The following is a 57,671-nucleotide window of genomic DNA, read 5'->3' on the forward strand; positions in this document are numbered from 1 at the left end:
GATCAACTGCCAATTGCCCAGCAATACGCCGAACGGGCCGCAAAGGTACGTACTGCCTACCAGGCGCAGTTCAGTCTCGGAGATCGCACGCTGCTGGACCTGCTCGACAGCGAAAACGAGACGTTTACGGCTCAGCGCAACCTTACGGATATCCGGTTCACCGAGCTTTTTTCCCAGTACCGCATCATGGCTGCTACAGGTGAGCTGCTTCGCAGCCAATCCATGGCCGCGCCCATGGCCGGCGTATCGCGCAACGATGTGAAGTCCCAGGTACACCTGCCCGGCCTGGACTGAGCGGAACCGCCTATCGGTCATACGCATCACGCCCAGTTACCGGCTGGTCTACTTTCGGGTAGACCAGCCTAAGAGGTTTACCGATGAGCATGCTCTCCCAGAGCGACGCTGAAACATCTGCATTGCACGCGACGCCTTCGGACGCCTCAGGGAAGGGCGTATCGCAGTCGAGCCTGGATGATGCCGTGCGCGATCCGCGCGCCGGTCATGACGACCCCCTGCTCGACTGTCTCCTCATCCTGTGTTCGCTTCACAATAAGCCCGCCAGTCGGGCGAGCCTGACCGCAGGCCTGCCATTACCGGAACATCGCCTGAGCGTAGAGTTACTACCGCGCGCTGCGGCCCGCGCAGGGCTTCAGGCAAGGATGCTCAAGCGCACCCTGGACAATCTTCCTTCGATTGCGCTTCCCGCCATGTTGCTGCTGCGGGACGGGCGCGCTGCGGTGTTGTTGGGCTGGACGGAAGAGGGCAAGGCGCGCCTGCTGCTCAGTGAAACCGAGGGGGGCGAAGTGCTCGCTGAGCGCGACGCATTGATCGAGGATTACTCGGGCTACACGCTATTCGCCCAACCGCGACACCGGTTCGATACGCATCACGGCTCGCTGATCCCCCGTACGAAGGCCTGGTTCAAGGACACCGTCCTGCTCTCCAAGCGCATGTACATGGATGCGATTGGCGCAACACTGCTGATCAACATCATTGCATTGGCGACACCGCTGTTCACCATGAACGTGTACGACCGCGTCGTGCCGAACCAGGCCGAGGCCACATTGTGGGTGCTGGTCATCGGTATCAGCGGCGCGTTCATCTTCGATCTTATTCTCAAGACGTTGCGCGGCATCTGCCTCGACATGGCGGGCAAAAAGACCGACCTCATCGTCTCGGCGACCCTGTTCGAACGGATCACGGGTATGTCGATGAAGGCGCGGCCCGCCAGAATTGGCAGCTTCGCGCAGAACATCCATGAGTTTCAGTCGCTTCGCGACTTTATGGCGTCGCTCACGCTTACTTCACTCATCGACCTACCGTTCACGATCATCATCCTGCTGGTGATTGGCATCATCGGTGGCAACCTCGTATGGGTGCCGATCCTCGCCTTCCCGATCGCACTGGCGATCGCCTGGGCCATGCAGAAGCCGTTGTCCGAGAACGTCGAGCGGACCATGAAGCTCGCGAGTGAGCGTCAGGCGAGCCTTGTGGAGACGCTGGGCGGGCTGGATGCGGTGAAGGTCAACAATGCCCAAAGTGAGCGTCAGTATCAGTGGGAGCAGACCATCGGCACGCTGAGTCGCCTCGAGATGCGTTCCAAGGCACTGGCGTCCTTGGCGACCAACATCACCTCGCTTATCCAGCAGGTCACGGGCGTGATCATCATCACGTTCGGGGTATATCAGATTATCGACGGCAACCTCAGCATGGGCGGCCTGATCGCCTGCTACATGCTCAATAGCCGGGCTTTGTCGCCACTGGGACAGTTGGCCGGATTGATCGCGCGTTATCAGCAGGCACGGCTGACCATGGCGACAACCGACACCATGATGAATCTGCCTCAGGAACGGCAGGAGAACGAGCGCCCGCTGAACCGAGAGCGCCTCGAAGGCGCCCTTGAATTCCGCGATGTGCAGTTTGCTTATCCGAACCAGCAGCACCTTACGTTGCATGGCATCAACATCAAGGTCCGCCCGGGCGAAAAGATCGGGATCATTGGCCGCAGCGGTTCGGGCAAGAGTTCGCTGGAAAAGCTCATCGTGGGGCTCTATGAGCCAACCGAGGGCGCGCTTCTCGTCGACGGCGTGGACATGCGTCAGCTGGACGTTTCGGATCTTCGCCACAACATCGGCTATGTTCCGCAGGACATCCACCTGTTTAGCGGCACGTTGCGCGCGAACCTCGTCAGTGGTGCGCGCTATGTCGAGGATGATGTGATGCTGCGTGCGGCTGAACTCGCCGGCGTGCATGACTTCGCCCGGTTGCATCCGGATGGCTATGACCTGCAGGTCGGGGAGCGCGGGCTCCAGCTGTCGGGTGGGCAGCGCCAGGCCGTCGCCATCGCGCGTGCCCTGCTGCTTGATCCGCCGATCCTGGTGCTCGACGAGCCGACCAGCGCGATGGACAACGCCAGCGAGGAGCGCCTCAAGCAACTGCTCGCCCCTGCAATAGCCCGCAAGACGGTGCTTCTGGTTACGCACCGCGCGTCGATGCTGTCGCTGGTGGATCGGTTGATCATCGTGGATCAGGGGCAAATCGTTGCGGACGGTCCGAAGGACACGGTCATGGATGCGTTGAAGCGAGGGCAGATCAGTGTTTCGCGCTGATAAGGGAGGGCTACCCTCCATGCGTAATTTCTTCGGCAAGCATGACGAGTCCGAGACGCCGCTACCCGAGCTCAACAAGGCGCTCATCGAGGATACGCCCCGTCTGGCGCGGCTGACGATCTGGGCGCTGCTCGCGTTCATTCTGTTCGCGCTGGTCTGGATGGCATTGGCTCAGGTCGATGAGGTGACACGGGGGACCGGCAAGGCTGTACCGTCGTCACGGTTGCAGAAGATTCAAAACCTCGAAGGCGGCATCGTCTCGGAGCTCCTGGTGCGTGAAGGTGAGGTAGTCAATGCCGGGCAGCCCCTGCTGCGCCTGGACGACACCCGCTTCGCCTCCAATGTCGGCGAGACCGAGGCGGACCGGCTTTCACTGCTCGCCAGCGTCGAACGTCTGAGAGCGCAAACGGAGAATCGTCCGATCGCTATTCCTGCTGAAGTGCTCGAAAAAGCGCCAGGCATCGCTGCGAATGAGACGGCGTTGTACAACAGCCGTCGCCAACAGCTGGAGCAGGAAGTGTCCGGTCTACAGCAGCAGCTGACCCAGCGGCAGCAGGAGCTGCGTGAATTCCAGTCTAAGCAGGGGCAGCAGCAGAACAGCCTGAACCTCCTGCAACAGGAAATCCGACTGTCGGAGCCCTTGATCGCCCAGGGTGCGATCTCTCAGGTCGAGGTGCTGCGCCTGAAGCGCTCCGAAGTCGAGACAAGGGGCCAGCTACAGCAGGCCACGCTTGCCATTCCGCGTGCCCAGGCGGCGATCCAGGAAGTGCAGCAGAAGATTGAGGAAACGCGTAGCCGCTACCAGAGCGAGGCGCTCACAGAACTGAACAAGGTCAGCACCGACCTCAATCGTGTTCAGGCGACCGGGCGCGCCTTGGAAGACCGTGTCAGCCGTACGTTGGTAACGTCACCGGTTCGAGGCGTAATCCAGCAGTTGCTTGTGAACACGGTAGGCGGGGTCGTCCAGCCCGGCAGCGACATCGTGCAGATCGTGCCGCTCGATGACACCTTGCTGGTTGAGGTGCAGATTAGGCCGCAGGACATTGGCTTCCTCCATCCGGGTCAGGAAGCGGTTGTGAAGTTCACGGCCTATGATTACACGGTCTACGGCGGCTTGAAGGCGCAGCTCGAAAGCATCAGCGCCGATACGATCACCGATGAGAAGGGCAACAGCTTCTATATCGCTCGGCTCCGGACGGACAGGAATCACCTGGGGACGGATGAGAAGCCGCTTTTGATCATTCCGGGGATGGTCGCGTCGGTCGATATCATCACGGGCCGCAAGAGCATCCTGAGCTATCTGCTCAAGCCGATATTGAGAGCCAGGGGCGAGGCGTTCCGGGAGCGCTGAGCCCTACACGGCCAGGTGTAGAGGCGACAGGCGCGCAGCGATATCCGCGCGTGGCACCGGTGGTGGGAAGGCCACCTTTACGGGGCGTAGTGTTTAGCACGTCTTGAGCCGGCGCGGTGTGGAACGCCGGGTGGCCGGCGTTTCAACGGCAGATCACTTCATGTCGTCGAAGCGGTGATCAGCCTTGAATACCAACGGTTGGGCAAAGCCAGGTATCGTCACCTGCTCGTCCGTCACGGAAAGCCCGCGATCGTCGATCATGTTCTCACCGAAGTTGTAGATGACATCCAGGCGGCCCTTCAGCGCCTGGCCGTCATACGCTTGTGCTGTGGCGCGCGTCTGTTCGCGGCGTCCGCGCCAATGGTCCAGTTTCGCTTCGCCATGGCGCTTGGCAAGCATGCGCTCAACCACGTGCGGAGCGATCACATAGCTGCTGGCATTGTTGCCGCCGAAGCCCTTTGAGTTGATGAAGGCCACATCCAGCGTCTCGGCGTCATAGGCACGGTCCTTGTTGCTGATGCTGAGGTTCGCCTGATGGACATCGTCCGCCACCTTGTCGATGGTCTTGATGCCAGGAACGACCCCGTAGCGGAACGAGCCCAGCGCCGAGATCAACTGGTCGCCGCTCGCGGGTGCCAGGCTATGACCCACGAAGGCCTTCACCGCTGTCACCGGCCAGTCCTGAATGCCGAAGGCAGCGGCGACGCGGCCCAGCAGTTCGGATTCGGTTACACGGTTTGCGGGGGTGCTGGAACCATGCGCGTGTACGAAGCTGCGATCACGTACGGCATCGATTCCGAGCAGACGCGAGGCGCTCGCGACGGCACTGGCCATACTGAGGTAGTTGCCAGGGCCGGGGGCCGAAATCGACTTCTTGAAGCCGTCTGCATTGACGAATACATCCGTCACGGCGCCATGGATGTCGGCACCCAGCTGCAGCGCGAGCTCATCATCCATAAGCACCACGAACTGCGCCGCCTCGGCGAGCGTGAACCCGCAGTTGTCGCCAAAGGGACGGCTGGCGCGGCGGAAATCGACGTTGTCCTGGCGTTCGATCTGGCGCAGCCCGTCTTCGGTCGCCAACGCGCTCATCGCGTTGTAGCCCTCGATGCATTCCAGGGTAATAGGTGCCTCGGCATTGCCTATGATCGCGACGCGCGTGCGACCACTGGCAATCGCATCGATGCCCTTTTGGAGGTTGTAGAGGAACGTCGCGCAGGCGCCGGTTACGCTGCCCGTCGTACCGACACTACCCAGTACATAGGCGTTGATGAAATCTGCCGGCATCGTGTTCAGGCCTAGCGGCAATTGCTTGGCGCTGACACGGTTGCCGCGAAGTCTGGATTGCAGCAGGCCGCCGAAACCGTAGTCGTCGATCTGGCTCATGATGTTGCCGGCAAATACGGCGACCTCATCCGGCGCCACATGGTCGGTGATGGTTTGCCAATCGATGCCGACCGAACGCAGCGCATCGGTAACGCCAACAATGGTCAGCTGCAGCGCACGGGGATGGAAGCGGGAGTTGTACAGCTCGGACGGATCGAAACCGCTCGGCAACTGGCCGGCCGACTTCACAGGCAGCGGGCGATAGCTGTCGACCTTGAATTCACAGGTGTCATGCAACGTCACGCGGACATCGCCGTTCTGGAGGGGTTCGACACTCCAGTTCGCGGGCAGGGGCTCCGGGAGCTGTTTGTGCTGGGTGATGAACGTCAACGGCTGCTCTGGCGTCATGGCCAGATTCTTGTGCCAGTGCGCGGCATCGACATCCAGGTAGGTCTTTTCGATACGACGAACGAGCGTAGATTCGAGAATGCGCTTGCCCAGGCGGCTTTCGATCTCGGCAGGCGTGATCGGCTCGCCCTGGTAGCGGTAACCATCATCATGGCCTTCGACCAGCTTCATCATCACGGCGAGACCGGCGAGGGTTTCCTGGCGGGCGTGGCCGTCGAGCGTCTCGATCACCGTGCGGCGGAAACCGTGGTGGAACGAACTGCGGCCAGCCGCGTTGTAGCCACCGAAACCAACGATAACGGGCAATCGAGACATGTCTTTCGAGAACTCCTCAAACAGTAGGGCGTGCATCAACGGCAACGCCCGGCCCGACCCGCTGACATGGCAGCACAGCAAGGGGCAAGGCCCGAACAGGGATACCCAACCTGACGAGGCAAGACAGTGTCAGGTCACGGTTTTTTACAAGTATGACTGTATGGTCGAAATTAGTCAGGCCCAGTCGAGTGCATACCGTCGATCAAGGAAAGTGATGGCTGGCCGCCATTGCGGGAGCAAAGGTGCCAGCTAGCGGACCCGTGCGGCGGAGTGTGGCTGCGGTGCACGTGGCGGGCACGCATGCCGTCTTGCCCACTTTCGAGCAACCACTAAAGTAGGCCCGTAACGCGGGTGAAACCCCGCTCAGCCTGTACGCATCGCCTACGCCTAGCCTTCTGTCAGGGCCCTGCGCGCCGCCTTCAGGCGTGCGGTGTTCCCGCAGGGGGGCTTCAGTCCACCGCTGGCCATTGGACTTATCGTCATACCGAAGCACGGCATCAAGAAGATTCAAAGAATCGGTGGGCTGAAGCCACGCTACCGCTGGAATTATTCAGGCGCGTGGTGCGTTCTCTTGCACTATCCAATAAAAAAGCCCGACCAAGGGGCCGGGCTTTTCCAAGCGCGATCTGATTACGGCATGCCGAGCCAGTTCGGCAACGCCATCGAGATCCATGGCACGTAGGTAATGAGTACCAGGAACGACAGCAGTAGCATCAGCCAGGGCGTGGCGGCGCGGATGACCTGGGTCACGCTCATGCCGGTCACGGCTGAGGTCACGAACAGGTTCAAGCCTACCGGTGGCGTCAACAGGCCGATCTCCATGTTCACCACCATGATGATGCCCAGGTGGATCGGGTCGATCCCCAGCTGCACGGCGATCGGGAAGAGGATCGGCGCGAGGATCAGGATCACGGCCGACGGCTCCATGAAGGCACCGGCAATCAGCAGCACGATGTTCACGACCAGCAGGAACATCCATGGTTGCAGACCGGCCTCGAGCACCATCGCGGTGATCTGCTGGGGCAGCTGCTCGGTGGTCAGGACGTGGGCGAACAGCATCGCGTTGGCGATGATGAACATCAGCATGATGGACAGCTTGCCCGACTCGATCAGTACCTTCGGGCAATCCCGCAGGCGCATGTCCTTGTAGACGAACAGGGCGATGAAGGCCGAATAGACCGCCGCCACGGCCGCCGCTTCGGTGGGTGTGAACATGCCCGAATAGATGCCGCCGAGGATGATCACCATCAACAGCAGGCCCCAGATCGCCTTGCGCGCGGCGCTGAGCCATTCACGTAGCGAAGCACGCGGCAGTGCAGGCAGGTTCTTCTTCACCGCCACGATGTAGATCGCGACCATCAGGGCCAGGCCCAGCAGCAGGCCAGGCACGACGCCCGCCATGAACAGCTTGCCCACCGATTGCTCGGTGGCCGCGGCGTACACGACCATCACGATCGACGGCGGAATCAGGATGCCCAGGGTGCCGGCGTTACAGACGATACCGGCGCCGAACGCCTGGGGATAACCCGAGCGCACCATGCCGGCGATGGCGATGGAGCCCACGGCCGCAACGGTGGCAGGCGAGGAGCCTGAGAGCGCGGCGAACAGCATGCATGCCATCACCGCACCGATCGCCAGGCCGCCACGGATGTGGCCGACGGTGGCGTTGGCGAAGTCGATCAGGCGGCGGGCCACCCCGCCGGTGGTCATGAACGCACCGGCAACGAGGAAGAACGGAATGGCCAGCAGCGTGTAGTGCTCGGAGGTTTCGAACAGCTTGATCGCGAGCGAGCGGACCGAGTCCTGGCTGAACAGCATGATGGTCAGCGAGCCGGCCAGGCCCAGCGATACGGCAATGGGCACGCCGATCAGCATCAGCGCGAACAGCACCGCAAAGAGGAAGGCGATTGTCATTTTACTTTTTCTCCTCTTCAGCCAGCTTCATGGCCTCGGCCGCTTCGTCGGCCAGGCCCAGGCCAACCTGCTGATCGCGCAGGATGCGGATGAGGATTTCGAAGAACCGGATGAACGCCAGGGCAAAACCCAGTGGGACGATCAGACCGATGTGCCATTGCTTGACGCCAAAGTGACCGAGGTCCTCGGCGCCGATGCCGGCGATGAACAGCGTTTTCATCCAGTCGAAGCTGGCGACGCTGATCAGGCCTGCGTAGGCCAGGCAGCAGAGCACGGCAAGAACGCCGATCATTTTCTGCACATGGCGGGGGGCGAGCTTTACCAGCGCATCGACACCGATGTGGCCGCCGGTACGCACGCCATACGAAATGCCAAAGAAGATCAGCCAGGCGAACAGCGCCTTGGTCATCGCACTGCTCCAGGTCATGGCCTGGGCGTAATCGAGGATGAAGTCCCCGATCGCATAGAAGAAATCGCTGGCGCCTTCGAACCTGTCGCCGAGCGTATAGAAAACCGTGTAGAGGTTGTTCAGGACCACGTATACGAACGTGATCAGCGTCATGGCTGCCAAAAGGAAGGCGATAAAGGCCTCCTCGAAGCAGTCCCAGAAGCGCCGCAAAGCGTTCATGCTAGGCCTCTCCCGTCGAGTTGCATTGATATTGTGGAAGCGGGAACCTGCGCCGCGAGATAGGTGCGGCGCAGGCAGCAGGCGCTCGTCAGGTTGGCTGTAGCCGCGAATGGGCGGTGCCGAAAGGCCTGTCAAGCGCCAGGGGGTAACGCCTTACTGCTTGTTCGAAGCTTCAGCGGCCTTGATCAGGTCGGCGCCGATTTCACCTTCGAACTTCTGCCATACCGGCTTCATCGCTTCGCGCCATTCTTCACGCTGCTCAGCCGTCAGCGTGATGATCTCGGTGGTGCCGGCTTCGGCGATGCGCTTCTTGTCGTTCTCGTTGAGTTCGTTCGCCTGCTTGTTCACCTCGACAGTGACTTCCTCGACGATCTTGCCCAGCTCGGAACGAACGTCTTCTGGCAGGCCGTCCCAGAACTTGGTGTTGGTGATCAGCATGTAGTCGAGCAGGCCGTGGTTGGACTCGGTGACGTACTTCTGTACTTCATGCATCTTCTGCGAGTAGATGTTGGAGTACGGGTTCTCGGCACCGTTGACCACACCGGTCTGCAGGCCCTGGTAAACCTCGGCGAAGCTCATCTTGCGTGGGTTGGCGCGGACGGCCTTGAACTGCTCTTCGAGCACGGCAGACGCTTGTACGCGGAACTTCAGGCCACGTGCATCCTTGGGTTCGCGCAGCGGCTTGTTGGCGGAAAGCTGCTTCATGCCGTTGTGCCAGTAGGCCAGGCCGGTGATGCCCTTGCCCTGCATGGACGTCAGCAATTCCTGGCCCTGAGGGCTGTGCTGGAAGCGGTCGACTGCAGCCATGTCATCGAACAGGAACGGCAGGTCGAAGATCTGCAGTTGCTTGGTGTAGTGCTCGAACTTGGCCAGCGAAGGGGCGATCATCTGGACGTCGCCCAGCAGGAGCGCTTCCATTTCCTTGCCGTCCCCGAAGAGGGAAGAGTTCGGGTAGACCTCAACCTTCACCTTTCCAGGCAGACGCTCTTCGGCCAGCTTTTTGAAAAGCATGGCACCCTGGCCTTTCGGAGTGTGCTCGGCGACGACGTGAGAGAACTTGATGGTGATCGGATCGGCTGCACTGGCCATACCGGCGAGGCCGATGGACAGGGCACAGACGAGCGCTTTTGCAGTGAACTTCAGCATTGAGAGCTTTCCTCTTGTTATTAGTCGATGCGCTATCCTGAGCGCACAGATATCGGCCAACAACAACGAGCCCGCTGTCTGGTGAAACGCCTTGCTGTTTTTGTTGGCTGTGCACACTAGAGCAAAAACGATGCCCTTTTGCTAGCCCCTCTTGAACCGCTCTGGAATCGAGCTTCCGAACGGTTATTTAGGGTTGTTTTGGCGAAAAATCGCCTAGCTCTCACCATCCATGGGCGGGTTTCCGCCGCCCAAGTGCAGGCCATGCTTGCGCAATTTGTCATGAAGTGTCTTTCGTGGGAGGCCAAGGCTCTCCGCCAGGCTGCGCAGCGATGTATGCGGACGACTCAGCTCGGCTGCAATCAATGCTTTTTCAAACGCTTCTACCTGCTCGCTAAGCCCCCCGGCAGTGTCCGACGCGAAGTGCTCGCCGGGCATGTCCAGCCCCAGATCAAGCCCGATGGCAAAGCGCTCGGCGGCATTCTGGAGTTCGCGCACGTTTCCTGGCCAGTCATGCCGAAGCAACAAGGCGCGTTGCGCCGGCGTCAATGCGCGCGACGGCAGCCCATGACGTTGGGCCGCGGCACCTGCGAAGTGCTCGAACAGTACCAGCGCGTCTTCACCCCGCTCGCGTAGCGAGGGGATGCGCAGCGGTGCCACGTTGAGTCGATAATAGAGGTCCGCTCGGAAGCGGCCCTGATCAGCCGCGAGCCTGAGATCTTCCTTGGTGGCGGCAATGACGCGTATGTCGAGCGGAATGAGCTGGTTGGAGCCCATGCGCTCGACGACACGTTCCTGCAGCAGACGCAGCAGCTTGACCTGCACGTCCAGATTCATGCTCTCGATCTCGTCGAGGAAGACGGTACCTCCATTGGCGTATTCGAACTTGCCCACGCGGCGTTTCTGGGCGCCGGTGAAGGCACCGGCTTCATGCCCGAACAATTCGCTTTCCACGACCGATTCAGCCAATGCACCGGTATTGATCGCGACGAAGGGGCCGTTGCGCCGGGAAGAGAGATCATGAAGTGCACGGGCAACCACTTCCTTCCCCGCACCGGTTTCGCCCAGGATCAACACGTCTGCCTGGATAGCAGCGAGGGCGCCGACCTGCTGCCGCAGGCGTTGCATGGGTGCGGACTGTCCGATCAGGCGGCTGTCCAGCTCTCGACGCTCGCTCAGGGCGAGGCGCAGGCTACGGTTCTCGATGACGAGTCGGCGTCGATCCAGTGCGCGCTTCACGCTATCGGTCAACGCCTCGCTTGGGAAGGGTTTCTCGAGAAAGTCATAAGCACCTTCGCGCATCGCCTGCACGGCAAGCGGGACATCGCCGTGGCCGGTGATAAGCAGGACGGGCAGCTCAGGGTCACGCTCGTGCAGCTGCTTGAGCAGAGCCAGCCCGTCAACGCCGGGCATGCGGATATCGCTCACCACCACGCCCGGCCAGTCGCGTTCGATGCGCGGGGCCAATTCCTGTGCATCAGCCAAAGGCATCACGTTCAAACCTGCCAGATCGAGCGTCTGGCTCAAGGCCTGGCGCAAATGGGAATCGTCGTCGATCAGCAGGACCTGTACGGACGGGTCGATCGAGGTGATCTTGCTCAATTCGATGGATCCTCGGGGGCTTGGGGAACGACGCCGGGTGTTGACCGGCACAGGCACAAACGAATCACGGCGCCACCCTCGGGGTGGTTGGCAAAGCTCAATTCACCGCCAAGCGCGCGGGTGAGGGCATCGCAGATCGCAAGACCCAGGCCGAGCCCTTGAGCGCTCGTCTTGGTCGTGAAAAAGGGCTCGAGGGCTCGATCGAGTGCATCTTCGGTAAATCCAGGGCCGTTGTCGCGAATCGTCAGGGTCACCCTGTCTGCGGAGCCTTCGGTGCTTATCCAGAGCTTGCGAGGCGCAGCCTTCTCGGTGAGCGCGTCGAGCGCATTCGCGAGGAGATTGCCGAGCACCTGCCGCAGGCGGGTTTCCCCGGCCTGGACCCACAGCGGCGCATCGGGCAGGTCGCGAATGAGCTCGACATCCAGCGCTCGTCGCCGCTTGGCGAGCAATGCCAGCGCATCCTCAATGGCAGGCTGCAAGGCAACACTTTCCGGCGCGTGTCGGTCACGACGCGCAAACGCACGCAAATGAGAGATGATCGACGCCATTCGACTGGTGATATCACTTATCTGCCGGAGGTTTTCTCGCGCATCCGAGTAGCGCTGATGCTCCAGCAGCACGACCGCATTATCGGCATAGCTGCGAATCGCCCCGAGTGGCTGGTTGAGTTCGTGGCTGATGCTCGCGGACATGGTGCCCAGCGCTGAGAGCTTGCCGGCCTGGACGAGCTCGTCCTGTGCCCTGAACAGCTCCTGCTGCGCGTGCTCGCGTTCGAGTACCTCTTCCTTGAGGCGCGAATTGAGCCGCTCCAGATCCTGGGTTCGCTCCTGAACCCTATGCTCCAGTTCGCGCCGCGCGCGGGCATCCATCGCAATGCGTTCGAGATAATGTCGGCGGCGTTGCATGACGAGGCCGATGAGCAGGATCAGAACCAGCAGAACGGCCGTTCCAATGAACAGGACCGTATTAACCGGCCGCTCGATCAGGGAGCGAGGCGCGCGGATGCTCACGGTCCAGTTCATCTCGTCTAGGTGACGCGCCTGGCTTAGCCAAGCGGTATCGCTCAGGTGCAGCGGCTGCGGATCGAGGGTGGGGTAGGGCTGTACCGAACGGATTTCAGCGTGCTCGGCATCGGTCAATGGGCGAGTGGCGCGAAACCGCCAATCCGCTCGGGACGTCAGAATGACGACGCCGTAGGCGTCCGTGACGACGAGCTGTTCAGGCGTATTGCCCCAAAGGGTTTCGGTATGGTCCAGATCCACCTTCACTACCAGTTCACCCTTCACGAGGCCGTCTTCCTTGACGGGGGCGGCGAAGTAGTAGCCCCGCTTGCCAGATGTCGTCCCAAGACCGAAGAATCGGCCGAGCCGGCCAGCCGCCGCGTCCTGGAAGTAGGGTCGGAAGGAAAAGTTGCGCCCTACGAAGCTGTCGGGCTCGGCCCAGTTCGAAGCGGCCAGCGTTTCGCCATCGAGCGCCATGAGATAGATCGCATCGGCTCCGGTCAGCTCACGTAGGCGCGCCAGGAGCTCGTTGGCCTCGGCCACGTATTCCGGCTTTTCTGCGTGCTCCAGAACGTGACGTAGCGCGGGCAGATCGCCAAGTGTCTGCGGCAGCACCTCATAGCGCTTGAGGATGCCCAGCAGGTTGGCCACGTACAGATCGAGCGTCTGGCTGTTCTGCTGCGCCAGTTCGCCGGTGTAGTAGCGCTCTGCCAGGCGATGAAGCGGAAACAGCAGCAACCCGAGCATGAATGCCAGCAGGAGCAGGTGACGCCAACGAGGGCGTGGGGGAATTTCGGTGGTTTCGGCAGCGGACATGATCGCGAGCAGGCAGAGAAACGGTCGTCATTATGCCTGCTCGCCGAGGGGACCACGATGCCCGTACGACGCCCTTATCCCAGCAAGGCGACAGACTTGATCTGCGCCCAGACGGCCGTGCCGGGCGTGATGCCCAACTGCTCCGCGGAAAACTGGGTGATGCGCGCCAGGATTGCCGTATCGCCGACCCGCAGCCGCACAAGGCGATGGGCATGATTATCCGTAGTCGCTACGGCTTCGACGTGTGCCGGCAGGATATTGAGGATGCTGCTGCTTTCGGGGCGCTTCAGGCTAAGGCTGACGTCCCGAGCCTGGATACGGATGCGCAGCGTTTGCCCGGTGGGCAGTGGAGCGTGGGCGAGGCGAAGCTGTTGGTCATGATCGAAGCCCAGCGTGAGCAGGCCGTAGCGCGCTTCATGCGCTTCGACTCGGCCGCGGATGAGCACACCGGCATCGTCACTCTGGGCCAGCGGCAGATCGGTACGAGCAAGGGTTTCGCCTGTTTCGCCGCTGGCGATTGCACGTCCGTGTTCCATCAGCACGAGGTGATCGGCCAGGCGGACAACCTCGTCCGGCGCATGGCTGACATAGAAGATCGGGATGTCCAATGTGTCATGCAGGCACTCGAGATAGGGCAGGATTTCCGCCTTGCGCTTGTAGTCCAGCGCGGCGAGAGGCTCGTCCATCAATAGGAGTCGCGGGCTGGTCAACAGGGCGCGGGCGATGCCGACTCGCTGGCGTTCGCCGCCTGACAGCCGCGCCGGGTGACGGTCTAGCAGGTCACCGATGCCAAGCAGTGCTATCGCCTGATCTTCGGCGATGCGGCGTCCATTCGCCGGTACGCGCTTCTGGCCGTAGCGCAGGTTTTGCGCCACGGTCAGATGCGGAAAGAGATTCGCGTCTTGGAAGACATATCCGATCGGCCTGCGGTGAGGCGGCAGGAAGATCCCCGACTGGCTGTCGTGCCACGTCTCGCCGTTGACTACCAAACGGCCCTGCGCTTCGGGTTCCAGCCCGGCAATGCAACGCAGCAGTGTTGTCTTGCCGGAGCCGGATGGGCCGAAGAACGCCGTGACGCCTGAGGCGGGCAGTTGGAGTTCTACAGCCAGGTCGAAGCTGTCCCAGCCCAGGTGAAAGTGTGCATCGATCATGTCAGCTCCAGCTCGCGCGCCGCCGCGTCCCGTAGAGCGCGAGCAGGACGATGAACGAGAAAACCACCATGCCGCCCGCCAACCAATGGGCCTGGGCGTAATTCAGCGATTCGACGTGGTCGAAGATCTGCACTGATACCACGCGGGTCTTCTCGGGAATGTTGCCGCCGATCATCAGCACGACGCCAAACTCACCCACGGTGTGAGCGAATCCCAGGATGGATGCAGTGATGAATCCGGGCTTTGCCAGTGGTAGAACGACGGTGAAAAAACAGTCCAGCGGGCTGGCGCGCAACGTGGCTGCCGCTTCCAGCGGGCGAGGGCCGATGGCCTCGAAAGCGTTCTGCAACGGCTGCACTACGAAGGGCAGCGAATAGATCACCGAACCTACGACCAGCCCGGCAAAACTGAACGGCAATCGGCTGATCCCCAGGGTGTCGGTAAGTTGTCCGATCCAGCCATTAGGGCCCATTGCTACCAGCAGGTAAAAGCCGATCACCGTCGGCGGCAGCACCAGCGGCAACGCGACGACCGCGCCAATCGGCCCTTTTAGCCAGGAGCGCGTTTGCGACAGCCACCACGCCAGGGGCGTGCCGACCACCAGCAAGATGGCGGTTGTGACGCTGGCGAGTTCCAGCGTCAGGCGAATCGCGGCCCAATCGGCGCTCGTCAGGATCATCGGGCCGCGTCGAGCGAGTAACCGAAGGACTCGATTACCTTTGCGGCTTCAGGGCTTCTCAGGTACTGCACGAAGGCCTGGGCTGCTTCGTTATCTTTAGCACCCTTGAGAATGACGGCGTCCTGGCGAATCGGATCGTACAGGTCCTCCGGCACCCGCCACGCAGAGCCGCTCTTCAATTGACCATCGGCCGATACCTGGGACAGCGCGACGAAGCCCAATTCGGCATTGCCGCTGGACACGAACTGGTAGGCCTGCGTGATGTTCTGCCCTTCGACGAGCTTGCCTTCGATCATTTCGGTCAGCCCAAGGCGGTCCAGCGTCTGCGTGGCAGCGAGGCCATAGGGCGCGGTCTTCGGGTTGGCGATCGACAAATGCTTAAAGGCGTTTTGCTGGAGTACCTGCCCTTTCTCGTCGATGTAGTCCGACTCTGGCGACCAAAGCACCAGCTTGCCGATCGCGTAGGTGAAACGCGATCCAGGGACGATTTCGTGTTCCTTTTCCAGACGCTCGGGCGTGCTGTCGTCGGCCGCGAGAAAGACCTGAAACGGTGCGCCGTTCTTGATCTGCGCATAGAACTGGCCGGTGGAGCCGAACGAAGCGACCAGGCGGTGCCCCGTCGCCTTCTCGAACCCGGGCGCGAGGGCCTGAACGGGCGCGGTGAAATTCGCAGCCACAGCAACCTGAAGGTCTTGTGCGTGGCTGACGAAGGGAAGGGCGCCCAGCGCCAGCAACCACAAGCGGGCTTTCTTGATCATCGAGTCCTCCCGACTCTGTCGAATGTCATGAAGGGCGTGCCAGCAGTACGCTGGACGCCTTGAAGAAGGCACAGGCGCGAACACCGGGCTGTAGCGAGAGCGCTTCGCTGCTTCCGGCGGTGATGACGGCAGCGATGCTGCGGCCCGAGGGCAGCGCGAGGGTGATTTCGTGGTTGACCGGCCCTTCGTGGACCCGCATCACCTCGCCCCATAGCTGGTTGCGTGCCGACATTCGAAATCCTTCGTCGCGGGTCAGCATCACCGAGGACGCCTTGATCATCGCGAGCACCTCGATGCCATCGTCGAGTTCCAGGTTCTCGACGCTCTCCCGAGTGATCACGGCCGCCAGCACCGTTGACTCATCCAGTCGGATGCGGACTTCGCTCTCGACGCCGTCGCCATTTATGCCTTCGATGCGGCCATGAAACTGGTTGCGTGCGCTGCTGCGCCATTGCAGCCGCTGGATGAGCTGTCTGAAGCCGGCGATGTCCAGCGACGTCGAACCGATCAGCGCCTTGGTCGCGCGGTTCACCGTCGCCTGGTAATCGGCTTCCAGGGCACGATAGAGCGCGACCACCTGGTGACCATGGTCGGTCAGCCGTGTGCCGCCGCCTCCCGAGCCGCCTGTGGCGCGGTCCACAAGGGGGCGATCGGAAAGGTTGTTGATCTGGTCCACCGCATCCCACGCCGCCTTATAGGACAGTGGCACGGCCTTGGCCGCACGGTTGATCGAGCCATGAGCCTCAATTGCCTCCAGCAGGCGAATGCGGGTTTCGGTCAGCTCGGTCCCAAGCGGGTTGAGCAAAGAAAGGCGAGCAGAAAGCGGCGTTGGCATCAGAAATGTACGTTTCAGAACAGCGAGGCAGCGTTATAGCCCAAAAGATATAACGATGAAAAGTGATCATGCTCCTATTCATCGCTTTCCCTGCGACTGTCCTGATCGATGAGTTTGGGAATGAAAAACAAAATGCAGAGTGTGAGCGCGGTGCAGAGGATGGCGGCAAATTCACGGCCGAGCCCTGCGGCAACGCCGATGGCGGCCGTCAGCCAGATGCCGGCAGCAGTGGTCAGGCCCTTCACATCGCGCGCGCTGCCGCCCTTGATGATCGTCCCCGCGCCGAGAAAACCGATGCCGGTCACGATGCCCTGAATGACGCGGCTGATGTCGTCGCCGTCGTAGCCAACCTGCTCGGGCGCGATCACGAACAGCGCGGCGCCGACCGCAACGAGCATGTGAGTGCGTACGCCAGCCGCCTTGCCACTCTGCTCACGCTGGTAGCCCAAGAGGCCGCCAAGCATCGCTGCGACGATCAGCCTGACCGCGACGCGGGTCATGTGCTCGGGGTCATTCAGGTCCGAGAATTCATCGATGACGGTGAGCCAGATGGTTTGCAGTACGTTTTCCATGGTTTTCTTCGCCGTGGCCTTCGCTGTAGACCCAAACGCCGCCGGCAGGATTCGCTATTGCCTCCCGGCGCGTTGCGCCTTCCGTCCTGCGCCCTATCGAGCGCGTCATCTATAAGTGAACGATGAGCGGAGCGTCGGCTCTGAAATAGCAACCCCATCACGCTGCACTACGCGCCCGCTGTCGCCACGACAACCGGGTTCCGGGCGAGGCGCTCGCAGCACGAACAAGGTGATCTCTCGCTATGGCGAAACCTGATCCGGATTACGTCCAATGGCTGGTCGAGCAGTCGATGCTCGAGACGGCGAACCAACGCTCACGGTTGTATGCCGGTCAGGGCCGGCTGTGGCAGCACCCGTACGCTCAGGCGCGGCCGCGTGCTGTCACAGCCGTGGCGTCCGTCTGGTTCACCGCGTACCCGCCGTCCGTGATCGTGCCCGAGGGGCAGTCCGTACTGGAGGCACTCGGGAACGACGACGTCTGGTCTGCGCTTTCGGAGCTTGGGGTGCAAGGCATTCATACGGGCCCGATGAAGCATTCAGGCGGCTTGAGTGGCCGTCGCTATACCCCAACCATCGACGGCAACTTCGACCGTATCGGCCTGACCATTGACGACCGCTTCGGGAGCGAAGAGGCCTTCATTCGGCTGAGTCGCGTCGCGGCGGCGCATAACGCTGTCGTCATCGACGACACCATCCCCTCCCATACCGGCAAGGGGGCGGACTTCCGCCTGGCCGAGATGGCCTACGAGGAATATCCCGGCCTCTACCACATGGTTGAGATCCAGGAGGCGGACTGGGAGCTTTTGCCGGACGTGCCCGAAGGGCGCGATGCAGTGAACCTGCTGCCGGACGTGGTCGATGCACTGCGCGACAAGCACTACATCGTAGGCCAGCTGCAGCGGGTGATCTTCTTCGAGCCTGGGGTAAAGGAAACCGACTGGAGCGCAACGCCGCCGATCACGGGTGTGGACGGCAAGACGCGGCGCTGGGTTTACCTGCATTACTTCAAGGAAGGTCAGCCCTCGCTGAACTGGCTCGATCCGACCTTTGCTGCGCAGCGCATGGTCATCGGCGACGCATTGCATTCAATCGATGTGCTCGGCGCCCGCGGCTTGCGGTTGGACGCCAACGGCTTTCTTGGCGTCGAAAAGCGGCCCCACGGTGGACATGCCTGGTCCGAAAGCCATCCGCTGTCCGTGACCGGTAACCAGTTGCTCGGTGGCATGGTACGCAAGGCCGGTGGTTTCAGCTTCCAGGAGCTGAACCTGACATTGGACGATATTGCCTCGATGTCTCATGGCGGCGCAGACCTCACCTATGACTTCGTCACCCGTCCTGCCTACCAGCACGCGTTGGTCACCGGCGACGTCGAATTCCTGCGCCTGATGCTGCACGAGATGCACAACTTCGGTATCGACCCGGTATCGCTGATCCATGCCATGCAGAACCACGACGAGCTGACGCTCGAACTGGTGCACTTCTGGACGCTGCATGCGAACGACACCTATCACTACAAGGGGCAGAGCCTGCCGGGCAACATCCTCCGCGAACATGTCCGCACGGAAATGTACGAACGGCTGACCGGCGAGCACGCGCCCTACAACCTCAAGTTCGTGACCAATGGGGTCGCCTGCACCACCACGAGCATCATCACAGCCACACTCGGGATTCGGGACCTCGACGCGATCACCGACGAGGACCTCAAGAAAATCCGCCAGATGCACCTACTGCTGGTCATGTACAACGCCATGCAGCCGGGTGTGTTCGCAATCTCCGGCTGGGACCTGGTCGGCGCGCTGCCACTCGCGGCCGAGCAGGTCGAGGAGTTGATGCGCGACGGAGACACCCGGTGGATCAACCGGGGCGGCTATGACCTGGGCGATCTGGACCCGGATGCTGTTTTGTCGGCCGAAGGGATTCCGAAGGCACGTTCGCTCTACGGCAGCCTGGTCGAACAGCTCAGGGAGCCCGGCTCCTTTGCCTGTCAGGTCAAGCGCATCCTGGCCGTACGACGCTCGTATGGCGTGGCGTCGGCCAAGCAGATCATGGTGCCGATGACCGAGCATCCCTCGCTGCTGGTCATGGTGCATGAACTGCCGGCCGGCCGCGGCATCCAGGTAACGGCGCTTAACTTCGGGCCGGAGCCACTCAGTGAGGTTCTGCATTTCCCGGACATCGAACCGGGACCGGTCGTGGACATCATCACAGAGCGTCTGGAGGGTGACCTGTCGCCCGAAGGGGACTTCCGGATCGAGCTCGAAGGCTATGAAGCCCTGGCGCTGCGCGTAGTGTCCAACGTCCCGATCAGTTGATCGGGGCGCCGGCCTCTTCATCGGCGATGACGGCGTCGAGCGCCGCGCGCGTGTCTTCCAGCTGCACCAGCGAGGCCTGGTGCGCGGCGAGCGCATCGCGGTGTTTGATGGCGGTCAGAATCGCCTTGTGGCGCGGCAGCGTGAGCGCCTGAAGGTTCGGGCGGTTGCTCGAGAATCGAATCGACTCGCGTAGCGCGATCGAGAGCATGTTGCTGAGGTAGACGAGCAGGTCGTTGTGCGTCGCTTCGGCCACGCTGCGGTGGAAGTCGAGATCCGGCTGCAGCATCTCCTCGCGCGTGGTCGCCTGTTCCATACGGAGGTAGGCATCTTCGATGGCCGCAATGTCATCGGGATTCGCCGTAGTGGCCGCCAATGAGCATACCGACGGCTCGATGATGCGGCGCACACCAACAAGGGTATTGAAAAACTCGCTATGGGGCGTGCTCTCGACAAGCCAGTAGAGCACGTCCGGATCCAGCAGGTGCCAGTCCTTCCGGGGCCGCACCAGCGTCCCAACCCGCGGCTTTGGAACTGCCAGCCCCTTTGCCACCAGAACACGAATCGCTTCCCGGACGACAGGACGACTGACGCCGTACTGCTCGCAGAGGGTGGCTTCCAGCGGAAGTTTTTCGTCGGGCTTCAACTCGCCAGAGACGATGCGCTTACCCAGCTCCTGGACGATATTGGCGTGACGACTCTTGCGGGGCTTGGGGCGCTTGTAGTCCATGGGGGAGGCTTTTAGAGAGGTGGGGGGATCATAGCATTGAGGCAGGGGATGGATTCAGCCCGTGTGGCGGTCGGCGCGATCGATGAGGACGATAGGCCTATTTCCGGAGAGAAAAGTAGGGCGGGTGAAACCCGCGGATGTCCTGCGCTGTTACCGGCCGCTAGTCAGCCAGGTAGGGTGGATTAGGCAGGTAGGGTGGATTAGCGACGCGTAATCCACCGAGCGCTTGGCGCCGCAACGGTGAACCCTGGCCTGAGTGCACTGGCTCATGGAGCAGCGTCGTCATGATCTGGACCTTATGTATTGATCGCGAATCGTTCGAGGTGAACGGTGGAAGCCCTTCGGGATTCCACCCTACGCCCTATGCAATCGGTTTTCCGCCTTTTGAATACAAAGCACCATCGTCTGGACGACGCATGGGGTCCCCTTCAGGAGGCTGAGTGGAGTTGTTGTGTAAAGGGTTGAGCGACATGGATGTCGCGAGAGTTGCGATGGGCCAAGGATGGCCCTTCGCAGCGTGCCCTTGAAGCAACGACGGAGCGAGGGTACCCGGAGCGTAGCGAAGGGCCGTATGTTGGGGCGGCGTTCTTTTGGGTTACCTTTTCTTGGCCGTTCAAGAAAAGGTAACTCGGCCGTAAGGGCCGAAATCTAACGCCGACATACCCGCATTTCTGGATGTGCCCACGCTGTGATCATCTAACGCTGCGAAGCAACTAGGGTAGCGAAGCGTAATCCACCGAGCGATTGGCGCCGCAACGGGAAGCCATGGCCTACATGCACTATCCGTAGAGCAGCGCGGTCAGAATCTGGCAGATACGTGATGATTGGGGTCGTACGAGGTAAACGGTGGAAGCCCCTTGGAATTCCACCCTACGGCCTGTCCGTAGAGCAGCATGGTCAGGATCTGCAGCTACCTGATGATCGGGGCCGTACGAGGTAAACGGTGGAAGCCCTTCGGGATTCCACCCTACATGGGCGCGACCTCAATGCGAGTGCCTGGGCACCTCCGACCCCCGGCATCCCACCAAAAAGTCGAAATCACACCCTTCATCCGCCTGCAGCACATGATCGATGTATAACCGGCGATACCCACCATCCCACAGCAGCGGTGCGGGGGGTGGGATGTCTCGCAGGCGCGCTTCGAGCTCCTCGGCACTGACCTCCAGATTCAGCACCCCGGCATAGGCGTCCAGCTCGATCATGTCGCCATTGCGAACCGCCGCGAGTGGGCCGCCGGCCGCGGCTTCGGGAGCAACATGCAAGACCACGGTGCCGTATGCCGTGCCGCTCATGCGCGCATCCGAGATGCGGACCATGTCGGTGATGCCCTTCGCCAGCAGCTTCGGCGGCAGGCCCATGTTGCCGACCTCGGCCATGCCCGGATAACCCTTCGGCCCGGCATTCTTCATCACCAGAACGCAGGTCTCGTCGACGTCCAGCTCCGGGTCGGCGATGCGGGCCTTGTAGTCATCGAAGTTCTCGAACACGACCGCCCGGCCGCGGTGGCGCATGAGTTCGGGGGAGGCGGCGGACGGCTTCAACACCGCGCCCTTCGGCGCAAGATTTCCGCGCAGGACGCAGATGCCGCCGTCGTCACGAATCGGATTGTCGAGCGTGCGGATGACTTCATCCTTGCCATAGATCGGCGCGTTGGCGCAGTTCTCCCAGAGCGTCCGGCCATTCACCGTGAGCGCCTCGGGGTTGGGTAGCAGGTTGGCTTCGCCCAGGCGTCGGATGACGGCGGGCAGGCCACCGTCGTAGTAGAACTCTTCCATGAGGAAGCGCCCGGATGGCTGCAGGTCGACGATGGTTGGCGTCCCGCGGCCGACGCGGGTCCAGTCGTCGAGGTCCAGGTCCACGCCAATCCGGCCGGCAATCGCTTTCAGATGAATGACCGCGTTGGTCGACCCGCCAATGGCGGCATTGACCCGGATCGCGTTCTCGAAGGCTTCGCGTGTGAGGACCTTCGACAGGCGCAGGTCTTCATTGACCATGTCGACGATGCGCATGCCGGACAGGTGCGCCAATACATAACGGCGAGCGTCCACCGCCGGAATTGCAGCGTTGTGAGGAAGAGAGGTCCCCAGTGCCTCAGCCATGCAGGCCATGGTGGACGCGGTGCCCATGGTGTTGCAGGTCCCGGCCGAACGGGACATGCCAGCCTCGGCGGAGAGGAACTCGTCCAGGTCGATCAGGCCGCCCTTATAGGCCTCGTGCATCTGCCAGACAATGGTCCCGGCGCCGATGTCGCGCCCGCGGTGCTTGCCATTGAGCATGGGCCCGCCGGTGACCACGATTGCCGGAACATCACAACTCGCTGCGCCCATCAGCAGCGCGGGCGTGGTCTTGTCGCAGCCGGTGAGCAGCACGACACCATCGACCGGATTACCGCGAATGGCCTCCTCCACATCCATGCTCGCAAGGTTGCGTGTCAGCATGGCCGTTGGCCGCAGGTTGGACTCGCCATTGGAGAACACGGGGAATTCGACCGGGTAACCGCCGGCCTCCAATACGCCTTTCTTCACATGCTCGGCAATCTTGCGGAAGTGCGCGTTGCACGGCGTCAGTTCCGACCAGGTATTACAGATACCAATGATCGGCTTGCCCTGGAACTCATGGTCGGGGATGCCCTGATTCTTCATCCAGCTTCGGTACATGAAGCCGTTCTTGTCGGTCGTTCCAAACCAGGCTGCAGAGCGGAGAGGGCGTTTCGGCTGGGTCATGGCAAACTCTCTTTTTGTATTACTAATAGGAGTTGGTGCGCCGAATGTACCCTTCGATTTCTTCTTTTTGAAGGCTTGTTGATGAAAAAGTAATACTTTATAGTCCGGCGACATAGGCAGACACATCTGCCAGTAGTTGTAAGGTCCGAACAAAAACAACGGAGACCGCAACATGAAATCCGAAGCGCAGCTGATCCGCCAGATCACGCTCAAGCTGATTCCGTTTCTCGTTCTGTTGTACCTGATCGCCTATGTCGATCGCTCAGCCGTGGGCTTTGCCAAGCTGCACATGGGCGCTGACGTTGGCATCGGTGATGCCGCCTATGGACTTGGGGCCGGGCTCTTCTTCATCGGCTACTTCATCTTTGAAGTGCCCAGCAATCTGATGCTGGAGCGCTTTGGCGCCCGACGTTGGTTCGCCCGGATCCTGATCACCTGGGGCCTCATCACAATGGCCATGGCGCTCATCCAGGGCCCGTACAGCTTCTATGTCCTGCGTTTCCTGCTTGGCGCGGCGGAAGCCGGCTTCTTCCCCGGCGTCCTGTACTACCTGACAAAGTGGTTTCCGATCCGCCATCGCGGCAAGATCATGGGGCTGTTCGTACTGTCCCAGCCCATCGCCATGGTCGTGACCGGTCCGCTTTCAGGCGCTTTGCTTGGCCTCGATGGTATCGCCGGCCTGCATGGCTGGCAGTGGTTGTTCATCGTGATCGGCGCGCCGGCTGTGCTGCTGGCATGGCCTACGCTGCGCTACCTGCCGGATTCTGCCGATAAGGTGCGCTGGCTCGACGCGCGAGAGAAGCGCTGGCTCGCGGACGAGCTGAAGAAGGACGAGCGCGATTACGCGCAGACGCGTCACGGCAACCCGCTCCACGCGCTGAAGGACAACCGGGTCCTTCTGCTCGCGCTCTTCTACCTTCCCGTCACACTCAGCATCTACGGTCTCGGCCTCTGGCTGCCCACCATCCTCAAGCAGTTTGGCGGAAGCGACCTCACGACGGGCTTCCTTTCTTCCGTGCCGTACCTGTTCGGCATCCTGGGCCTTTTGATTGTACCGCGCAGCTCGGATCGCCTGAACGACCGCTACGGCCATCTCGGCGTGCTCTATGCCCTGGGCGCGACGGCGATGTTCATGAGTGCCTGGCTCACCGCTCCGGTACTTCAACTGGCGGCATTGTCCCTCGTCGCCTTCAGCCTGTTCTCGATCACGGCCCTGTTCTGGACCCTGCCGGGGCGATTCTTTGTCGGTGCCAGTGCAGCAGCCGGCATCGCGTTGATCAACTCGGTCGGCAACCTCGGCGGTTATCTCGGGCCGTTCGGCATCGGCGCACTCAAGGAATACACCGGGCAGATGAGTTCGGGCCTGTACTTCCTGGCGCTGGTGCTGGTGTTTGGCTTGTTGTTGACGGCGATCGTTTACCAGCGGCTGGAACGCCGCCAGGCGCGTGAAAGTGTGACGAACGATGCGCACCACGGGCGCGCCTGATTGAAATCATTATGCGGGGGAAGTCGCATGCGACTGATTCAATTCGAACTCAACAGTGGCGAGCGCCGCGTCGGTCTGGTCGACGGGCACAGTGCAAAACAAGTCGCGGGCGTCTCCAGCGTGCGCGAGCTGGCGTTGGCAGCGATCGACGCGGGTCGTGATCTGGCGAGCGAGGTCGAGCAGCGCGGGCTGGGTGCGGCGCACAGTTATCGCGCGCTACTAGCCGAAGGACAGGTGCTGCCGCCGCTGGACCATCCGGACCCGGCGCACTGCCTCGTCAGTGGGACGGGGCTGACCCATCTGGGTAGCGCGTCTGCGCGCGACAAGATGCACCAGAAGCTTGAAGAGGATGCCAACCTCACCGACACCATGCGCATCTTCAATTGGGGGCTCGAAGGCGGACGACCCGAGGCGGGGCAGGTGGGTGCTCAGCCTGAATGGTTCTACAAGGGCGACGGCAGTTGCGTGGTGCGTCCGGGCGCGGCGTTGCCCATGCCGCGCTTTGCCGAAGACGGCGGCGAAGAGCCCGAGCTGACCGGCCTTTATGTGATTGGCCACGACGGCAAACCCTATCGGGTGGGCTTTGCGCTGGGCAACGAGTTCTCTGACCACCGAATGGAGCGCCGCAATTACCTGTACCTCGCTCATTCGAAATTGCGCAGCTGTGCGTTCGGTCCCGAGTTGCGTGTCGGCAGCCTGCCAAGACATCTGGCCGGGCATAGCCGCATCCGCCGTGGCGACACCGTGCTCTGGGAGCAGCCGTTCCTGTCTGGCGAGGACAACATGTGCCATAGCCTCGAGAACCTTGAGTACCACCACTTCAAGTACGCGCAGTTCCTCAGGCCGGGTGACGTACATGTGCACTTCTTCGGCACGGCCACGCTGTCGTTTTCGGACGGTATCCAGACGCGCCCCGGTGATCGGTTCGAGATCGAGCTGGCCGAATTTGGTGAACCGCTGGTGAATACCGTGGGCGAGGGCCGCACCGAGCTCAAGCCCGGATCGGTAAAACCGCTTTAACGCATGCTTCGCGAAGATCGGCGTTTTTTCGCAAGCAAAAACGATAAAGCGAACTAACCTGAACGATTCATCGATCGACAACAACAAGAACGAGGATGATGGCATGCAATGGCAAGCACTGGTGCCTGCTCGATTCGCCCTGGCCGAAGGGCCCTTTTGGGATAGCCGAACGGCTTCGCTGCACTGGGTCGACATCATTGGCCAGCAAGCATGCCGTTTCCGCAATGGCGATCTGCAGGCCTGGACGATGCCGGAGCCGGTTTCGGCCTTCATTCCCACGGAAACGGACGACGCGCTGGTGACGATGCCCAGCGGCGTGCATCGTCTCAATCTGCAGTCCCCGGTTCACGCGCCTGCCTTAAAGCCGTTTTGCGTGGCCGACCCTGTGCCCGGCAATCGCCCTAACGAAGCACGCTGCGATGCCCAGGGGCATCTGTGGATGGGCAGCATGCAGAACAACATCGCCGAGGATGGATCCGACGTGCCGGTCGAACGACGCTCTGGCGGCCTGTTTCGCATCGATCCACAGGGCCAGGTGATCCCGCTGGCCTCGGGCCTGGGCATCGCCAACACGCTGTTATGGACGGACGCGGGTGAGGTGCTGTTTGCCGACACTCTCGACGGCGTCATCTATGCCGCGCCTGTTCACGAGGGCGTTGACCTCGGCGCCAGACGCATATGGGCCGACACCCACGCCCGTGGCGCGCCCGATGGCTCTGCGATGGACGCCGAAGGCTATGTCTGGAATGCGCGCTGGGGCGGCGGATGCCTGCTGCGCTTCGCGCCGGACGGCCGGCTGGATCGCATCGTCGAGCTTCCCGTCAGCCATCCCACGAGCTGCGTCTTTGGCGGGCCGAACCTAACCCAACTTTTTGTCACGAGCGCGCGCCCTGGCGGGGCCGATGGCGCCCTCGATGGCGCCGTGCTGGTCGCCGATGCCGGCGTGCCCGGCCGGCCCTGTCACCGTTTCGCAGGCTGATCCCGGTCGGCGGCTACAACAGAACAGAAGGAGTGCATGCAATGGCGTTACCCCTTTCTCTCCCGCCGGTGCCAGAGCCGCAGCAGGGGGAGCGACTCAAAGACAAGGTCGTGGTCATCACCGGCGGCGCGCAGGGTATTGGCGAAGCCATCGTTGCCTGCTTCCAGGCGCAGCAGGCCAAGGTGATCGCGTGCGACATCCAGGGTGAAAAGGTCGAGGGCGTTGCGGCAGGCTGGCGCGAGCGGGGCGGCGACGTGCACGGCATGCGAGCCGACGTCACTCAGCAAACGGATCTGGATGCGGTAATGAAGGCTGCCGTCGACCGCCACGGCCGCATTGATGTGCTGGTGAACTGCGCGGGCGTCAATGTCTTCCGTGATCCGCTCACCATGAGCGATGAGGACTGGCGGCGCTGCTTCGCCATCGATCTGGATGGCGTGTGGTTCGGTTGTCGTGCGGCATTACCGCAAATGCTTGCCCAGGGTGGCGGCAACATCGTCAATATCGCGTCGGTGCATTCCACCAACATCATCCCCGGCTGCTTTCCATACCCGGTTGCCAAACACGGCCTGCTTGGCCTGACACGTGCCCTGGGTGTCGAGTACGCGCCCAAGGGCATCCGCGTGAACGCCATTGCGCCGGGCTACATCGAGACGCAGCTGAACGTCGATTACTGGAATGGCTTCGACGATCCCCATACCGAACGCCAGCGCGCGCTGGACATGCATCCGCCAAAGCGCATCGGCCAACCCATCGAAGTGGCGATGACGGCACTGTTCCTGGCCACCGACGAAGCCCCGTTCATCAATGCGTCCTGCATCACCATCGATGGCGGACGCTCGGTGCTCTACCACGACTGACGAACCCTTACAGGCCGCCACCGTGCGGCACGCGTGTTGATCGATCGATAAAAACAAAGGAGATCACCCGATGTTCATTCGTAGCCGCATGGCAAGTCGCTTCCTCTGCAGTGCCGCGCTGGCCTTGGGCCTCGCCGGCTTCAGTACGGCCAGCATGGCCGAAGAGGTCAAGATCGGATTCCTCGTAAAGCAGCCGGAGGAACCGTGGTTCCAGACGGAGTGGGCCTACGCCGAGAAGGCGGGCAAGGAAAAGGGCTTCACGGTGCTCAAGATCGCCGTCCCGGACGGTGAGAAGACCCTTGCGGCCATCGACAGCCTGGCGGCCAATGGCGCCAAGGGCTTCGTGATCTGCACGCCGGATGTCGCGCTTGGCCCGGCGATCGTGGCCAAGGCCGAGATGAACGGGTTGAAGGTCATGGCCGTGGACGACCGCTTCGTCGATGCACAGGGCAACTTCATGGAAGACGTCCCCTACATGGGGATGGCGGCGTACGAGGTGGGTGAGCAGCAGGGCGCGGCCATGATGGCCGAGGCGAAGAAGCGCGGTTGGGACATGAAAGAGACCTACGCCGTGATCAACACCTACAACGAACTCGACACCGGCAAGCAGCGTACGGACGGTTCGGTCGCCGCGCTCAAGGCGGCGGGCTTCCCGGAAAGCCAGATTCTCTTCGCGCCGCAAAAGACGCTCGACGTTCCCGGCAGCATGGATTCCACCACTGCTGCGCTCGTCAAGCTGCCACGTGGCGCCAAGAACCTGCTCATCGGCGGGATGAATGACAACACCGTCCTGGGCGGTGTCCGTGCGACGGAAAGCGCCGGGTTCGCGGCGGCCAACGTTATCGGAATCGGCATCAACGGTACCGATGCCATTGGCGAATTGAAGAAACCCAACAGCGGCTTCTTCGGCTCGATGCTCCCCAGCCCCCACATCGAAGGCTACGAAACGGCGCGGATGATGTTCGAGTGGGTCACGCAAGACAAGGAGCCGCCCAAGTACACCGCAATGGAGCAGGTCACCCTGATCACCCGCGAGAACTTCCAGCAAGAGCTGGAAAAGATCGGCCTCTGGCAGTGAGTCACGGCGCCTCGTCGAGGGGCGCCTGATACATCCAATCGACCGCTTTCTGCGTCCGGCGTGCCGGACGATGGAGATCATCATGGTGGAACGCAGTACAGGGGGCGAAAGCCTGCGCTTCGAAGGGATCGGCAAGCAATTTCCCGGCGTACGGGCGCTGTCCGATATTTCCTTCGCCGTACGGCCCGGCAGCGTGCATGCGCTGATGGGCGAGAACGGCGCCGGCAAATCGACACTGCTCAAGATCCTCGGCGGCGCCTATGCGCCCAGCAGCGGCCAGCTGCGCATGGGTGATCAGGTGCTGAGCTTTCGTTCGGCGGCCGACAGCATCGCCAGCGGCATTGCCGTGATTCACCAGGAACTGCACCTGGTGCCGGAAATGACCGTCGCCGAAAACTTGTTGCTCGGCCACATGCCGTCGCGTTTCGGCATTGTCGACCGCCGCGCCATGATGAGCCGCGCGCGGGAATTGCTGTCGGGGCTGGCCGAAGAGATTGAGCCCGACGCGCGCCTGGGCAGCCTCTCGCTCGGGCAGCGCCAGCTGGTCGAGATCGCCAAGGCCATGTCGCGCAACGCACACGTGATCGCCTTCGACGAGCCCACCAGTAGCCTGTCGGCACGCGAAATCGACCGGCTCATGGCGATCATCGCCCGGCTGCGCGATGAAGGGCGGATCGTCCTGTACGTGTCGCACCGCATGGAGGAAATCTTCCGCACGTGCGACGCGATCACCGTGTTCAAGGACGGGCGCCATGTGCGTACGTTCGAGACGCTGGAGAACCTGACCCACGACCAGCTGGTGACCTGCATGGTCGGCCGTGACATCGAGGACATCTACAACTACCGCCCGCGCCCCGTGCGCGACGAAGTGCTGCGTGTCGACGGCCTGCTCGGCCCGGGGCTGCAGGTGCCGGTGAGCTTTTCCGCCAGGGGCGGCGAGGTGCTCGGTTTCTTCGGACTGGTCGGTGCCGGCCGTACCGAGCTGATGAGGCTGCTGGCCGGACTGGCCAAGCGCCGTGCCGGCGGAATCCATCTTCAGGGCAAGCCGCTGGCGCTGAGCACGCCACGCGACGCGATCGACGCCGGCATCCTGCTGTGCCCGGAGGATCGCAAGAAGGAGGGCATCGTCCCGACCGCCAGCGTCGCCGAAAACATCAACATCGCCGCGCGCCACCAGCATGCTCGCATGGGCTGTGTGCTCAGCGGTCGCTGGGAGCGCGAGAACGCGGAAAAACGCATACGCGCGCTGAACGTGAAGACCCCATCGCCCGAGCAGCAGATCCTCTACCTCTCCGGCGGCAATCAGCAAAAGGCCATTCTCGGCCGCTGGCTCTCCATGCCCATGAAAGTGCTGCTGCTCGACGAACCGACCCGTGGGATCGACATCGGGGCGAAGGCGGAAATCTACCAGATCATCCATTCGCTCGCGGCGGACGGTATCGCGGTAATCGTCGTGTCGAGCGACCTCATGGAGGTGATCGGCATATCCGACCGAATCCTGGTGATGAGCGAGGGCGCGCTGACCGGCGAAGTCCTCCATGACGACGCAGACGAATCCCGCCTGCTGAACCTGGCCCTGCCGCGCAAGCGTGCGTGAATCCACAAGAACAATCGCATCGAGGTGCCCATGACTCCCCAAGACAGCGCGCTCACCGGCGCACCCCGGCGGCAGCTGAACCTGCGCCGTTTCTTCAACGACTGGGCCATGCCATTGGCCGCCCTGTTGATCTTCATGCTCTCGGCCGTGTTCATCGAGAACTTCCTCTCGCCCTTGAACATGCGCGGCCTGGGTCTTGCCATTTCAACGGTTGGGATTGCCGCATGCACCATGCTGTACTGCCTGGCGTCCGGGCATTTTGACCTGTCGGTGGGCTCCGTCGTGGCCTGTTCCGGCGTGGTGGCAGCCGTGGTGATGCGTGATACGGGCAGCGTGCCGCTGGGTGTCGCCGCGGCCCTGGCATTGGGGCTGTGCGTGGGGCTGGTGAACGGGATCGTCATCGCCAAGCTACGCATCAATGCACTCATTACCACGCTCGCGACCATGCAGATCGTCCGCGGGCTGGGCTACATCTTTTCCAACGGCAAGGCCGTGGGCGTGATGCAGCCGGAATTCTTCTGGTTTGGTAACGGCATGCTGCTTGGCGTGCCGGTACCGATCGTCATCACCGTGCTGTGCTTCATCTTCTTCGGCTGGCTGCTGAACTACACCACCTTCGGCCGCAACACCATGGCCATCGGCGGCAACCAGGAAGCTGCGCTACTGGCGGGCGTCCAGGTCGATCGCACCAAGATCATCATCTTTACCGTTCACGGCCTGGTTGCCGCATTGGCGGGCGTGGTGCTGGCGTCGCGGATGACGTCTGGCCAGCCCATGATCGGACAGGGGTTCGAGCTGACCGTGATCTCCGCGTGTGTGCTCGGTGGCGTGTCGCTGGCCGGCGGTGTCGGCATGATCCGCCATGTGATCGCGGGTGTGCTGATCCTCGCGATCATTGAGAACGCCATGAACCTCAAGAACATCGACACGTTTTACCAGTACGTCATCCGCGGCACGATCCTGCTGCTTGCGGTGATCATCGACCGTCTGAAACACCGTTGAGCGGAGACTGACCATGACAAGAACGAACGGTAACGCAAGCCCGGCATTGGGTTTGATGACGGCAGGTACGCTGGGATGGGCATTGATGATGAGCGCTACTGTCAGCGCCGCCGGGCTGTCCGGTGAGCAAGGGACCTTCGACCGGATGCCGGACGGCACCGAGATTGCCCAGTACACCCTGCGCAACAGCCAGGGTATGGAGGCCGTCGTCATCGCCTATGGCGCGACGCTGCAGGCGCTCAAGGCGCCGGACCGTCAGGGCAAGATCGACGATATCGTGCTGGGTTTCGACGACATGGCCGGCTACCAGGCCAACGGGACGGTCTACTTCGGCGCTACGATCGGGCGCTTCGGCAACCGCCTGGATGGCGGCACGTTCGAGCTGGATGGCACGAAGTATCAGGTGCCACAGAACGACGGCAATAATGCACTGCACGGCGGGACTCAGGGCTTCGACAAGCGCGTGTGGACCATGCAGCCGCATGATGAGAACGGCTGGGTCGGCGTCGAGCTGACGTACGTGTCGCCCGATGGTGAGATGGGCTTCCCTGGTACGCTGACCACGCATGTGATCTACAGCCTCAACGAGGAAAACGAACTGCGCATCCAGTATCGCGCGACGACCAACAAGCCTACGGTTCTCAATCTGACCAACCACAGCTACTTCAACCTGGCCGGCGCAGGCAGCGGCACGGTCCTGGACCAGGTCATGCGCATGGACGCCTCGCATTACACGCCGGTCAACAAAAACCTGATTCCCACGGGTGAGCTGGCGCCGGTCGCAGCGACGCCCATGGATTTCCGCAAGGCAACGCCGCTAGGCCAACACATCCGTGACGATCACCAGCAGCTCGAGTATGCCGAGCCCAAGCAGCGCGGCTTCGATTTCAACTGGGTGCTCGATACCAAGGGCGACGTGAAGCGTGTCGCGGCCGAGGCGCATGATCCGAAAACGGGGCGACTGCTGCAGCTCTACACCACCGAGCCTGGGGTTCAGCTTTATACCGGCAACTTCCTGGATGGCAGCATCAAGGGCAAGGGCGGCAAGGCGTATCCGCACTGGGGCGCGTTCACCCTCGAAACACAGCATTACCCGGACGCACCCAACCAGCCGAACTTCCCAAGCACGCGCCTGGATCCGGGCCAGACCTACACGCAGACAACCGTGTTCAAGCTCGGCGTGCGCTGAGACCGACGCCGCTTGGCGCCGAGCCTCGCGGCGTTACCCGGCGAGGGCGGCGTATCGACAAGGGTGGGCTTACCGTGCCGTACGTCATGCCTGAATTCGTTAGGGGGCAGCCTGCGTCATCGCGGCGACGGGCTGTACCCTCGCTCACCGTCCCGACGGGGCGGTTCTCAGGACCCTAAGCCGCACGCCGCCGTGCCCGGCGACGTTGCAGGGCGTTGAGTCCTGCGCCAATAGCCAGAACGACGGCGGCGCCCAGCGCGCCTGACGCATAGTGCGCCCACTCGGGTAGGGTCGGTAGCGCGAGGTCATTGGTCGCCATGTCGCCGGCAATCCAGCCCAGCAACGCCGCGCCGATGGTGATGATGATGGGGAAGCGGTCCATCAGCCACAGCACCAGCTTGCTGCCCCATACGATCAGCGGAATGCTGATGATGATCCCTATCGCGACCAGCACCATTTGCCCTTGCGAGGCGGCTGCGATGGCAATCACGTTATCCAGGCTCATGACCGCATCCGCAACGATGATGGTCCTGACCGCTCCCCACAGATGCGCGCTGGCCGTAAGGTTCTCGTCATCATTGCCACCGTCGTTGCGCATGAGTTTGATGCCGATCCAGAGCAGTAGCGCGGCGCCCACCAGCCGCAGATAGGGCAGCGAGAGCAGTTCGAGCGCGAAGAAGATCAGTGCGAGCCGCAGGACAATCGCGCCGAGCGCGCCGATGATGATGGCCCGGTTGCGCTGGTGCTCGGGCAGGCGGCGGCAGGCAAGGGCAATCACGACCGCGTTGTCGCCACCGAGCAGGAGGTCGATGGCGATGATTTGAGCAACGCCGATCCAGAATTCCGGAGTGCTTATCAGCTCGAGCACGATGGGCTCCTCGAAGCATGAAACGCGCGGCGCGACCCGACGCCTCGCCAATCATGAATGGACAGCGCCCGGGCGCGATCAGGTTCCGTGGCCCGGCAATTTAGCCACAGCGGGGCAGGCTCAGCTCATCGTCAGGCGGCCCTGCAACCAGGTCGCGACTGGACCCAATGGCCGCAGGCGCGACCACACCAGGTCAACCGAGACCTGCCGTGGCCAACCCGGCAGGGACAATTCCTGCAGCCGCCCATTGCCATAGGCCTGAACGAGCGGATGGGGGAGGATGGCCCAGCCGAAGCCCAGCGCGGCCATTTCCAGGAGCAACAGGTAGTCCGGAGCGGACCAGCACTGGCGGCCTGAGGGTAGCGGGTCTTCATTCGGCTCGTCGCTGATCGCTACGCTTGACAGTCGCAATGCGCGCCAGCGCCCCAATTCATGCGCCTTTGTCGGCGTGGCCTCGGTGAGCACATGGTTGCAGGCGACGAACACGCCGAACTCGGTCGAATGTGTCAGCCGTGCGTGCGCGATGTCAGCAGCGTAGTGCGCCTGCGCGGTAAGCAGGCCCAGCTGCGCCCGGCCCTGGTTGACCAGGTCGAGCACGTCTGCGCGCTCGGCGATGAGGCATTCGAATTCCAGGTCCGGGAAGCGTTCGTTGAGTTCGGTCAGGCGCGCTTCGTACTGGCCCTGCTGGTAGGCATCGGAAAGCGCCAGGGTGAGCTTTGCTTCCTGGCCCGCGGAGAGATGGCCGGCATGGCGAGACAGTCGCTCCATGGCATCGAGGATTTCATGGGCATGGCCAAGCAAACCCTGCCCGGCTTCGGTAACCGTGAGCTTGCGGGTATGGCGGACGAACAGTTCGACGCCCAGGTCGATCTCCAGGCGGGCAATCGCTTCACTGATCGTCGACTGACTCTTGCCGAGCCGGCGGGCAGCCGCGCTGAAGGAGCCGGTGGACGCAGCATAGGCAAACGCTTCGAGCGCTTCGGGCGAGATATTCATCGGTTTATACGATGGCAGCTAATTGGTGTTTGGCGGTTAATCCGATGACTATAGCGGCCCTTGCGAAAGAAACCATGTGTGCCTTATGAAATCGAGTCTCGATCGTTCGCCATCCGAACGTATTTTCCACGCCGTGCTATTCGAAGTGATCGCGGTGGCGGTGTGTGCGCCAGCGCTGGCATGGGTCATGGACAAGCCACTGGCTCAGATGGGCGCATTGACGCTGATGTTCTCCATGATCGCCATGCTCTGGAATCTGGTTTTCAACATTCTCTTCGATGGTGCTCAGCGCCGTTGGGGCTTCGAACGCAGTTTCCTCGCGCGGCTGTCACACGCCCTGCTGTTCGAGCTTGGCTTGATCTTCCTGCTCGTGCCGCTGGCGGCCTGGTGGCTTTCGGTGAGCCTGATGACGGCGTTCTGGCTGGATATCGGACTGATCCTGTTCTTCCTGCCGTACACCATGGGCTACAACTGGGCATACGACACGATCCGGGCCCGGGTCCTGTCGAGAAGGGCCGGCCAGCCTCAATGCCAGGCCTGACCTGACATTAAGGGGGTCGGCTGATGCAGGTAGGGTGGAATCCCGCAGGGCTTCCACCATTTACCGCGAACGACGCGCTTATCCATGCGCCAACCAAATACGGGAACGCCTCCCTCCGGAAACGGGCCAACACCCGACGATTACGCGCAGTGGGGTCTATCGTTGCGGTGGGTTACGCGTCGCTAATCCACCCTACGGGCTATACCTCGAAAGCGCCTTTGCACTCCGTCTTTGAAAGCAAGCCGCAATTATCCAAACGCCGCGCGGGGTCCCATTCAGGAGGCTGAGTGGAGTCACTGAGGAAAGGGTTGAGCGACAGGGAAGTCGCGAGAGCTGAGACGGGCCAGGGATGGCCCGCCTCAGCGTGCCCTTGGATCAGTGACGGAGCGAGGGCACCCGGAGCGTAGCGAAGGGCCGTATGCAGGGGTGGCCTTCTTTTTGGTTAGCTTTTTCTTGGCCAGGCAAGAAAAAGTAACTCGGCCGTAAGGGCCGAAACCCAGGCGTCCAAGCGACGCGGTAATGGGTAGGCTTCGATCCGGTGACTCACGACCGCGATGGCTAAAGTCACCTACCTTTATGCAGGGCCGAAGGGCTTCCACCGTTTACCTCGAACGAGTTCCGGTTCATCACCTAACGTTCAAATCCTGACGGCGTTGCTCTTCGAACAGTGAGCTTAGGCCAGGCCTTACCGTTGCGGCGCCAAGCGCCCGGTGGGTTACGCGTTGCTAACCCTCCCTACGGTCTAAGCTTCTGCAGGGCGGCTTCAGCTCACCAGAAACGCAGCCCTCTGGAAACACAGGGCGCCGATGCGGATGGGTTGCGCGGCGTTTCCACCCATGCTTCGATGGTAGGCACTGTCATCCACTTGCTGCATGATCCCCTCGGTTCCCGTTTGAACAGGTGCGGCATGTCCAGTTTCGTTTCCTCATGGCAACGTCTGCTTCTGGCCTTGGCGGCATCCGCACTCGCCAGTGCCGCTCACGCTGAAATCCCGCGGCTCGACGGATTGGCCTCGGCCAGCTGCGTGCGCAGTGCAACCCTGCTGCACTGTGACGATGGTCATGGCGGTTATTACGGCATGGCACTGCAGGGCAATGACATTTTCCTGCGCGGTCACGACGGCGTGACGGGCCTGTCCTGGGCGCAAACGAGCACGAGTCTTGGTCGGGTCCAACTGCTGGGCGGCATCAGCAGCGACGGCAATGTCTGGTACGGCGTATCCCGCAGCTTCGGCTGGAACGTCATCAGCCGCATTTCCTCATCATCAGGTGAGCGCAGCCGCGTGACCTGCAACCGGGTGAAAGGCTGCGACTGACCGTCTTCGCCCACTGTATGAAGGCGAAGACGCCACCTCGATTACAGGGCCGCCTTCAAGGCGAGCCAGGCACGGCTCTGCCGATATGTCGCTCGAACTTTATTGTTATAATGTAACCTAAATCGCCGCCGAGCCTGATGCGGGCCGGCTACTCCTTACCTGACTGATACGACGGTGTGGTCCAACGCCACACCTGTTCGTGTCCGTCGTCACTGGCGAGCCCCTCATGACCGAACAAGAGCTTCTAGCGCAACCGGACGAGCACTACATGAACGACGAGCAGCGGGCGTTCTTTCGCGCGCTGCTGCTGACACAACGACAGGAGCTTCAGGACCGAATTGATGGCGAGTTCGAAGGCCTGCGCGATGCGCCGCCCGGAAGCGACCCCGCAGACATTGGCAGCGCCGAAGAGCAGCGCCAATGGCAGCTCCGCCTGCTGGAGCGGGAGAAGAAGCTGCTCGACAAGATCGACGAAGCGCTCGACCGCATCGCGCGAGGGGAATATGGCTGGTGCGAGGAGACCGGTAAGGCGATTGGCCTCAAGCGCCTCCTGCTGCGCCCGACCGCCTCGCTGAGCATCGAGGCCAAGGAGCGTCAGGAGCGCAAGGAGCGGCACCTGCGCGACCGTTGAACCCGGCCCGGGCGAGGCTGTTCAGCCGGCCTTGCTTTCCAGCCGGGACCGCAGCGCGCCGGCCAGTTCATCGAACAGGACCTGTACCGAGCGCAGCGACAGGTTGTCCGGCCGTGTCAGCAGCCAGATATCCGTGTCGCAACCCTCCAGGGCTTCACCGAGCCGCTCGACGCCGGCTTCGTCATTGAGCTGGAAATCGGGAAGCGCGGCGACGCCCAACCCCGCGCTGACCAGGCGCTCCACCGACGACATGCTGCTGCAGCGATGCCGAGGCGTGACACCGGGATACACCTGCCGTCGCCACGTGACGGATACGTGGTCCGAGAGCGAATCATCCGGTGCGATCCAGGGCAGCTCGGTGGGCGCCTGCTGATACGCCTCTCGATAGTTCGCATGACCGCTGACGAAATACGAGCTCTTGCCCAGGCGCCGACCGATCAGGTGCTCGGGCGGCGAATTCGACAGGCGAATGGCGATGTCCGCATCGCGGCGGCTGAGGCTGGCGAAGGTATTCGACGTGCCCACCTCCAGCGAAATGGCCGGGTAGCGCGGCATCAGGTCAGCCAGACAGGGGGCGAGCAAGCTGCGAAAGACCGCATCGGTACAGGTCAGGCGCACCGTCCCGCTGATCACGTTCTCACCCTGCTGTAGCGCAATACGGGCGGCTTCGAGCGCCTGCTCGGCACGCTCGGCCTGCTCAGCCAGCGCCTTGGCGCTTTGGGTGGGTGTGTAGCCGCGCCGACCTTTCTCGAAAAGCGCCACTTCCAGGTTCGCTTCCAGCTTGCGGATGGCGCGAAAGACCGTAGAGATATCGACATGAAGCTGCTCGGCTGCGCGAGCGAGGGTGCGACCACGGACCAGGGCGAGCACCAGGGCGAGGTCACCGTGGGAAATCTGATATTGCACGGATGCAATCTTCCTTTTCTGATACGCCGATATAGCCTGCGCGTACGCCCACTTATACTCGGGGCGCAGTTTCGAATCAAACGCACCGATTTCCGGCCCTCAACGCCGTCCTGAAGCCGGTGCCAGCAGCTGAACACCAAATACAAATACGCTGCCAGGCCAGTGAAGCGATGCCTTCTGCTGGAGCGCCTCAGCGCAAAGGATGTATATCCATGAACTCGTTAGCTCCCCGCGTCATACAACTCAACGAAGCCAATACCTTTCTCAAGGCTCACCCCGAAATCCAGTTCATCGATCTCCTGATCACCGACATGAACGGCATCGTGCGCGGCAAGCGTGTCGAGCGGGCCAGCCTGCACAAGGTCTACGAAAAAGGAATCAACCTCCCGGCTTCGCTGTTTGCGCTGGATATCAACGGGTCGACGGTGGAGAGCTCCGGCCTGGGCCTGGATATCGGCGATGCCGACCGCATCTGCTATCCGATCCCGAACACGCTGAGCAACGAACCCTGGCAAAAGCGTCCAACGGCGCAATTGCTGATGACCATGCACGAACTGGACGGCACGCCATTCTTCGCCGACCCCCGCGAGGTGCTGCGTCAGGTCGTGCAGAAGTTCGATGAGCTGGGCCTGACCATCTGCGCCGCGTTCGAACTCGAGTTCTACCTGATCGACCAGGAAAACGTGAACGGCCGTCCGCAGCCGCCGCGTTCGCCCATTTCCGGCAAGCGCCCGGTCTCCACCCAGGTTTATCTGATTGATGATCTCGACGAGTACGTGGACTGCCTGCAGGACATGCTCGAAGCCGCGAAGGAGCAGGGCATCCCGGCAGACGCCATCGTGAAGGAAAGTGCGCCGGCTCAGTTCGAAGTCAACCTGCACCACGTCGAAGACGCGATCAAAGCGTGTGACTACGCCGTGCTGCTGAAGCGCCTGGTGAAGAACATTGCCTACGACCATGAGATGGATTCCACCTTCATGGCCAAACCGTATCCCGGCCAGGCCGGTAACGGTCTGCACGTGCACATTTCGCTGCTCGACAAGAAGACCGGCGAGAACATCTTTGCCAGCGAAGACCCTGAACAGCACGCCCCGCTGCGTCACGCGGTGGCCGGCATTCTCGAGACCATGCCGGCCTCGATGGCCTTCCTCTGCCCGAACGTGAACTCCTACCGTCGCTTCGGCGCACAGTTCTACGTACCGAACGCACCGAGCTGGGGCCTGGACAACCGGACCGTGGCCGTCCGCGTACCGACCGGCAGTGCGGATGCTGTACGTATCGAGCACCGCGTCGCTGGCGCCGACGCCAACCCCTATCTGATGATGGCCTCGATCCTGGCCGGCATTCACCACGGCCTGACCAACAAGCTCGAGCCGGGTGCGCCTATTGGTGGCAACTCGTACGAGCAGCTCGAACAGAGCCTGCCCAACAACCTGCGCGACGCCCTGCGCGAGCTTGACGATTGCGAGGTGCTGAATCAGTACATCAGCCCGGACTACATCGACATCTTCGTGGCGTGCAAAGAGGCCGAGCTGCAGGAGTTCGAGACCACCATCTCGGACCTGGAATACAACTGGTACCTGCACACGGTCTGAGGAGTCGCACCATGACGAACATGACCCGTGAGCAATGGGCCCACCGTGCCGAGAGCCTGCAGATCGAAGGCCGTGCTTTCATCGACGGCACCTACCGGGAAGCCTTGGGCGGTAGCGTTTTCGAGAACATCAGCCCGGTGGACGGACGCCTCCTTGGTACCGTCGCCAGCTGCATGGCAGAAGATGCCGAGCAGGCCGTTCAGGCGGCGCGCGCCAGTTTTGACCGTGGCGACTGGTCGCGCCTGGCCCCGGCACAGCGCAAGCGCATCCTGATTGCATTCGCCGATCGCCTCCTGGCGAATGCTGAAGAGCTGGCGCTCCTTGAAACGTTGGACATGGGTAAACCCATTCGCGATTCGCTGAGCATCGACGTACCGGCCGCGGCCAACGCGATCCGCTGGAGCGCCGAGGCCATTGACAAGGTGTATGACGAAGTAGCGCCGACGCCCCACGACCAGCTTGGCCTCGTGACCCGGGAGCCGGTTGGTGTGGTGGCCGCCATTGTGCCGTGGAATTTCCCCTTGATGATGGCGTGCTGGAAGCTCGGCCCGGCGCTGGCGACCGGCAACTCGGTCATTCTCAAGCCTTCCGAGAAGTCACCGCTCACCGCGATCCGTATCGCGGCGCTGGCTCTCGAGGCGGGCATTCCGGCCGGTGTGTTCAACGTGCTGCCGGGCTACGGTCATGCCGTCGGCGAAGCGCTGGCGCTGCACGACGACGTCGATACGCTGGTGTTCACCGGTTCGACGCGAATCGCCAAGCATTTGCTGGTCTGTGCAGGGCGTTCGAACATGAAGCGCGTCTGGCTGGAAGCCGGTGGCAAGAGCCCCAACATTGTCTTTGCCGATGCGCCGGACCTGCAGGCAGCCGCCGAAGCCGCCGCCAGCGCGATCGCATTCAATCAGGGCGAAGTCTGCATTGCCGGTTCACGCCTTTTGGTAGAACGTTCGATCAAGGATCGCTTCCTGCCAATGGTGATCGAGGCGCTGCAGCAGTGGCGTCCGGGGCACGCGCTTGATCCGGAAACCCGCGTAGGCGCGCTGGTGGACGACGGCCACCTGCAAACCGTGCTGGGTTTCATCGAGTCCGGCCGACAGGATGGCGCCACGCTCGTCGCGGGCGGCGAGCAGGCGCTGCGCGAAACCGGCGGGAGCTATATCGCACCGACCGTATTCGATGGCGTCGAGAACGCCATGCGCATTGCGCAGGAAGAAATCTTCGGCCCGGTTCTCTCGGTCATTGCCTTCGATAGCGAAGACGAGGCCGTGCGAATCGCCAACGACACGCCCTATGGCCTGGCGGCGGCGCTCTGGACGCGCGACCTGTCTCGCGGCCATCGCCTGGCGCGTTCGTTGCGCGCTGGCAGTGTCTGGGTCAACCAGTACGACGGCGGCGACATGACGGCACCGTTCGGCGGGTTCAAGCAGTCCGGCAATGGCCGCGACAAGTCCCTGCATGCGTTCGACAAGTACACCGAATTGAAGGCGACCTGGATCAAGCTCTGATCCGGCCGCAAGAGGAGTCTCCATGAAGAATCACGTTGGCAGCTATTACGCGGCATCGCGCAATCAGCAGGTCGAATACCCCGCGTTGACCGGGTCTGTCGATACCGATGTCTGCGTCATCGGCGCCGGTTACACGGGGTTGTCCACGGCGCTGTTTCTGCTCGAACACGGCTTCAGCGTGACCGTGCTGGAAGCCGCGCGCGTCGGCTTCGGCGCATCGGGCCGCAATGGCGGGCAGATCGTGAACAGCTACAGCCGGGACATCGACGCCATCGAGCGTCAGGTGCCGGCCCAACAGGCGCGTCTGCTGGGTGACATGGCCTTTGAGGGCGCGCGGATCATTCGTGATCGCGTTGCGCGTTACGGTATCGAATGCGACCTCAAGGACGGCGGTGTTTTCGCCGCGATCACGCCCAAACAGCTGGGCCATCTCGAAGCGCAGAAAAAGCTCTGGGAGCGCTACGGTCATACCCAGCTCGAGTTGATGGACCAGCAGCGGATCCGCGAAGTCGTCGGCACAGACCGCTACATTGGCGGCATGCTCGACATGAGCGGCGGTCATATCCACCCGCTCAATCTCGCGCTCGGTGAAGCGGCTGCGGTTGCAAGCCTGGGCGGCGCAATCCACGAACAGAGCCCCGCGACCCGGATCGACCGTGGCGAACGGCCCGTGGTGCATACGCCCAATGGTCAGGTGCGGGCGAACTTCGTCGTCGTGGCCGGCAATGCCTACCTCGGCGGGCTGGTGCCTGAGCTTGCCGCCAAGTCGATGCCCTGCGGCACGCAGGTCATCACCACAGAGCCGCTGTCGGACGAGCTGGCCCACAGCCTGTTGCCGCAGGACTACTGCGTCGAAGACTGCAACTACCTGCTCGACTATTTCCGCCTGAGCGCCGACAAGCGCCTGATCTATGGCGGTGGTGTGGTCTATGGCGCACGCGATCCTGCCGACATCGCGGCCATCATCCGCCCGAAGATGCTCAAGACGTTTCCACAGCTCAAGGACGTGAAGATCGACTTCACCTGGACAGGCAACTTCCTCCTGACCCTGTCTCGCCTGCCGCAGGTCGGTCGCTTGGGCGACAACATCTATTACTCACAGGGTTGTAGCGGCCACGGCGTCACCTACACGCACCTCGCCGGCAAGGTACTGGCCGAGGCCCTGCGCAGCCAGGCCGAGCGTTTCGATGCACTCGCTTCGCTGCCGCACTACCCGTTCCCGGGCGGGCAGCTGATGCGCGTCCCGTTCACCGCCATGGGGGCGGCCTACTACCAGTTGCGTGATCGGCTGGGCATTTGACGCTTTCCCGCCTGGATCGCCTGGCGGTTTCTGAGGAGATAACCATGTCCCGCATGCCCTTGATCGGTGTTACGGCCTGCCGGCAACAGCTCGGCAAATATGATTCCCACACGGTAGGCGACAAATATGTCGAAGCCGCCGCCTTCGCGGGCATTCCTGTGGTGCTGCCAGCGCGTAGCACACCGACGGACCCGAATGCCTTGCTCGAGCAGCTCGACGGATTGCTGTTCACCGGTTCGCCGTCGAATGTCGAGCCGCGCCATTACCAGGGTACGCCGAGCCTTCCGGGTACTCAGCACGATGCCGAGCGCGACGCCAACACGCTGCCGCTGTTGCGTCTGGCGATCGATAAGGGCGTACCGGTGTTCTGCATCTGCCGGGGCTTCCAAGAGCTCAACGTAACCCTGGGCGGCACGCTACATCAGCGCGTGCAGGACTTGCCTGGCTTCATGGATCACCGCGAGCCGCAGGAGGGCACGCTGACAGAGCAGTACGCACCTCAACATGCCCTGCGTCTGCAACCGGGCGGCGTATTCGAGCAGATCGGCCTGCCGGCCGAATTCCAGGTCAACTCGCTGCACAGTCAGGGCATCGATCGGCTGGCGCCTGGTCTGCACGTCGAGGCGGTTGCACCGGATGGCCTGATTGAAGGCGTTTCGGTCCGCGAAGCCCCGGGTTTCGTTATTGGGGCGCAATGGCACCCCGAATGGCGTATCAGCGAGAACCCCGAATCCCTGGCGCTGTTCCAGGCGTTCAAACGGGCCTGTCAGGCCTACGCCGAGGCACGTCACGGGCGATGAAGGTACGCCGACCCGGCGCAAGCGGCTCTGAACAATAATTCCAAGAGAGTGACAGAGGCTTATGAGTGAATATACGGGGGTAGCCACCGGCACCCAGCGCAAGGCGTCGGATCGTCCGGCTGACACGCTTTCCACGAAAGGCCTGGCCCAGGGTAAGGTCGGACTGCTGGCGTGCATCGTGCTCGGTATCTCGACCATCGCGCCGGTCTATACCCTGACCGGCGCACTCGGGCCCACTGTCCGCGAGGTTGGCGTCTATCTACCGGCTGTCTTCATCGTCGGCTTCCTGCCGATGCTGCTGGTGGCACTCGGGTATCGCGAGCTCAATGCGGCCGAACCCGACAGCGGTACGTCCTTCACCTGGTCGTCCCGCGCCTTCGGACCCATGATCGGCTGGATTGGAGGATGGGGACTCGTCACGGCGACGACCATCGTGCTGTCCAACCTGGCCGGGGTCGCGGTGGACTTCTTCTACCTCTTTCTGGCGCAGCTCACCGGCTGGGCCGACCTGGCCGAACTCAGGCACAACCTGCTGGTGAATATCACCACCTGCTGCGCCTTCATCGCGCTGGCCGTGTGGATAAGCTGTCGCGGCATCGGCATGACAATGAGTGTGCAGTACGGGCTGGTGGCGATGCAGCTGGTCGTGCTGATCGGCTTTTCCATCGCAGCCTTCAAGGCGGCGCCGGATAGCGCACCGGTAGTGTTTCACCCCGAGTGGTTCAACCCGTTCAATATCCAGTCGTTCTCGGCGTTCGCGGCCGGCTTGTCGCTTTCGATCTTCATCTTCTGGGGGTGGGACGTGTGCCTGACGGTCAGCGAGGAATCGGTGGGCAGCGAGCATGTGCCCGGCCGCGCGGCGACCATCACGGTACTGGTTATTTTGGCCCTTTACCTGTTCACCGCGGCCGCGACGCTGCAGTTCGCCGGCATTGGCGAAACGGGCCTGGGCCTCGGCAACCCGGCCGTGCAGGAGAATGTGTTTGCTCACCTCGCGGGGCCGGTCATGGGGCCGCTGGCGATCCTCATGTCTGTGGCGGTGCTGGCCAGCACCGCGGCGTCACTGCAATCCACCTTCATTTCACCGGCGCGCACGTTGCTGGCGATGGGGTATTACGGCGCCGTTTCCCAACGCTTCGCCAGCATCTGCCCGCGTTCGCGCACACCGCGTTACGCGACGATCGCCGCGGGCGTGGCGACGGGGGTGTTCTACGTGACAATGCGTACGCTCAGTGACAACGTGCTCGCCGACACCATCACGGCACTCGGCATGATGATCTGCTTCTACTATGCGCTGACGGCGTTCGCCTGTGTCTGGTACTTCCGGCACAGCCTCTTCAACAGCGTACGGCACTTTTTCATGCGCGGTCTGTGTCCGCTGGTGGGTGCAGCGATGCTCTCGGTCATCTTCTGGCAGACCGCCTACGACAGCATGTCACCCGAGTTCGGCAGCGGTTCGCATATCGGCGGCCTGGGTCTCGTGTTCATCATTGCGGTGGTGATCCTGCTGCTGGGTCTCGTGCTGATGCTCTATGCACGGTGGCGCACGCCCGCGTTTTTCGTGGGCGATACGCTCCCGGTGGTGACCAAGGACTGAGTCGAAGCAGAACATGAAGGCGCCCGGCCCTGTGCCCGGCGCCTTTTTTGTATCTTTTCGGCGCATTTTGGAGGGAGAAGAAGGGTGCGGCTGATGCCACACCGCCGTTGAGACGGAGTGGCACGCATGGCTTACTTGTGGCTAAGTGGCGGGGTGCGTGGCGGGACCAGACGCTTCGATCCGGTGGATTCGTAGGCCGAAGCCAAGCGAAGCAGATTGGCGTCATCGTAGGCACGCCCAGCGAACGTCAGGCCTACCGGCATGAAGATGTCCTCCATGACGCCCATCGGCACGGTCACGGTTGGGACGCCCAGGTGACGGATCGCCAGATTCCCGTTGGCGACCCATACGCCGTTACTCCAGGCGATGTCCGCCGACTCCGGGTTTACGTCCGCATCGGCAGGACCAACGTCCGCTACCGTAGGGAAGATCACCGCATCCAGCCCCAGGTCTTCCATCCAGTCCTCGAGGTCGATCTTGCGCGTCTGCTCAAGGCCACGCAGGCCGTCCGGTAGTGTAGGAATCTGATCCCACGGAGTGATGCCTTGCTTGGCCATCACCACGTACTGATCCATCCCGGCGGCGAGATCGTCCTCACGGTTGGGCAGGGTGCCCGGGTCATGCGGGAAGATCTGCGGGCCGTCGACGTCGGCAAGACGATTCAGCTTCGGGTCGTTGTTCACGCGCAGGAAGTCATCGAACGCCCATGCTGACAGCTCCCACAGTTCGTGGTGCAGAAACGCCTTCGAGACCAGGCCGCGGGTGAAGACGGTAGGCGCGCCGGGGCGGTCGCCCTCGCAGTTCGATACCATCGGAAAGTCCACTTCGACGACCGTAGCCCCCGCAGCTTCGAGCGCTTGGCGGGCGCTTTCCCACAGCCTAATAACGGACGGGTGCGTGTGGATGCGTTGGCCGGTCGGCCCGCCTATGCCGGGCTTCTCGCTCGTGCCCGCTGCCTCGTCCTTGTTGATGTACATCTTTGGTACGCCAAATCGCTTGCCGGCCAGCGCGCCAGCATCCGCCGCGAGGCTCGCGTAGGAATCAGGCCGTACGGAGGAGGCCTTCGGAATCGGCACCCAGGGCTGGAGCCGCCAGAGATCACCCGTGGTGTCGGGATCATCGGCCACCACGACGTCGAGGATTTCCAAGAGGTCCGCCATGGTGCGGGCGTAGGGCACGACCACGTCCATGGTGGGGGTCAGCGGCCAGTTCCCTCGAACCGAGATCACCCCGCGCGAAGGCGTGTAGGCGCACAGCCCGTTGTTCGATGCCGGGCCACGCCCGCTCGACCAGGTTTCCTCGGCGAGGCCGAACGCGGCGAAGCTGGCGGCCGTCGCCGTACCCGCACCGTTTGAAGAGCCGGAGGCAAAGGGGGCGGTGAGGTAGTCTTTGTTATAGGGACTCTCGGCGCGGCCATAGACGCCGCGCTGCATGCCGCCGTTGGCCATGGGCGGCATGTTCGTTTTACCCAGGCAGATCGCGCCAGCCTGGCGGAGACGCTCGATGGTGAATGCATCCCGGTGTGCAACGAGATCCTTGAACGCAGGGCTGCCGGACGCGGCCGTCAGGCCCTTGACCAGGTAGCTGTCCTTGGCGGTATAGGGAATGCCGTCAAGCGGGCCCAAGGTCTCGCCCTTCGCGCGGCGAGCATCGGAGGCGCGCGCTTCTTCAAGCGCATCGGGGTTACGGACCACGACGGCGTTCAGCGCGGTTTCGGTGCCTGGCGGATCGTACGCGTCGATGCGGGCAAGATAGGCCTGCACCAGTTCGACAGCCGTCGTCTGCCCCGACTCGAGCGCAGCGCGCAGTTCGGAAATGGAACGTTCGGTTACTTCAATCATGGTGGGTCACCACTGTGATGGCGAGGACGGCATCGCTGCGCGTTCGGGAGCGATGCCGTGCCTGTCGGTGCTGGAACGGCGCCTTAGGCGCCGCGGGGCTGCTGTTGGGTGATGCAGTGAATATTCCCACCACCGAGCAGTATCTCGCGGCCGGGCACCATCACGACGCGGTGGTCCGGGAAGATGCGCTCAAGAATCGCGCGCGCTTCATCGTCACGCGGGTCATCGAAGCGCGGCGCGACGATGCCGCCGTTGACGATCAGGAAGTTCACGTACGAGCCCGCCAGGCGAACGCTGGAAGAACGCTCCTGGCTGCCGGCCACCTTATCCACAGCCTCGCATTCCTCATCAGTCGCATGCAGCGGCCCCGGGGTCGGGATCTTGTGGACGGTCAGGGCGCGGCCCTTGGCGTCTCGTTCGGTTTCCAGCACCTTCATCGCCGCCTGGCAACGCGGGTAGTTAGGATCTTCCGGATCATCCGTCCAGGCGAGCAGCACTTCGCCAGGGCGCACGTAGCAGCAGAAATTATCCACATGGCCATTGGTCTCATCGTTGTAGAGACCTTCGGGCAGCCAGATCACCTTATCGATGGCGAGGTGATCGGCCAGTACGCGCTCGATCTGCTCGCGGGTCAGGTGCGGATTGCGATTGCGGTTGAGCAGGCACTCTTCCGTCGTGACAAGCGTGCCCTCACCGTCAACGTGGATCGACCCACCTTCGAGTACAAAGCCCTCGGTGCGGTAACGGGCGCAGCGTTCGATTTCGAGGATCTTCGAAGCGACCTGGTCGTCGCGTTGCCAGGGCGCGTACAGCCCGCCATCGAAACCGCCCCAAGCGTTAAAGGCCCAATCGACCCCGCGCACGTCGCCCTTGTCGTTGATAACGAACGTCGGGCCTGTGTCACGAACCCAGGCGTCGTCGGTCGTGATTTCGACAAGACGAATATCCGGATGGTCAAGCCGCGCGCGGGCGTTCTCATACTGCGCAGCGGACACGCAGACCGTGACGGGTTCGAATTCGGCAATGGCCTTCGCCACCGTCGCGAAAGCATGCTGCGCTGGCTTGCCGCCGAGGCGCCAATTGTCCGGGCGTTCCGGCCACACCATCCAGGTCTGGCTGTGAGGCGCCCATTCGGCGGGCATATGGAAGCCGTCTTCGCGGGGTGTTCGGGTCAGTGTATGCGGCACGCGTGTTCTCCTTTTATTCGAGCAAGCTATCGAATGACCGCGTTGCGAGGGGTGCAGCCTGCGCCTGCCCGGTGATCAGGCCGACAGTCTCAACTATCGGACTGCACGCTGGAAGGGCAGGCGCAGGTTCGTAAGCCGAAGGGGCTCAACCGGTGGAGCATAAGTGTGCAGCAGCGCAATCTGTATGGGCGTATTTGAAATTCAAGTTTTCGCCAGCGCAAGGGTGTGAGGCGAGTGGCTTGCCGGTTGGCCGTGTCATTGCAGATTGGCAAACGGCCGTTTTCAGGCAGGCATTGGGTAGGGGGCTGTCGGCACAGTTTTTTGCTCTGGCGGGTCAGGGCATCAGTTATCGGGGGTATTTACATGTCGTCCGGGCCGGAGACTCAGCGCTGTTAACAAGCATACGGCTCGATCGCGTCGGGGCATTGTCGGGAGAGTCATTCCACACGTCTTCTGGGTGGCGTTAACGTTAGTACGAACGATGGAGGTGCAAAGCCATTGCGGGCGATAGCATCGCGCTGGCACATGTAACGGGATATTTAGGCGCCCGAACAAAGGCCGTCGAGCCCGGTCAGAACGCGCCAACGGTCTCCCGGACCTGAACAATGACACCCGGCCAAGCCGGAAGCTGACCGCGCAGTATCCGGTCCGCGTGACATGGAAACTGCGCATGACTCGGCTGTTGCACCTTGATGTCGCCCGTGGGTTGGGCATTTTGCTGGTAGTGATCGGACACAACTGGATCGTTTTCAACCCCAAGGGGGAGCTGTTCGATCTGATCTATTCGTTTCACCTTCCGCTATTTTTCTTCCTCTCCGGGATCTTCTTTCGGCCTCAGCAGACCTTGACGGGTCTCGCCCGCTCGAAGTCCGACGCGCTGCTCAAGCCCTATCTCGTCACGCTGATGGCTTTCGGTGCGGCAATTGCCATCACCAAACCGTTCGATCCCATCGAGTATCTCAGCCAGATCACTTTCGCCACGGGCGGTAGCCTCTGGTCGTTGTATGGTGAACAGTCCGGCATTACCGCTTACTGGGCGCCGCTCTGGTTCCTGCCGCACCTCTTCGTCTTGAGCCTGGCCGCCTGGTGCTGGTTGCGGTTGAGTGAGCGCGTGCCGATGGCGTCGAAGCTGAGCCATGTGCTGCTGGCCGCACTGTTCGCCTTCGGCATCTGGGCGTTGCCACTCCAGCCGACCACGGCGGGCCATGGCGCGCCGGGTCTTCCTCTGAGTGTCGACCTGGTGCCCGTCACGCTAGGCTTCTTCCTGGTCGGCTATTACATGCGAGAAGCCGTCCAGAATTTTCAGGGCTCACGGCGCGTTCTGCTTCTGTCGATAGCCGTCTTCGTCGGCGGTCATGCCTTGGGCGACCACAGCATGGACTTGAACAAGCGCTTCTACGGCAATGCCCTCGAGACGACGGCTATTGCGTTCGCTGGCATTTATCTGAGCCTGGCGCTTTCCCACCGGCTGGCGCAGCGCCCCGGTATCGCCACGCGTGTACTGGCGTTTTTAGGGGAGGCAAGCCTGCTCATCCTGATCTTCCACTCGCTGTTCCAGTCCAAAAGCCATCATGTGATGGTAACGCACCTCAGCATCGAACCCGCGCTTGCGGCGCCGGCTTCCTTCGCGATCGGGCTGTTGGCACCGCTCGTTATCCACCTGGCTGTGCAGCGCATCCGCCCGCTCGGCTGGCTTTACCTGCCGCTCAGGGGCAAGCGGAAAGGAACGGTGGGCGCGGCAGTTCGCGGTTAATGGTTGATGCATGACCACGATTGAGGTCGCGGCGGTTTGCGCCGTTGTGCCCGCCGATGCGCATGCCTGTGAAGGCTCTATGGTTTCGCCGGCATTTGCCTCTGAATGGGTTACTACGCCTGGAACCGCTTAATGGACAGCGCCATTTGGTCGCCTTGCTTGGTGATCACATCGACGCCGGCCCCGATGTCCACGTGAATCGGGGTCAGGCCAGGCGCCTTCGAGGCCGCAGAAGGGGAGCACATGCGCCAGCACAGACGGGTTTCCTACCGACATATATCTTCGATCCGGGTTACCAACCGCTTGAGCGGTGACGCCATGGGCTTCCTTGGAGACCTTTCGCTCGGAGGCCTGCGGCTGATTTCAAGCGAGCCGCTGGTCGTCGGCGGCTGCTACGACATGACTTTGCATGTGCCTGAACACGGTGAGTGGGTTCGCGATGTTCAGGTGACCGTACTCTGCCAATGGTCCCGGCGCGACAGCCGCCGTGGTAGTTTCGAGATGGGCTTCTCCCTGGACAGGCCGTCGCCCGATTTCGCCACACTAGTCCAGGGATTGCTCAAGCGCCGACAGGGCGCATGGTGATATCACCCCAGGGTGCCCAGGATGTTCACGCCGACCCGATCGGGAATCTCGTTTTGAGACAACACATGCAGTCCGGGGCTGAACACGCGCGCATAGCGCGCCAGTAGCGGCCTTAGCTGAGGCATCACTGCGAGAATCGGTGGGTGCCCATCCTTGCGCAGCTTCTCTTTGACCACCGGCATGAGCTGCTGCAACTGGTTGAGCAGGCTCGGCTCGACCGGGATGTTATCAAGGCTGACGGGGCCCGCCTGCTGAGCGATGGCAAGGGCGTTCAGAAGGGTGTTCTCCAACGTATTGTCCAAGGTGAATACGGCCAGCTCCGGTCGGTCACCGGCGATTGCCGTTACGATGCTACGGCGCAGAGCGAAACGTACATCGGACGCCAGAAGAACCGGATCCTTGGTCGATTCGCTGCTTTCCAGCAACGTGCTCGCAATGGTTTCGATGTCGCGCAGTGGGACCTCTTCCTGGAGCAACTGCCGATAGACGCGTAGCTGCTGAGTGAACGACAGCTGCCCCTTGAGGCTTTCCGCAAGCTTGGGCGCCTGCAGCGCCAAACGTTTCATGAGGTGCTCCACGTCGTCATGCTTGAACAGCTCCGGCAAATGCTCCCGGATGACTTTGTTCAAGTGGGTAGCTACGACGCTGGCGCAATCGATGACCTGGTAGCCAAGGTTCAATGCGCGGGACTTGTCCGTAGGCTGGATCCATACCACCTGCATCCGGTACGCCGGGTCATGGCCCAGGATGCCATCGATCTCGCCATAGAGGTCCGGAGAGGGGATCGCCATGAGCCGGTCGGCGTGGATCTCCGCGCTCTCGATCTTCTCGCTATTGATGTAGATATCGTACTGCGATGCCTTCAGCCGGAGGCTGTCGCGTATCTGCACTTCCGGCAGCAGAAAGCCGAGCTGTTCGGAGAGCGTCTGTCGCACACCACGTACCCGCTGGGGAAGCGGTGCGCCCGAGGCTTCGTTTACCAGTCCAACGAGCTTGTAGCCGAGCGAGATGGACAGTCTTTCTACCAGCGGTATGTCCTCCCAGGCCAGGCTCTTGGCCTTCTCTTGTTGCATGGCGTCGCTGAGCGACTGAATCTCTTTCAGGTCCGCGCCCGAAGCGGGTGGCTCACGCAGTGAGACGCGCCAGCCAATGAATCCGACCAGAGCCGCAAAGCCAAGAAAAGCCAGGTGTGGCATTCCAGGCACAAGTCCCAGGGTCGCCAGGATGCCCGACACGGTGAACAGGGTCGCGGGAGACGCCAGCAATTGCCGCCGGACCTGGTCCGTTATCTCTGTGGCCTCATTGATCCGCGTGACGATGATGGCCGCCGCAGTGGCGAGGAGGAGCGCAGGAATCTGTGCGACCAGGCCGTCGCCGATGGTCAGCAGTGCGTATTGGCGGAAAGCTTCGCCGGCTGGCAACCCATGGGCAAAAACGCCGATGGCGAAGCCGCCGAAGAGGTTGATCAGCAGGATCAGGATGCCGGCAATGGCATCGCCCCTGACGAACTTGGACGCACCGTCCATTGCGCCGTAGAAGTCTGCCTCCTTCGAGACCTCCTGGCGGCGTGCCTTGGCCTCGTCCTGGTTGATCAGGCCGGCGTTGAGGTCTGCATCGATCGCCATCTGCTTGCCTGGCAGCGCATCGAGGGTAAAGCGCGCCGTCACCTCCGAGATACGCTCGCCGCCCTTGGTGATTACGATGAAGTTAATGATCATCAGAATCACGAACACCACCAGGCCGACGATGAAGTTGCCGCCAATGACGACCTCACCAAACGCCTCGATTACCTTGCCAGCCGCGCCGTTTCCGCTGTGACCCTCGAGCAGTACCACCCGGGTGGACGCCACGTTGAGCGCCAACCGCATGAGTGTGGTGATCAGAATCACGGTAGGGAACAGCGAGAAATCCAGCGGACTCTTGGAGGACACGCTTACCAGTAGAACCAGCACCGCCATGGCGATGTTGAAGGTAAACAGGATATCCAGCATCTGCGGTGGCAAAGGCAGGATGATCATGGCGAGCAGCGACAGGATCATCACCGGGATCCCGATTCGGCCGCTGCGCAAGGTGGGCATTAGGGCGTGCAGGACGTTCATGGTCGGCCTCGTTTCAGCAAATCATCGGGAATCGGCAGCGTCTCAGGCAGGGTCGGCTTGCCGCGCCGTCCTTGCTTCCAGGCCTTGAGATGAAGGATGTAGGTCAGGACATGCGCCACGGCGGTATAGAGCGGCGCGGGAATCTGCTGGTTGACCTGGGTGGTGAAGTAAATGGCCCGGGCGAGCGGCGGCACCTCAACGACTTCCAGGGCATGCGCATTGGCCATCTTGCGTATGTAGAGCGCCATCTCGTCGACGCCCTTGGCTATTACATAGGGCGCTTCGGCCTTCTTGCTGTCGTAGCGAATCGCGACGGCAAAGTGGATGGGATTCACAATGATCACGTCGGCCGTCTGGATCACCTTATTGATCTGCCGCTGCGCCATTTGCCGCTGGACCTGGCGTATTCGCGCTTTGACTTCAGGGCGGCCTTCCTGATTTTTATGCTCCTCTTTGCGTTCCTGTTTGGTCATGCGCATTTTCTTGAGGAAGAAGAAGCGCTGGAGCGGAACGTCGATAAGCGCGAAAAGCAGAAACACCAACAGCAATGCAATGGCGAGGCCGAACGTCAGGGAGAAGGCGCTACTGATGGCCGTGTAGATGTCCGTTCGCTGCAGAGCCATGAGCCTCGGGGCCGCGTAGTGCAACTGCCAGGCGGCAATTGTCAGCAGCACCGCGATCTTGAGCAGCGACTTGCCGAGCTCGGTCCAGTTCTGCGCGCCGAAGATCCGGCCGATCCCCGTGATCGGGTTGAGTTTGGAAAATTTCGGCGCGAAGTTCTTGGCCGAGAACACCCAGCCACCCGGTACCAGGCCAAAGGTGATTACCAGCAGCGGTGTGATTAGAAGCGGCACCAGCACGGCCATGAATACAAGCAAATTGTGCAGAAGCACGAGCTTCAGATCGTTCAGGCCGATCTCGCTTCGCGAGTAATCTACGAACGAGTAGGTGAAGCTTTGCTTCAACCCTTCGAAAAACCACTCGCCGCTCCATCTGAGTATCAAAAGCGTGACCAGCAGCGAGACGGTTGTGGCAACGTCCTTTGAGCGCGCTACCTGGCCATCCTGACGGCTCTTCTTCAGCTTTTGCTGAGAGGCTTCTTCCGTCTTTTCCTGGCTGCTGTTTTGCTCAGACACGCGGCCCGCCTTCGAGCATCCGCCCAATATTGCCAAGAAGTTCGCGTGTAAGGTGGAGATAGCCTTCGGACAGGTTGGGCAGTGTCACCAGAATCAGCACCAGGCCCGCGAGGATCGCCATCGGAAAGCCTAGCGAAAACAGGTTCATGGCTGGAGAAATACGGTTGAGCAGGCCGAAGCAGAACTGCACGAGTGTCATGCAGAACACCATCGGGAGGGCAATCAGCAGCGCGGCGGAAAGGACCCACGCCAGTGCCTGTACAAGGGTCTCAAGCCCTGTCCAGTGCACGCCTGAGCCTACCGGCCAATATAGAAAGCTCTGGTAGAGGATGCTTACCGTCACGAGATGTCCGTCGACAGCGAGAAACAGGAAGATCAGCAGGATGAAATACAGCTGATAGACGATCGAAGACGAAGACACGCCGTTGACGGGATCGTTGTAGACCGCCATCGACAGCCCAAGCTGCGTCGACACGATATCGCCTACCAAGGCAAAGACCGTAAAAACCAAGGCTAGCGAGACACCGAGTAATAACCCCATCGTGATCTGCTCGAACGCCGTGAGTAGGCCCAATGCCGAGAGCGGATCGATCGATGGAGGCGTGGGTAACGCGGCGCCCAGGGCTACGGTTACCGCCAGTGCAAGGAGAATGCGCACGCGCAGCGGAATCGCCTTGTGATTGAACATCGGGGCGAAGGCGAATACCGACATGATCCGGCAAAACGGCCACCAGTAGGCGAGCAGCCCGTTCATGTACCCGGTAACGGACATCAATGCGTCGTTGCTCATTGCTAGCCGACCAGCCGAGACGCCTGATGAAACGTTTCGATGAACAGGTCGCTCAGCGTGCTCAGAATCCAGTGGCCTGCGAACACCAGCATTCCAAGGGTAATCAGTAGGCGCGGTAGAAAGCTGAGCATCTGCTCATTGATCTGAGTGGCCGCTTGAAAAATGCTGATCAGCAGGCCCCCGATCAGGCTCGGTACCACCAATACGCTGACCACGATGACGATCACCTGTACTGCATTGGCGATAATGGCAACGGCGCCGTCCGGGGTCAGCATGGCATAGGCTCGCTAAGGCAGGCCTGGAATCCAGGCTTGCAGGGTAAGGATGGGTGGCGGCCAGTCGGCCGGCATGCACGCACGGCGGCCGCTAGAACGGTTGTACGCTGGTCGTCAGCGTACCGATCATCAGTGCCCAGCCGTCGATGAGCACGAAGACCATCAGTTTGAACGGCAGCGAAATCATCATGGGTGAGAGCATCATCATGCCCATTGCCATAAGCACGCTCGCCACCACGAGATCGATGACCAGGAAGGGCACAAAGATCATGAAGCCGAGCTGAAACGCCGTTTTGAGCTCGCTCAGCACGAACGCAGGCAGGACGAGAGAAAAGTCCAGGTCTTCCACGTTCTCCGGGACCGTTTCTCCCGCCAGTGCGACCATCGTTTCGAGTGACGTCTTGTTCGTCTGTGCGAGCATGAAGCCAGACAGGCTTTGCTTGCCTACCCCAAGGGCCTGCTCGAGCGTTATGTCATCGTTTTGGAAAGGCTCGAACGCTTCGGTATAGATCTCGTTCCACACCGGGCGCATGACCAATAGCGTAACGACCAGCGCGATCCCGATGAGTACCTGGTTGGGCGGGCTTTGCTGCAGGCCAATCGCCTGGCGGAGAATGGCAAGGACGATGATGAAGCGTGTGAAGCACGTCATCATCATCAGCATGGCCGGAAGGAAGCCAAGCAACGTCATCACGATGAGGATCTGGAGCTTGACCGAGAACTCCTGGCCGTTCTCTGTATCGTTCAGCTCGAACAGCGTGATGTCGCCGCCCGCTGCTTGCGCCAGCATGGGGAAATAGCCGGCTAGCGCGAACAGCACAATGCAGACCAGCCGACGCGTGTTCATGGCGCAAGCGCATCCAGGCCGTTACCTGACAGCTCGATGATCCGCAAACCGTAGTTTCCGTTCATTACGACCACCTCAGCCTTCGCGAACAGCGCGCCATTGACCTTCACGTCCAGGGGCTCACCTGCCAACTTATCCAGGACGATGACGCTCGATGGCTCGACCTCCATCAATTCCTTGAGCGTGACTTCGACCGACGCGACTTCCAGCGTTACGTTTACGGGGATTTTCCCGAAGAACGAGAGATCAGGGCGCGCAGGTTGGGCAGGGGCCGTCGCGGCAGGCTTTTCGTCGCCGGCCTCGGGCTCAAGGCTCACATCCCCCTCCTTGAGCAGGCTTTCGAAGTCGTTATCGGACAGGGTGCTGGTCATGGGGTCTTCACGCTTTCAAGGGAAGTAAGGAACAGGCCTCCGTCTTCTTCAAAGACGGTACCGCGGAACAGTTTCTGGCCGGCCACACGGATCTCGTAACGATCCAGGGGCCGCATCAGGAGCACATCATTTGGTGCCAGGCTCAGTACTTCGGAGAGCGGCATCTGAGCGGCAGCGACGATACATTCCAGCGTTACGGGAAGATGCTTGATGCTGTCTTCGGGATTACTGGGCATGCGAGCCGGAGCGGGTCCGGCAAGCCGCGCGATGAGTTCATCGGCCAGCTGCGTGTCGAGATAAATAAAAATTGACGACGTATTTCCAGTGAGGTGGCTGGTGTATTCGAACTGAACCACATACTCCCACTCGGTGACCTCGTAGTCGTTTTCATATTCTTCCAGCGTGCCCAGCGCTTCGCCGCCCAATAACGACCGGACGAAGATATAGCTGATATCCATGCCAAGGCGATGACGCATACGCTGTTCGGAAGTGGTCACCGGCGGTGTCTCTTTTCCGGGCACGCTCATGCCGCCGTAATAGCATTCGAGCGCTTCGGTCAGGAGTGCGCGATCTATGGCAAAACCGATTTTGCCTATATCGGATCGATAGATGCAGGCGGGCGCATTGAGCAGTTGTTCCTGAACGTCTACACGCAGCAGTTCAATATTGATCCGGTAGTTGCGCAGAAAGTAGTCGCTAATCAATCGCGGGTACTTGTGCGTGACTTCCGTGATGTATTTCGGGATGCGGTGATAGTGCCGTCCCAGCTTCTGCGGCTTTAGAACAGTCAAGCTGTCAGCGGTTACGCCATGATGGACTTTGGACTGACCAGACATGTTGCGACACTGCTTTCCGAATATTAACGATGCACACCGGCGTGGCTGCATGCGCAGGGCCGGAAGTGGAAATGTCGGGAGTGGTCCGCTCGCTATCGCTGTATCGCGGCGATACAGGAGGACGAGCGCCGACATGGAAGAAGGATAGGCAGGCGGGTGCGTCTGATTAAATCAATAGCTGTCAAAAGTGCATCCTTGACGCGCTCTGATGACTTTTGAGCTGAAGTAAGCAGATCTGATTCGCTGCAACGGGCGGGGGTTGCTAGCGTGCGCGCCATTGATCCAGAGCGTGGATGCATCGCAGGTGCTGATCCTGCTATTGGTCCACGAAGAGCGACTTAAGTTCCGCTCCGCTTAAATTTTTTTCCTTTTTTCCGACAGCGCCGCGGGCCAGACCGCTCGACGATAGCCAGGGTGAAGTAGTTGAAAAGATCCAGTCACGCCGTCCGTTACATGAGTGACCTCGACTTCGAAATCTCCAGCGAGCGAAAGCGAATCATCGTGGTCGGTCGTAAGGACGACGCGGCCTATTCGCTATTGGCTGCCGGCCTGAGCACCAAATACTGCGAGATAGTGGCCTTCGAATCGCTGGAGGCCATCTCAGATACATCGTTGTCGAACGCTGCCTTGATCTTTCTTCTTGTTGGCAGCCTGTCTCCCGCTACGCTTTATGGGCGGGTTGCAAACCTTGTTCAGCAGGCTCGGCATATCAACGTCGTTCCTATCGTTCAATATGCCGATCAGGACAGCGCGGCAAAGTTGCTCGAACTTGGCTGTGTCGACTATTTGCTTTCTCCGTTCAGTCAGACTCAACTTGAGTCTCTTCTCCGCCGCCAGGAACAGTCGAATGTTCCTGATGACAGCATCGTTTCAGTTTCGCATGCGGGCCGTCGTTTATTGGCCATGGCGCAGCGCGTAGCGTCGACCCGGGCGCCTATTCTCATCACAGGTGAGACGGGCACCGGAAAAGAGCTGATGGCCCGCTATATCCATCGGTTCTCGGGCAGTCCGGATGCGCCGTTCATCGCGGTCAACTGCGCGGCTATACCCGAACAGATGCTCGAATCCATATTGTTCGGCCATGAGCGCGGCGCGTTCACCGGCGCGGTCACCGCCCAGCCGGGCAAGTTCGAGTTGGCCAATGGCGGCACGTTGTTGCTCGATGAAATCGGCGAGTTGCCTCTAGGGCTGCAGGCCAAGCTGTTGCGTGTCCTTCAAGAGCAACGGGTAGAGCGTCTGGGTGCCCGCAAGGACATCGAGCTGGATGTGCGGATCATTGCCGCTACCAACCGGGATCTCCAGGCCGAAGTGGCGGAGGGCCGCTTCCGCGCCGACCTGATGTTCCGGCTCGACGTGCTGCCATTGCATATCAGCCCCCTTCGCGAGCGAAAGGAGGATGTTCTTCCGCTGGCACAGCGGTTCATCCGCCAGTATGCCCCCCGGGACAGCCACCAGAATCTGCTCACCGACGCCGCCTGCCGCGCCTTGATCGCCCATGACTGGCCGGGCAATGCACGCGAGCTGGAGAACACCATTCAGCGTGCGCTCGTGCTGCGTAATGGTCTTTACATCCAGCCACAGGATCTCGGCTTCGACGTGGCAGTGAGTACGCCCGTGACCACTGGCCGCCCGGTTGCGCTGTTCAGCGAAAGCGGCAAGGCGGCCCTGAAGGCCAGCGGCAAGTGGGCCGAATACCAACATGTCATCGATACCATCCGCCGCTTCGACGGACACAAGGCCAAGGCTGCCGCCAGCTTGGGCATGACGCCCCGTGCACTCCGCTACCGTTTGAACGCGATGCGCGAGCAGGGCGTTC

The 57,671-nt window shown here is 61.7% G+C and carries 48 protein-coding genes (2 of these 48 running past the window's edge); 23 read left to right on the forward strand and 25 right to left on the reverse strand.

The window, feature by feature from the left end:
- From ACY8D3_RS21040 to ACY8D3_RS21050, 3 genes are all read left to right on the forward strand, one after another.
- A protein-coding gene (locus tag ACY8D3_RS21040) for a TolC family outer membrane protein (protein ID WP_462380793.1) crosses the window boundary here: on the forward strand, window positions 1–294 show its 3' portion. Its footprint begins 1,053 nt before the window's first position; only the last 294 of its 1,347 coding nucleotides appear in the window; its start codon lies off the left edge, out of view; it ends in the stop codon at window positions 292–294.
- 83 nt (window positions 295–377) lie between these two features.
- On the forward strand, window positions 378–2,609 hold the full coding sequence (locus tag ACY8D3_RS21045) for a type I secretion system permease/ATPase (protein WP_462380794.1): 2,232 nt from the start codon (window positions 378–380) through the stop codon (window positions 2,607–2,609).
- Between the two features lie 19 nt (window positions 2,610–2,628).
- The gene (locus ACY8D3_RS21050) at window positions 2,629–3,960 is read left to right on the forward strand and encodes an HlyD family type I secretion periplasmic adaptor subunit (RefSeq protein WP_462380795.1); all 1,332 of its coding nucleotides are present in this window, start codon (window positions 2,629–2,631) and stop codon (window positions 3,958–3,960) included.
- 153 nt (window positions 3,961–4,113) lie between these two features.
- Here ACY8D3_RS21050 and ACY8D3_RS21055 read toward each other — a convergent pair whose 3' ends face one another.
- The 11 genes from ACY8D3_RS21055 to ACY8D3_RS21105 all read right to left on the reverse strand — a co-directional run bounded on the left by ACY8D3_RS21055 (window position 4,114) and on the right by ACY8D3_RS21105 (window position 17,108).
- Window positions 4,114–6,009, reverse strand: coding sequence for a beta-ketoacyl synthase (locus tag ACY8D3_RS21055; protein ID WP_462380796.1), 1,896 nt, complete (start codon window positions 6,007–6,009; stop codon window positions 4,114–4,116).
- A gap of 630 nt (window positions 6,010–6,639) precedes the next feature.
- The gene (gene dctM / locus ACY8D3_RS21060; protein ID WP_462380797.1) at window positions 6,640–7,923 is read right to left on the reverse strand and encodes a C4-dicarboxylate TRAP transporter large permease protein DctM; all 1,284 of its coding nucleotides are present in this window, start codon (window positions 7,921–7,923) and stop codon (window positions 6,640–6,642) included.
- A gap of 1 nt (window position 7,924) precedes the next feature.
- A complete protein-coding gene (locus ACY8D3_RS21065) occupies window positions 7,925–8,551 on the reverse strand; it encodes a TRAP transporter small permease (protein WP_462380798.1) in 627 nt (208 codons plus the stop codon).
- Window positions 8,552–8,704: 153 nt separating this feature from the next.
- A complete protein-coding gene (gene dctP, locus ACY8D3_RS21070) occupies window positions 8,705–9,697 on the reverse strand; it encodes a C4-dicarboxylate TRAP substrate-binding protein DctP (RefSeq protein ID WP_462380799.1) in 993 nt (330 codons plus the stop codon).
- Between the two features lie 213 nt (window positions 9,698–9,910).
- The gene (locus tag ACY8D3_RS21075; RefSeq protein WP_462380800.1) at window positions 9,911–11,296 is read right to left on the reverse strand and encodes a sigma-54-dependent transcriptional regulator; all 1,386 of its coding nucleotides are present in this window, start codon (window positions 11,294–11,296) and stop codon (window positions 9,911–9,913) included.
- Entirely contained in the window at window positions 11,293–13,113 is a 1,821-nt protein-coding gene (locus ACY8D3_RS21080) for a sensor histidine kinase (RefSeq protein WP_462380801.1), read from the reverse strand. The genes ACY8D3_RS21075 and ACY8D3_RS21080 overlap by 4 nt, the downstream gene beginning before the upstream one ends.
- A gap of 74 nt (window positions 13,114–13,187) precedes the next feature.
- The gene (gene modC, locus ACY8D3_RS21085; protein WP_462380802.1) at window positions 13,188–14,264 is read right to left on the reverse strand and encodes a molybdenum ABC transporter ATP-binding protein; all 1,077 of its coding nucleotides are present in this window, start codon (window positions 14,262–14,264) and stop codon (window positions 13,188–13,190) included.
- A 1-nt stretch (window position 14,265) separates the two neighbouring features.
- Window positions 14,266–14,943, reverse strand: coding sequence for a molybdate ABC transporter permease subunit (modB, locus tag ACY8D3_RS21090; RefSeq protein ID WP_462380803.1), 678 nt, complete (start codon window positions 14,941–14,943; stop codon window positions 14,266–14,268).
- On the reverse strand, window positions 14,940–15,701 hold the full coding sequence (gene modA / locus ACY8D3_RS21095; protein ID WP_462380804.1) for a molybdate ABC transporter substrate-binding protein: 762 nt from the start codon (window positions 15,699–15,701) through the stop codon (window positions 14,940–14,942). The genes modB and modA overlap by 4 nt, the downstream gene beginning before the upstream one ends.
- Before the next feature lie 25 nt (window positions 15,702–15,726).
- Complete coding sequence (locus tag ACY8D3_RS21100) at window positions 15,727–16,536, reverse strand: TOBE domain-containing protein (protein WP_462380805.1); 810 nt, start codon at window positions 16,534–16,536, stop codon at window positions 15,727–15,729.
- Window positions 16,537–16,610: 74 nt separating this feature from the next.
- Window positions 16,611–17,108: an MgtC/SapB family protein gene (locus tag ACY8D3_RS21105; protein ID WP_462380806.1), complete on the reverse strand. Its 498-nt coding sequence runs from the start codon at window positions 17,106–17,108 to the stop codon at window positions 16,611–16,613.
- Between the two features lie 242 nt (window positions 17,109–17,350).
- On the opposite strand from ACY8D3_RS21105, the gene treS reads away from it, so the two are divergent.
- Complete coding sequence (gene treS, locus ACY8D3_RS21110; RefSeq protein WP_462380807.1) at window positions 17,351–19,420, forward strand: maltose alpha-D-glucosyltransferase; 2,070 nt, start codon at window positions 17,351–17,353, stop codon at window positions 19,418–19,420.
- Here the strand turns inward: treS and ACY8D3_RS21115 are convergent.
- Together ACY8D3_RS21115 and ACY8D3_RS21120 are read right to left on the reverse strand one after the other, a co-directional pair.
- Entirely contained in the window at window positions 19,413–20,147 is a 735-nt protein-coding gene (locus ACY8D3_RS21115; RefSeq protein ID WP_462380808.1) for a FadR/GntR family transcriptional regulator, read from the reverse strand. The two genes, treS and ACY8D3_RS21115, sit on opposite strands and share 8 nt — an antisense overlap.
- Before the next feature lie 983 nt (window positions 20,148–21,130).
- Complete coding sequence (locus ACY8D3_RS21120) at window positions 21,131–22,870, reverse strand: IlvD/Edd family dehydratase (RefSeq protein ID WP_462380809.1); 1,740 nt, start codon at window positions 22,868–22,870, stop codon at window positions 21,131–21,133.
- A 172-nt stretch (window positions 22,871–23,042) separates the two neighbouring features.
- On the opposite strand from ACY8D3_RS21120, the gene ACY8D3_RS21125 reads away from it, so the two are divergent.
- From ACY8D3_RS21125 to ACY8D3_RS21160, 8 genes are all read left to right on the forward strand, one after another.
- A complete protein-coding gene (locus ACY8D3_RS21125) occupies window positions 23,043–24,356 on the forward strand; it encodes an MFS transporter (RefSeq protein WP_462380810.1) in 1,314 nt (437 codons plus the stop codon).
- Between the two features lie 27 nt (window positions 24,357–24,383).
- Window positions 24,384–25,376 (forward strand): AraD1 family protein, encoded by a 993-nt coding sequence (gene araD1 / locus ACY8D3_RS21130; protein ID WP_462380811.1) that lies wholly within the window; start codon window positions 24,384–24,386, stop codon window positions 25,374–25,376.
- Between the two features lie 103 nt (window positions 25,377–25,479).
- On the forward strand, window positions 25,480–26,355 hold the full coding sequence (locus tag ACY8D3_RS21135) for an SMP-30/gluconolactonase/LRE family protein (protein WP_462380812.1): 876 nt from the start codon (window positions 25,480–25,482) through the stop codon (window positions 26,353–26,355).
- Window positions 26,356–26,396: 41 nt separating this feature from the next.
- Complete coding sequence (locus ACY8D3_RS21140; RefSeq protein ID WP_462380813.1) at window positions 26,397–27,215, forward strand: SDR family oxidoreductase; 819 nt, start codon at window positions 26,397–26,399, stop codon at window positions 27,213–27,215.
- 70 nt (window positions 27,216–27,285) lie between these two features.
- The gene (locus tag ACY8D3_RS21145) at window positions 27,286–28,293 is read left to right on the forward strand and encodes a substrate-binding domain-containing protein (protein ID WP_462380814.1); all 1,008 of its coding nucleotides are present in this window, start codon (window positions 27,286–27,288) and stop codon (window positions 28,291–28,293) included.
- 70 nt (window positions 28,294–28,363) lie between these two features.
- A complete protein-coding gene (araG, locus tag ACY8D3_RS21150) occupies window positions 28,364–29,890 on the forward strand; it encodes an L-arabinose ABC transporter ATP-binding protein AraG (protein WP_462380815.1) in 1,527 nt (508 codons plus the stop codon).
- Window positions 29,891–29,920: 30 nt separating this feature from the next.
- Window positions 29,921–30,892: an L-arabinose ABC transporter permease AraH gene (gene araH / locus ACY8D3_RS21155; RefSeq protein WP_462380816.1), complete on the forward strand. Its 972-nt coding sequence runs from the start codon at window positions 29,921–29,923 to the stop codon at window positions 30,890–30,892.
- A 55-nt stretch (window positions 30,893–30,947) separates the two neighbouring features.
- Window positions 30,948–32,081 carry an aldose epimerase family protein gene (locus ACY8D3_RS21160; RefSeq protein WP_462384485.1) on the forward strand — a complete coding sequence of 378 codons (1,134 nt, stop codon included), beginning with the start codon at window positions 30,948–30,950 and terminating at the stop codon, window positions 32,079–32,081.
- Between the two features lie 175 nt (window positions 32,082–32,256).
- Here the strand turns inward: ACY8D3_RS21160 and ACY8D3_RS21165 are convergent, their stop codons facing one another.
- Both ACY8D3_RS21165 and ACY8D3_RS21170 read right to left on the reverse strand, forming a co-directional pair.
- Window positions 32,257–32,949, reverse strand: coding sequence for a TerC family protein (locus ACY8D3_RS21165; protein ID WP_462380817.1), 693 nt, complete (start codon window positions 32,947–32,949; stop codon window positions 32,257–32,259).
- 120 nt (window positions 32,950–33,069) lie between these two features.
- Entirely contained in the window at window positions 33,070–33,945 is an 876-nt protein-coding gene (locus tag ACY8D3_RS21170; protein ID WP_462380818.1) for a LysR family transcriptional regulator, read from the reverse strand.
- Window positions 33,946–34,030: 85 nt separating this feature from the next.
- Here ACY8D3_RS21170 and ACY8D3_RS21175 point away from each other — a divergent pair, with 85 nt between their 5' ends.
- The 3 genes from ACY8D3_RS21175 to dksA all read left to right on the forward strand — a co-directional run bounded on the left by ACY8D3_RS21175 (window position 34,031) and on the right by dksA (window position 36,432).
- On the forward strand, window positions 34,031–34,486 hold the full coding sequence (locus ACY8D3_RS21175; protein WP_462380820.1) for a multidrug/biocide efflux PACE transporter: 456 nt from the start codon (window positions 34,031–34,033) through the stop codon (window positions 34,484–34,486).
- Window positions 34,487–35,393: 907 nt separating this feature from the next.
- Window positions 35,394–35,801, forward strand: coding sequence for a hypothetical protein (locus ACY8D3_RS21180; RefSeq protein WP_462380821.1), 408 nt, complete (start codon window positions 35,394–35,396; stop codon window positions 35,799–35,801).
- Window positions 35,802–36,027: 226 nt separating this feature from the next.
- On the forward strand, window positions 36,028–36,432 hold the full coding sequence (dksA, locus tag ACY8D3_RS21185) for an RNA polymerase-binding protein DksA (protein WP_462380823.1): 405 nt from the start codon (window positions 36,028–36,030) through the stop codon (window positions 36,430–36,432).
- 21 nt (window positions 36,433–36,453) lie between these two features.
- Here dksA and ACY8D3_RS21190 read toward each other — a convergent pair whose 3' ends face one another.
- Window positions 36,454–37,338, reverse strand: a complete 885-nt coding sequence (locus ACY8D3_RS21190) for a LysR family transcriptional regulator (protein WP_462380824.1) — start codon at window positions 37,336–37,338, stop codon at window positions 36,454–36,456.
- A 212-nt stretch (window positions 37,339–37,550) separates the two neighbouring features.
- Here ACY8D3_RS21190 and ACY8D3_RS21195 point away from each other — a divergent pair, with 212 nt between their 5' ends.
- From ACY8D3_RS21195 to ACY8D3_RS21215, 5 genes are all read left to right on the forward strand, one after another.
- On the forward strand, window positions 37,551–38,933 hold the full coding sequence (locus ACY8D3_RS21195) for a glutamine synthetase family protein (protein WP_462380826.1): 1,383 nt from the start codon (window positions 37,551–37,553) through the stop codon (window positions 38,931–38,933).
- Between the two features lie 11 nt (window positions 38,934–38,944).
- Window positions 38,945–40,438: an aldehyde dehydrogenase gene (locus tag ACY8D3_RS21200; RefSeq protein ID WP_462380828.1), complete on the forward strand. Its 1,494-nt coding sequence runs from the start codon at window positions 38,945–38,947 to the stop codon at window positions 40,436–40,438.
- A 22-nt stretch (window positions 40,439–40,460) separates the two neighbouring features.
- Window positions 40,461–41,738 carry an NAD(P)/FAD-dependent oxidoreductase gene (locus ACY8D3_RS21205; protein ID WP_462380830.1) on the forward strand — a complete coding sequence of 426 codons (1,278 nt, stop codon included), beginning with the start codon at window positions 40,461–40,463 and terminating at the stop codon, window positions 41,736–41,738.
- Between the two features lie 44 nt (window positions 41,739–41,782).
- Window positions 41,783–42,538, forward strand: coding sequence for a gamma-glutamyl-gamma-aminobutyrate hydrolase family protein (locus tag ACY8D3_RS21210; protein ID WP_462380831.1), 756 nt, complete (start codon window positions 41,783–41,785; stop codon window positions 42,536–42,538).
- A gap of 61 nt (window positions 42,539–42,599) precedes the next feature.
- Complete coding sequence (locus tag ACY8D3_RS21215) at window positions 42,600–44,135, forward strand: APC family permease (RefSeq protein ID WP_462380832.1); 1,536 nt, start codon at window positions 42,600–42,602, stop codon at window positions 44,133–44,135.
- Between the two features lie 131 nt (window positions 44,136–44,266).
- Here the strand turns inward: ACY8D3_RS21215 and ACY8D3_RS21220 are convergent, their stop codons facing one another.
- Window positions 44,267–45,976, reverse strand: coding sequence for an amidase (locus ACY8D3_RS21220; RefSeq protein WP_462380833.1), 1,710 nt, complete (start codon window positions 45,974–45,976; stop codon window positions 44,267–44,269).
- 83 nt (window positions 45,977–46,059) lie between these two features.
- Window positions 46,060–47,118: an agmatine deiminase gene (gene aguA, locus ACY8D3_RS21225; protein ID WP_462384487.1), complete on the reverse strand. Its 1,059-nt coding sequence runs from the start codon at window positions 47,116–47,118 to the stop codon at window positions 46,060–46,062.
- 715 nt (window positions 47,119–47,833) lie between these two features.
- Between aguA and ACY8D3_RS21230 the strand changes: the two genes are divergently transcribed.
- Window positions 47,834–48,916 carry an acyltransferase family protein gene (locus ACY8D3_RS21230; protein WP_462380835.1) on the forward strand — a complete coding sequence of 361 codons (1,083 nt, stop codon included), beginning with the start codon at window positions 47,834–47,836 and terminating at the stop codon, window positions 48,914–48,916.
- 243 nt (window positions 48,917–49,159) lie between these two features.
- Entirely contained in the window at window positions 49,160–49,501 is a 342-nt protein-coding gene (locus ACY8D3_RS21235) for a PilZ domain-containing protein (RefSeq protein WP_462380836.1), read from the forward strand.
- 2 nt (window positions 49,502–49,503) lie between these two features.
- Here ACY8D3_RS21235 and ACY8D3_RS21240 read toward each other — a convergent pair whose 3' ends face one another.
- From ACY8D3_RS21240 to ACY8D3_RS21270, 7 genes are all read right to left on the reverse strand, one after another.
- Window positions 49,504–51,600 carry a flagellar biosynthesis protein FlhA gene (locus ACY8D3_RS21240; protein WP_462380837.1) on the reverse strand — a complete coding sequence of 699 codons (2,097 nt, stop codon included), beginning with the start codon at window positions 51,598–51,600 and terminating at the stop codon, window positions 49,504–49,506.
- Window positions 51,597–52,736 (reverse strand): flagellar biosynthesis protein FlhB, encoded by a 1,140-nt coding sequence (gene flhB, locus ACY8D3_RS21245; RefSeq protein ID WP_462380838.1) that lies wholly within the window; start codon window positions 52,734–52,736, stop codon window positions 51,597–51,599. Before flhB ends, ACY8D3_RS21240 begins: the two co-directional genes overlap by 4 nt.
- On the reverse strand, window positions 52,729–53,526 hold the full coding sequence (gene fliR / locus ACY8D3_RS21250) for a flagellar biosynthetic protein FliR (protein WP_462380839.1): 798 nt from the start codon (window positions 53,524–53,526) through the stop codon (window positions 52,729–52,731). Before fliR ends, flhB begins: the two co-directional genes overlap by 8 nt.
- A gap of 2 nt (window positions 53,527–53,528) precedes the next feature.
- Window positions 53,529–53,801 (reverse strand): flagellar biosynthetic protein FliQ, encoded by a 273-nt coding sequence (locus ACY8D3_RS21255; protein ID WP_462380840.1) that lies wholly within the window; start codon window positions 53,799–53,801, stop codon window positions 53,529–53,531.
- 91 nt (window positions 53,802–53,892) lie between these two features.
- Window positions 53,893–54,648: a flagellar type III secretion system pore protein FliP gene (fliP, locus tag ACY8D3_RS21260; RefSeq protein WP_462380841.1), complete on the reverse strand. Its 756-nt coding sequence runs from the start codon at window positions 54,646–54,648 to the stop codon at window positions 53,893–53,895.
- Window positions 54,645–55,019, reverse strand: a complete 375-nt coding sequence (fliN, locus tag ACY8D3_RS21265) for a flagellar motor switch protein FliN (RefSeq protein ID WP_462380843.1) — start codon at window positions 55,017–55,019, stop codon at window positions 54,645–54,647. Before fliN ends, fliP begins: the two co-directional genes overlap by 4 nt.
- Window positions 55,016–55,855, reverse strand: a complete 840-nt coding sequence (locus ACY8D3_RS21270) for a FliM/FliN family flagellar motor switch protein (RefSeq protein ID WP_462384489.1) — start codon at window positions 55,853–55,855, stop codon at window positions 55,016–55,018. The genes fliN and ACY8D3_RS21270 overlap by 4 nt, the downstream gene beginning before the upstream one ends.
- Window positions 55,856–56,308: 453 nt before the next feature.
- Between ACY8D3_RS21270 and ACY8D3_RS21275 the strand changes: the two genes are divergently transcribed.
- Window positions 56,309–57,671: the 5' portion of a sigma 54-interacting transcriptional regulator gene (locus ACY8D3_RS21275; RefSeq protein WP_462380844.1), read on the forward strand. It continues 14 nt past the right edge of the window; only the first 1,363 of its 1,377 coding nucleotides appear in the window; the start codon lies at window positions 56,309–56,311; its stop codon lies off the right edge, out of view.

It is taken from the genome of Pseudomonas sp. Marseille-QA0892 (assembly GCF_054950135.1).

Excerpts from the sequence above, each read along its gene's own strand:
- modB (WP_462380803.1), bottom strand. The coding sequence starts at position 14,943 with ATGATCCTGACGAGCGCCGATTGGGCCGCGATTCGCCTGACGCTGGAA.
- ACY8D3_RS21235 (WP_462380836.1), top strand. The coding sequence starts at position 49,160 with ATGCGCCAGCACAGACGGGTTTCCTACCGACATATATCTTCGATCCGG.
- ACY8D3_RS21200 (WP_462380828.1), top strand. The coding sequence starts at position 38,945 with ATGACGAACATGACCCGTGAGCAATGGGCCCACCGTGCCGAGAGCCTG.
- araH (WP_462380816.1), top strand. The coding sequence starts at position 29,921 with ATGACTCCCCAAGACAGCGCGCTCACCGGCGCACCCCGGCGGCAGCTG.
- ACY8D3_RS21120 (WP_462380809.1), bottom strand. The coding sequence starts at position 22,870 with ATGACCCAGCCGAAACGCCCTCTCCGCTCTGCAGCCTGGTTTGGAACG.
- ACY8D3_RS21230 (WP_462380835.1), top strand. The coding sequence starts at position 47,834 with ATGACTCGGCTGTTGCACCTTGATGTCGCCCGTGGGTTGGGCATTTTG.
- araG (WP_462380815.1), top strand. The coding sequence starts at position 28,364 with ATGGAGATCATCATGGTGGAACGCAGTACAGGGGGCGAAAGCCTGCGC.
- fliR (WP_462380839.1), bottom strand. The coding sequence starts at position 53,526 with ATGAGCAACGACGCATTGATGTCCGTTACCGGGTACATGAACGGGCTG.
- fliP (WP_462380841.1), bottom strand. The coding sequence starts at position 54,648 with ATGAACACGCGTCGGCTGGTCTGCATTGTGCTGTTCGCGCTAGCCGGC.
- ACY8D3_RS21175 (WP_462380820.1), top strand. The coding sequence starts at position 34,031 with ATGAAATCGAGTCTCGATCGTTCGCCATCCGAACGTATTTTCCACGCC.
- ACY8D3_RS21080 (WP_462380801.1), bottom strand. The coding sequence starts at position 13,113 with ATGTCCGCTGCCGAAACCACCGAAATTCCCCCACGCCCTCGTTGGCGT.
- ACY8D3_RS21180 (WP_462380821.1), top strand. The coding sequence starts at position 35,394 with ATGTCCAGTTTCGTTTCCTCATGGCAACGTCTGCTTCTGGCCTTGGCG.
- ACY8D3_RS21210 (WP_462380831.1), top strand. The coding sequence starts at position 41,783 with ATGTCCCGCATGCCCTTGATCGGTGTTACGGCCTGCCGGCAACAGCTC.
- ACY8D3_RS21255 (WP_462380840.1), bottom strand. The coding sequence starts at position 53,801 with ATGCTGACCCCGGACGGCGCCGTTGCCATTATCGCCAATGCAGTACAG.
- ACY8D3_RS21135 (WP_462380812.1), top strand. The coding sequence starts at position 25,480 with ATGCAATGGCAAGCACTGGTGCCTGCTCGATTCGCCCTGGCCGAAGGG.
- ACY8D3_RS21065 (WP_462380798.1), bottom strand. The coding sequence starts at position 8,551 with ATGAACGCTTTGCGGCGCTTCTGGGACTGCTTCGAGGAGGCCTTTATC.
- ACY8D3_RS21105 (WP_462380806.1), bottom strand. The coding sequence starts at position 17,108 with ATGGAAAACGTACTGCAAACCATCTGGCTCACCGTCATCGATGAATTC.
- ACY8D3_RS21170 (WP_462380818.1), bottom strand. The coding sequence starts at position 33,945 with ATGAATATCTCGCCCGAAGCGCTCGAAGCGTTTGCCTATGCTGCGTCC.
- aguA (WP_462384487.1), bottom strand. The coding sequence starts at position 47,118 with ATGCCCGCCGAATGGGCGCCTCACAGCCAGACCTGGATGGTGTGGCCG.
- ACY8D3_RS21270 (WP_462384489.1), bottom strand. The coding sequence starts at position 55,855 with ATGTCTGGTCAGTCCAAAGTCCATCATGGCGTAACCGCTGACAGCTTG.
- ACY8D3_RS21145 (WP_462380814.1), top strand. The coding sequence starts at position 27,286 with ATGTTCATTCGTAGCCGCATGGCAAGTCGCTTCCTCTGCAGTGCCGCG.
- ACY8D3_RS21240 (WP_462380837.1), bottom strand. The coding sequence starts at position 51,600 with ATGAACGTCCTGCACGCCCTAATGCCCACCTTGCGCAGCGGCCGAATC.
- dctP (WP_462380799.1), bottom strand. The coding sequence starts at position 9,697 with ATGCTGAAGTTCACTGCAAAAGCGCTCGTCTGTGCCCTGTCCATCGGC.
- dctM (WP_462380797.1), bottom strand. The coding sequence starts at position 7,923 with ATGACAATCGCCTTCCTCTTTGCGGTGCTGTTCGCGCTGATGCTGATC.
- ACY8D3_RS21140 (WP_462380813.1), top strand. The coding sequence starts at position 26,397 with ATGGCGTTACCCCTTTCTCTCCCGCCGGTGCCAGAGCCGCAGCAGGGG.
- ACY8D3_RS21115 (WP_462380808.1), bottom strand. The coding sequence starts at position 20,147 with ATGGACTACAAGCGCCCCAAGCCCCGCAAGAGTCGTCACGCCAATATC.
- ACY8D3_RS21100 (WP_462380805.1), bottom strand. The coding sequence starts at position 16,536 with ATGCCAACGCCGCTTTCTGCTCGCCTTTCTTTGCTCAACCCGCTTGGG.
- modA (WP_462380804.1), bottom strand. The coding sequence starts at position 15,701 with ATGATCAAGAAAGCCCGCTTGTGGTTGCTGGCGCTGGGCGCCCTTCCC.
- ACY8D3_RS21195 (WP_462380826.1), top strand. The coding sequence starts at position 37,551 with ATGAACTCGTTAGCTCCCCGCGTCATACAACTCAACGAAGCCAATACC.
- dksA (WP_462380823.1), top strand. The coding sequence starts at position 36,028 with ATGACCGAACAAGAGCTTCTAGCGCAACCGGACGAGCACTACATGAAC.
- ACY8D3_RS21055 (WP_462380796.1), bottom strand. The coding sequence starts at position 6,009 with ATGTCTCGATTGCCCGTTATCGTTGGTTTCGGTGGCTACAACGCGGCT.
- ACY8D3_RS21215 (WP_462380832.1), top strand. The coding sequence starts at position 42,600 with ATGAGTGAATATACGGGGGTAGCCACCGGCACCCAGCGCAAGGCGTCG.
- araD1 (WP_462380811.1), top strand. The coding sequence starts at position 24,384 with ATGCGACTGATTCAATTCGAACTCAACAGTGGCGAGCGCCGCGTCGGT.
- ACY8D3_RS21045 (WP_462380794.1), top strand. The coding sequence starts at position 378 with ATGAGCATGCTCTCCCAGAGCGACGCTGAAACATCTGCATTGCACGCG.
- treS (WP_462380807.1), top strand. The coding sequence starts at position 17,351 with ATGGCGAAACCTGATCCGGATTACGTCCAATGGCTGGTCGAGCAGTCG.
- ACY8D3_RS21125 (WP_462380810.1), top strand. The coding sequence starts at position 23,043 with ATGAAATCCGAAGCGCAGCTGATCCGCCAGATCACGCTCAAGCTGATT.
- ACY8D3_RS21050 (WP_462380795.1), top strand. The coding sequence starts at position 2,629 with ATGCGTAATTTCTTCGGCAAGCATGACGAGTCCGAGACGCCGCTACCC.
- ACY8D3_RS21160 (WP_462384485.1), top strand. The coding sequence starts at position 30,948 with ATGACGGCAGGTACGCTGGGATGGGCATTGATGATGAGCGCTACTGTC.
- modC (WP_462380802.1), bottom strand. The coding sequence starts at position 14,264 with ATGATCGATGCACACTTTCACCTGGGCTGGGACAGCTTCGACCTGGCT.
- ACY8D3_RS21205 (WP_462380830.1), top strand. The coding sequence starts at position 40,461 with ATGAAGAATCACGTTGGCAGCTATTACGCGGCATCGCGCAATCAGCAG.
- fliN (WP_462380843.1), bottom strand. The coding sequence starts at position 55,019 with ATGACCAGCACCCTGTCCGATAACGACTTCGAAAGCCTGCTCAAGGAG.
- ACY8D3_RS21220 (WP_462380833.1), bottom strand. The coding sequence starts at position 45,976 with ATGATTGAAGTAACCGAACGTTCCATTTCCGAACTGCGCGCTGCGCTC.